Origin of the sequence: Roseovarius sp. CH_XMU1461 (genome assembly GCF_037027165.1) — a bacterium.
Taxonomy (GTDB): domain Bacteria; phylum Pseudomonadota; class Alphaproteobacteria; order Rhodobacterales; family Rhodobacteraceae; genus Roseovarius; species Roseovarius nubinhibens.
Genome location: NZ_JAYMDV010000002.1, coordinates 454,159 through 509,424, shown reverse-complemented (window position 1 = coordinate 509,424; position 55,266 = coordinate 454,159). Strand labels below are relative to the sequence as shown.

Annotated in this window: 59 protein-coding genes, 4 tRNA genes and 1 pseudogene (2 of these 64 cut by a window edge); 20 read left to right on the top strand and 44 right to left on the bottom strand. The window is 63.5% G+C overall.

Features of this window, described 5'->3' with window-relative positions; all coding sequences use genetic code 11:
- The 3 genes from surE to WA237_RS07790 form a co-directional block, all read left to right on the top strand.
- Positions 1-421, top strand: the 3' portion of a protein-coding gene (gene surE, locus WA237_RS07800; RefSeq protein ID WP_336097258.1) for a 5'/3'-nucleotidase SurE. It extends 362 nt beyond the left edge of the window; only the last 421 of its 783 coding nucleotides appear in the window; its start codon lies beyond the left edge, outside the window; its stop codon occupies positions 419-421.
- Positions 418-1,071, top strand: coding sequence for a protein-L-isoaspartate(D-aspartate) O-methyltransferase (locus tag WA237_RS07795; RefSeq protein WP_216017101.1), 654 nt, complete (start codon positions 418-420; stop codon positions 1,069-1,071). The genes surE and WA237_RS07795 overlap by 4 nt, the downstream gene beginning before the upstream one ends.
- Positions 1,072-1,156: 85 nt before the next feature.
- Positions 1,157-2,350, top strand: a complete 1,194-nt coding sequence (locus tag WA237_RS07790) for a peptidoglycan DD-metalloendopeptidase family protein (protein WP_336097257.1) — start codon at positions 1,157-1,159, stop codon at positions 2,348-2,350.
- 107 nt (positions 2,351-2,457) lie between these two features.
- On the opposite strand, the gene WA237_RS07785 is transcribed toward WA237_RS07790, so the two are convergent.
- From WA237_RS07785 to WA237_RS07755, 7 genes are all read right to left on the bottom strand, one after another.
- Positions 2,458-3,300 carry an ATP-binding protein gene (locus WA237_RS07785; RefSeq protein ID WP_336097256.1) on the bottom strand — a complete coding sequence of 281 codons (843 nt, stop codon included), beginning with the start codon at positions 3,298-3,300 and terminating at the stop codon, positions 2,458-2,460.
- Complete coding sequence (gene tatC, locus WA237_RS07780) at positions 3,297-4,238, bottom strand: twin-arginine translocase subunit TatC (RefSeq protein WP_336097255.1); 942 nt, start codon at positions 4,236-4,238, stop codon at positions 3,297-3,299. The genes WA237_RS07785 and tatC overlap by 4 nt, the downstream gene beginning before the upstream one ends.
- The gene (tatB, locus tag WA237_RS07775; RefSeq protein WP_336097254.1) at positions 4,235-4,789 is read right to left on the bottom strand and encodes a Sec-independent protein translocase protein TatB; all 555 of its coding nucleotides are present in this window, start codon (positions 4,787-4,789) and stop codon (positions 4,235-4,237) included. Before tatB ends, tatC begins: the two co-directional genes overlap by 4 nt.
- Positions 4,790-4,798: 9 nt before the next feature.
- Positions 4,799-5,023: a twin-arginine translocase TatA/TatE family subunit gene (locus WA237_RS07770; protein WP_009815190.1), complete on the bottom strand. Its 225-nt coding sequence runs from the start codon at positions 5,021-5,023 to the stop codon at positions 4,799-4,801.
- Between the two features lie 126 nt (positions 5,024-5,149).
- Positions 5,150-6,256, bottom strand: coding sequence for an ABC transporter ATP-binding protein (locus WA237_RS07765; RefSeq protein WP_336097253.1), 1,107 nt, complete (start codon positions 6,254-6,256; stop codon positions 5,150-5,152).
- Between the two features lie 107 nt (positions 6,257-6,363).
- Positions 6,364-7,734, bottom strand: a complete 1,371-nt coding sequence (locus tag WA237_RS07760) for a sodium:proline symporter (protein WP_336097252.1) — start codon at positions 7,732-7,734, stop codon at positions 6,364-6,366.
- Between the two features lie 169 nt (positions 7,735-7,903).
- Positions 7,904-8,683, bottom strand: coding sequence for an SDR family oxidoreductase (locus tag WA237_RS07755; protein ID WP_336097251.1), 780 nt, complete (start codon positions 8,681-8,683; stop codon positions 7,904-7,906).
- Positions 8,684-8,877: 194 nt separating this feature from the next.
- Between WA237_RS07755 and WA237_RS07750 the strand changes: the two genes are divergently transcribed.
- The gene (locus WA237_RS07750; protein ID WP_336097250.1) at positions 8,878-9,867 is read left to right on the top strand and encodes a Hint domain-containing protein; all 990 of its coding nucleotides are present in this window, start codon (positions 8,878-8,880) and stop codon (positions 9,865-9,867) included.
- Between the two features lie 8 nt (positions 9,868-9,875).
- On the opposite strand, the gene WA237_RS07745 is transcribed toward WA237_RS07750, so the two are convergent.
- Positions 9,876-10,127, bottom strand: coding sequence for a Rho termination factor N-terminal domain-containing protein (locus WA237_RS07745; RefSeq protein ID WP_040618613.1), 252 nt, complete (start codon positions 10,125-10,127; stop codon positions 9,876-9,878).
- 102 nt (positions 10,128-10,229) lie between these two features.
- Here WA237_RS07745 and WA237_RS07740 point away from each other — a divergent pair, with 102 nt between their 5' ends.
- From WA237_RS07740 to WA237_RS07720, 5 genes are all read left to right on the top strand, one after another.
- A complete protein-coding gene (locus WA237_RS07740) occupies positions 10,230-11,840 on the top strand; it encodes a peptide chain release factor 3 (RefSeq protein WP_009815196.1) in 1,611 nt (536 codons plus the stop codon).
- Positions 11,841-12,025: 185 nt separating this feature from the next.
- The gene (locus WA237_RS07735; RefSeq protein WP_336097249.1) at positions 12,026-12,175 is read left to right on the top strand and encodes a hypothetical protein; all 150 of its coding nucleotides are present in this window, start codon (positions 12,026-12,028) and stop codon (positions 12,173-12,175) included.
- Complete coding sequence (locus WA237_RS07730; protein WP_336097248.1) at positions 12,176-12,547, top strand: hypothetical protein; 372 nt, start codon at positions 12,176-12,178, stop codon at positions 12,545-12,547.
- Positions 12,544-13,059: a hypothetical protein gene (locus WA237_RS07725; protein ID WP_336097247.1), complete on the top strand. Its 516-nt coding sequence runs from the start codon at positions 12,544-12,546 to the stop codon at positions 13,057-13,059. Before WA237_RS07730 ends, WA237_RS07725 begins: the two co-directional genes overlap by 4 nt.
- Positions 13,060-13,149: 90 nt before the next feature.
- Positions 13,150-13,226 (top strand) — tRNA-Met (locus WA237_RS07720).
- A 182-nt stretch (positions 13,227-13,408) separates the two neighbouring features.
- Here the strand turns inward: WA237_RS07720 and WA237_RS07715 are convergent.
- The 15 genes and pseudogenes from WA237_RS07715 to WA237_RS07645 form a co-directional block, all read right to left on the bottom strand.
- Positions 13,409-13,485 (bottom strand) — tRNA-Arg (locus WA237_RS07715).
- 170 nt (positions 13,486-13,655) lie between these two features.
- Entirely contained in the window at positions 13,656-13,787 is a 132-nt protein-coding gene (locus tag WA237_RS07710) for a hypothetical protein (RefSeq protein WP_009815199.1), read from the bottom strand.
- A gap of 122 nt (positions 13,788-13,909) precedes the next feature.
- A complete protein-coding gene (locus WA237_RS07705; protein ID WP_336097246.1) occupies positions 13,910-15,130 on the bottom strand; it encodes a cysteine desulfurase in 1,221 nt (406 codons plus the stop codon).
- On the bottom strand, positions 15,130-15,735 hold the full coding sequence (locus WA237_RS07700) for a Yip1 family protein (RefSeq protein ID WP_336097245.1): 606 nt from the start codon (positions 15,733-15,735) through the stop codon (positions 15,130-15,132). The genes WA237_RS07705 and WA237_RS07700 overlap by 1 nt, the downstream gene beginning before the upstream one ends.
- Entirely contained in the window at positions 15,732-16,220 is a 489-nt protein-coding gene (locus tag WA237_RS07695) for a YIP1 family protein (RefSeq protein WP_336097244.1), read from the bottom strand. Before WA237_RS07695 ends, WA237_RS07700 begins: the two co-directional genes overlap by 4 nt.
- A complete protein-coding gene (sufD, locus tag WA237_RS07690; RefSeq protein WP_009815203.1) occupies positions 16,220-17,524 on the bottom strand; it encodes a Fe-S cluster assembly protein SufD in 1,305 nt (434 codons plus the stop codon). The genes WA237_RS07695 and sufD overlap by 1 nt, the downstream gene beginning before the upstream one ends.
- Entirely contained in the window at positions 17,524-18,279 is a 756-nt protein-coding gene (gene sufC, locus WA237_RS07685; protein WP_009815204.1) for a Fe-S cluster assembly ATPase SufC, read from the bottom strand. The genes sufD and sufC overlap by 1 nt, the downstream gene beginning before the upstream one ends.
- 31 nt (positions 18,280-18,310) lie before the next feature.
- A pseudogene (locus tag WA237_RS07680) lies at positions 18,311-18,912 on the bottom strand (hypothetical protein).
- Positions 18,909-19,676 carry an FkbM family methyltransferase gene (locus tag WA237_RS07675; protein WP_336097463.1) on the bottom strand — a complete coding sequence of 256 codons (768 nt, stop codon included), beginning with the start codon at positions 19,674-19,676 and terminating at the stop codon, positions 18,909-18,911. Before WA237_RS07675 ends, WA237_RS07680 begins: the two are co-directional and overlap by 4 nt.
- 52 nt (positions 19,677-19,728) lie before the next feature.
- Positions 19,729-20,604, bottom strand: coding sequence for a component of SufBCD complex (locus WA237_RS07670; RefSeq protein WP_336097243.1), 876 nt, complete (start codon positions 20,602-20,604; stop codon positions 19,729-19,731).
- The gene (locus WA237_RS07665) at positions 20,601-21,353 is read right to left on the bottom strand and encodes an FkbM family methyltransferase (protein ID WP_336097242.1); all 753 of its coding nucleotides are present in this window, start codon (positions 21,351-21,353) and stop codon (positions 20,601-20,603) included. The genes WA237_RS07670 and WA237_RS07665 overlap by 4 nt, the downstream gene beginning before the upstream one ends.
- The gene (locus WA237_RS07660; RefSeq protein ID WP_336097241.1) at positions 21,350-21,697 is read right to left on the bottom strand and encodes a hypothetical protein; all 348 of its coding nucleotides are present in this window, start codon (positions 21,695-21,697) and stop codon (positions 21,350-21,352) included. The genes WA237_RS07665 and WA237_RS07660 overlap by 4 nt, the downstream gene beginning before the upstream one ends.
- A gap of 3 nt (positions 21,698-21,700) precedes the next feature.
- The gene (sufB, locus tag WA237_RS07655; protein WP_009815210.1) at positions 21,701-23,224 is read right to left on the bottom strand and encodes a Fe-S cluster assembly protein SufB; all 1,524 of its coding nucleotides are present in this window, start codon (positions 23,222-23,224) and stop codon (positions 21,701-21,703) included.
- A gap of 19 nt (positions 23,225-23,243) precedes the next feature.
- Entirely contained in the window at positions 23,244-24,287 is a 1,044-nt protein-coding gene (locus WA237_RS07650; RefSeq protein ID WP_336097240.1) for a cysteine desulfurase family protein, read from the bottom strand.
- A 145-nt stretch (positions 24,288-24,432) separates the two neighbouring features.
- Positions 24,433-24,894: an Rrf2 family transcriptional regulator gene (locus WA237_RS07645; protein ID WP_040618157.1), complete on the bottom strand. Its 462-nt coding sequence runs from the start codon at positions 24,892-24,894 to the stop codon at positions 24,433-24,435.
- A 155-nt stretch (positions 24,895-25,049) separates the two neighbouring features.
- Here WA237_RS07645 and WA237_RS07640 point away from each other — a divergent pair, with 155 nt between their 5' ends.
- From WA237_RS07640 to WA237_RS07630, 3 genes are all read left to right on the top strand, one after another.
- On the top strand, positions 25,050-25,703 hold the full coding sequence (locus tag WA237_RS07640) for an alpha/beta hydrolase (RefSeq protein WP_009815213.1): 654 nt from the start codon (positions 25,050-25,052) through the stop codon (positions 25,701-25,703).
- 3 nt (positions 25,704-25,706) lie between these two features.
- Positions 25,707-25,967: a hypothetical protein gene (locus tag WA237_RS07635; protein WP_009815214.1), complete on the top strand. Its 261-nt coding sequence runs from the start codon at positions 25,707-25,709 to the stop codon at positions 25,965-25,967.
- Between the two features lie 294 nt (positions 25,968-26,261).
- Positions 26,262-26,495 carry a hypothetical protein gene (locus WA237_RS07630; RefSeq protein WP_009815215.1) on the top strand — a complete coding sequence of 78 codons (234 nt, stop codon included), beginning with the start codon at positions 26,262-26,264 and terminating at the stop codon, positions 26,493-26,495.
- A 51-nt stretch (positions 26,496-26,546) separates the two neighbouring features.
- Here WA237_RS07630 and mfd read toward each other — a convergent pair whose 3' ends face one another.
- The gene (gene mfd / locus WA237_RS07625) at positions 26,547-30,008 is read right to left on the bottom strand and encodes a transcription-repair coupling factor (RefSeq protein WP_336097238.1); all 3,462 of its coding nucleotides are present in this window, start codon (positions 30,006-30,008) and stop codon (positions 26,547-26,549) included.
- Between the two features lie 3 nt (positions 30,009-30,011).
- Positions 30,012-30,539, bottom strand: coding sequence for a hypothetical protein (locus WA237_RS07620; RefSeq protein ID WP_040618158.1), 528 nt, complete (start codon positions 30,537-30,539; stop codon positions 30,012-30,014).
- 120 nt (positions 30,540-30,659) lie between these two features.
- Between WA237_RS07620 and hemB the strand changes: the two genes are divergently transcribed.
- Positions 30,660-31,655, top strand: coding sequence for a porphobilinogen synthase (gene hemB / locus WA237_RS07615; protein ID WP_336097237.1), 996 nt, complete (start codon positions 30,660-30,662; stop codon positions 31,653-31,655).
- A 123-nt stretch (positions 31,656-31,778) separates the two neighbouring features.
- Positions 31,779-32,339 (top strand): YSC84-related protein, encoded by a 561-nt coding sequence (locus WA237_RS07610; protein WP_009815220.1) that lies wholly within the window; start codon positions 31,779-31,781, stop codon positions 32,337-32,339.
- 109 nt (positions 32,340-32,448) lie between these two features.
- Here WA237_RS07610 and WA237_RS07605 read toward each other — a convergent pair whose 3' ends face one another.
- A complete protein-coding gene (locus WA237_RS07605) occupies positions 32,449-32,730 on the bottom strand; it encodes an usg protein (RefSeq protein ID WP_009815221.1) in 282 nt (93 codons plus the stop codon).
- A 228-nt stretch (positions 32,731-32,958) separates the two neighbouring features.
- Here WA237_RS07605 and gyrA point away from each other — a divergent pair, with 228 nt between their 5' ends.
- Complete coding sequence (gyrA, locus tag WA237_RS07600; protein ID WP_442970254.1) at positions 32,959-35,715, top strand: DNA gyrase subunit A; 2,757 nt, start codon at positions 32,959-32,961, stop codon at positions 35,713-35,715.
- An 82-nt stretch (positions 35,716-35,797) separates the two neighbouring features.
- Here the strand turns inward: gyrA and WA237_RS07595 are convergent, their stop codons facing one another.
- The 3 genes from WA237_RS07595 to WA237_RS07585 form a co-directional block, all read right to left on the bottom strand.
- Positions 35,798-37,279, bottom strand: coding sequence for a carboxypeptidase M32 (locus tag WA237_RS07595; protein WP_336097235.1), 1,482 nt, complete (start codon positions 37,277-37,279; stop codon positions 35,798-35,800).
- Position 37,280: 1 nt separating this feature from the next.
- A complete protein-coding gene (ctaA, locus tag WA237_RS07590; protein ID WP_336097234.1) occupies positions 37,281-38,426 on the bottom strand; it encodes a heme A synthase in 1,146 nt (381 codons plus the stop codon).
- A 73-nt stretch (positions 38,427-38,499) separates the two neighbouring features.
- Positions 38,500-39,243, bottom strand: coding sequence for an RNA methyltransferase (locus WA237_RS07585; protein ID WP_040618160.1), 744 nt, complete (start codon positions 39,241-39,243; stop codon positions 38,500-38,502).
- Positions 39,244-39,430: 187 nt separating this feature from the next.
- On the opposite strand from WA237_RS07585, the gene WA237_RS07580 reads away from it, so the two are divergent.
- Positions 39,431-40,051, top strand: a complete 621-nt coding sequence (locus tag WA237_RS07580; RefSeq protein ID WP_336097233.1) for a thiamine phosphate synthase — start codon at positions 39,431-39,433, stop codon at positions 40,049-40,051.
- Positions 40,052-40,165: 114 nt separating this feature from the next.
- Here the strand turns inward: WA237_RS07580 and WA237_RS07575 are convergent, their stop codons facing one another.
- From WA237_RS07575 to WA237_RS07565, 3 genes are all read right to left on the bottom strand, one after another.
- Positions 40,166-41,002, bottom strand: coding sequence for a lysophospholipid acyltransferase family protein (locus WA237_RS07575; protein WP_336097232.1), 837 nt, complete (start codon positions 41,000-41,002; stop codon positions 40,166-40,168).
- Positions 40,999-41,763 carry a GNAT family N-acetyltransferase gene (locus WA237_RS07570; RefSeq protein WP_336097231.1) on the bottom strand — a complete coding sequence of 255 codons (765 nt, stop codon included), beginning with the start codon at positions 41,761-41,763 and terminating at the stop codon, positions 40,999-41,001. The genes WA237_RS07575 and WA237_RS07570 overlap by 4 nt, the downstream gene beginning before the upstream one ends.
- A 158-nt stretch (positions 41,764-41,921) precedes the next feature.
- Positions 41,922-42,125 carry a DUF3553 domain-containing protein gene (locus WA237_RS07565; RefSeq protein WP_083780941.1) on the bottom strand — a complete coding sequence of 68 codons (204 nt, stop codon included), beginning with the start codon at positions 42,123-42,125 and terminating at the stop codon, positions 41,922-41,924.
- Between the two features lie 29 nt (positions 42,126-42,154).
- On the opposite strand from WA237_RS07565, the gene WA237_RS07560 reads away from it, so the two are divergent.
- Positions 42,155-42,751: a histidine phosphotransferase family protein gene (locus WA237_RS07560; protein WP_336097230.1), complete on the top strand. Its 597-nt coding sequence runs from the start codon at positions 42,155-42,157 to the stop codon at positions 42,749-42,751.
- On the opposite strand, the gene WA237_RS07555 is transcribed toward WA237_RS07560, so the two are convergent.
- The 9 genes from WA237_RS07555 to WA237_RS07515 form a co-directional block, all read right to left on the bottom strand.
- The gene (locus WA237_RS07555) at positions 42,748-44,013 is read right to left on the bottom strand and encodes a glutamate-5-semialdehyde dehydrogenase (protein WP_336097229.1); all 1,266 of its coding nucleotides are present in this window, start codon (positions 44,011-44,013) and stop codon (positions 42,748-42,750) included. The genes WA237_RS07560 and WA237_RS07555 overlap by 4 nt on opposite strands.
- A 39-nt stretch (positions 44,014-44,052) precedes the next feature.
- Positions 44,053-45,159, bottom strand: coding sequence for a glutamate 5-kinase (proB, locus tag WA237_RS07550; protein WP_336097228.1), 1,107 nt, complete (start codon positions 45,157-45,159; stop codon positions 44,053-44,055).
- Positions 45,147-46,196 carry a GTPase ObgE gene (gene obgE, locus WA237_RS07545; protein ID WP_336097227.1) on the bottom strand — a complete coding sequence of 350 codons (1,050 nt, stop codon included), beginning with the start codon at positions 46,194-46,196 and terminating at the stop codon, positions 45,147-45,149. The genes proB and obgE overlap by 13 nt, the downstream gene beginning before the upstream one ends.
- A gap of 38 nt (positions 46,197-46,234) precedes the next feature.
- Positions 46,235-46,774 (bottom strand): GNAT family N-acetyltransferase, encoded by a 540-nt coding sequence (locus WA237_RS07540; protein WP_336097226.1) that lies wholly within the window; start codon positions 46,772-46,774, stop codon positions 46,235-46,237.
- Entirely contained in the window at positions 46,771-47,376 is a 606-nt protein-coding gene (locus WA237_RS07535; RefSeq protein WP_336097225.1) for a LysE family translocator, read from the bottom strand. Before WA237_RS07535 ends, WA237_RS07540 begins: the two co-directional genes overlap by 4 nt.
- A gap of 97 nt (positions 47,377-47,473) precedes the next feature.
- A complete protein-coding gene (rpmA, locus tag WA237_RS07530; RefSeq protein ID WP_009815236.1) occupies positions 47,474-47,743 on the bottom strand; it encodes a 50S ribosomal protein L27 in 270 nt (89 codons plus the stop codon).
- 11 nt (positions 47,744-47,754) lie between these two features.
- Complete coding sequence (locus WA237_RS07525; RefSeq protein WP_040618162.1) at positions 47,755-48,414, bottom strand: 50S ribosomal protein L21; 660 nt, start codon at positions 48,412-48,414, stop codon at positions 47,755-47,757.
- A gap of 219 nt (positions 48,415-48,633) precedes the next feature.
- Complete coding sequence (locus WA237_RS07520) at positions 48,634-49,467, bottom strand: DUF2059 domain-containing protein (protein WP_336097224.1); 834 nt, start codon at positions 49,465-49,467, stop codon at positions 48,634-48,636.
- A complete protein-coding gene (locus tag WA237_RS07515; protein ID WP_336097223.1) occupies positions 49,464-50,354 on the bottom strand; it encodes a DUF2059 domain-containing protein in 891 nt (296 codons plus the stop codon). The genes WA237_RS07520 and WA237_RS07515 overlap by 4 nt, the downstream gene beginning before the upstream one ends.
- A gap of 135 nt (positions 50,355-50,489) precedes the next feature.
- Between WA237_RS07515 and WA237_RS07510 the strand changes: the two genes are divergently transcribed.
- Both WA237_RS07510 and WA237_RS07505 read left to right on the top strand, forming a co-directional pair.
- Positions 50,490-50,579: transfer RNA gene (locus tag WA237_RS07510), tRNA-Ser, on the top strand.
- Between the two features lie 145 nt (positions 50,580-50,724).
- Entirely contained in the window at positions 50,725-51,651 is a 927-nt protein-coding gene (locus WA237_RS07505; RefSeq protein ID WP_336097221.1) for a DUF2971 domain-containing protein, read from the top strand.
- Between the two features lie 332 nt (positions 51,652-51,983).
- Here WA237_RS07505 and WA237_RS07500 read toward each other — a convergent pair.
- The 3 genes from WA237_RS07500 to WA237_RS07490 all read right to left on the bottom strand — a co-directional run bounded on the left by WA237_RS07500 (position 51,984) and on the right by WA237_RS07490 (position 54,469).
- Positions 51,984-52,058: transfer RNA gene (locus WA237_RS07500), tRNA-Val, on the bottom strand.
- An 18-nt stretch (positions 52,059-52,076) separates the two neighbouring features.
- A complete protein-coding gene (locus WA237_RS07495; RefSeq protein ID WP_336097220.1) occupies positions 52,077-52,649 on the bottom strand; it encodes an HU family DNA-binding protein in 573 nt (190 codons plus the stop codon).
- Positions 52,650-52,897: 248 nt separating this feature from the next.
- Positions 52,898-54,469 (bottom strand): helicase HerA-like domain-containing protein, encoded by a 1,572-nt coding sequence (locus tag WA237_RS07490; protein ID WP_009815245.1) that lies wholly within the window; start codon positions 54,467-54,469, stop codon positions 52,898-52,900.
- 511 nt (positions 54,470-54,980) lie between these two features.
- Between WA237_RS07490 and WA237_RS07485 the strand changes: the two genes are divergently transcribed.
- Positions 54,981-55,266, top strand: partial view of an invasion associated locus B family protein gene (locus WA237_RS07485; protein WP_336097219.1) — the 5' portion only. The gene runs 389 nt beyond the window's last position; 286 of the gene's 675 nt are visible here — the first part of the coding sequence; it begins with the start codon at positions 54,981-54,983; its stop codon lies off the right edge, out of view.

Here is a 55,266-nt window from a genome sequence, read left to right as displayed (position 1 = left end):
CACCCGCGCCATCGCGCTGAGCCAGTATTACGGCCCCGCCAACCGCGATCTCGACGACAAATGGGAAGCCGCGCGGCAGCATGGTCTCGACACCTGCCGCGCCATTCTCGACGCCGATCTCTGGGGCAATGACGATTACGGCATCTTCTTCAACGTGAACTTCCCGCCGGTCCCCGGCGCCGAGGTCAAAGGCCGCCGCTCGGTGCGCCAAGGCTTTCGCCGCGACATGGGCTTTGGCGTCAAGCCGCAGCTCTCGCCCTCGGGGCGGCGCTTTCTCTGGGTCACCGGCGCGCCGCAACAACAGCCGACCGCGCCCGGCTCGGATGCCGATGTCAATCTCGCGGGCTATATCTCGGTGACGCCGATGCGCGCCGATCTCACGGCCCATGACGTGCTGGAGCCATTGAAGAGCATCGAATGACCGCGCTTGACCCCGAAATCGCCGAACGCAAGATGCAGTTCCTGTTCGCGCTCCGCTCCAAGGGCGTGACCGACAAGGCCGTGCTCGAAGCGATGGAAAAGGTCGACCGCGCGCTCTTCGTCAAAGGCTATTTCTCCGACCGCGCCTATGAGGACATGCCGCTGCCCATTGCCTGCGGCCAGACCATCAGCCAGCCCTCCGTGGTGGGCCGCATGACCCAGGCGCTCGCCGTCTCGCCGCGCGACACCGTGCTCGAGATCGGCACCGGCTCGGGCTATCAGGCCGCGATCCTGAGCCACCTCGCCCGCCGGGTCTATACCGTCGACCGCCATCAGCGGCTGGTCGCCGAGGCCAATGACATCTTCCGCGATCTCGACATGGTCAATATCACCTGCCGCACCGTCGATGGCAGCTATGGGCTGCCCGGGCAGGCGCCCTTTGACCGCATCATCGTCACCGCCGCCGCCGAGGACCCCCCCGGCCCGCTCTTGGCCCAGCTCAAGATCGGCGGTATCATGGTTCTGCCCGTCGGGCAGTCGGACGCGGTGCAGAGCCTGATCCGGGTGACCCGGACGGAGACCGGATTTGAGTATGATGAATTGATGCCCGTGCGTTTTGTGCCATTGCTCGAAGGGCTGGGGCGGGATTGACGCCTCGGGCCCGCGCGGCCTAAACGGGCAGAATGAAACTGGGTGAAGCCCCCGAGACAATGGGGCGCAAGCGAGGATACGAGCGATGAGATTGCGAGCAAACCCTGTGGTGATCGTGGCAGGCGCCGCCTGCCTGACCCTGGCCTCCTGTAGCGAGCCGTTCGATCTGGATCTGCGCGGCCGCACCAGCGGCGGCACCGCCGAGGCGGTCCGCACCGCCACCGCCGACCGGCCCACCCCCGACAGCCGCGGCATCATCTCCTACCCCGGCTATCAGGTGGCCGTGGCCCAACGCGGCGACACGGTGCAGACGCTGGCGCAACGGATCGGCGTCAACGCCGCCGAACTGGCCCGCTACAACGGCATGCAGCCCGGCGACCCGCTGCGCCAGGATGAGCTCGTGGCCCTGCCCGGCCGCGTCGCCGAACCGGCCGGCGGCCCGATCAAACCGGCAGGCGTCGATATCGAGAGCCTCGCCGGCAGCGCCATCGAACGCGCCGATTCCCAGAAGGTCGAAACCACCGCCCTGCCCGCCGCCGAAAGCACCGCCCAGCCGATCCGCCACAAGGTCGCGCGCGGCGAAACCGCCTATACGATCGCGCGGCTCTACAATGTCTCGATCCGCAGCCTCGCGGATTGGAACGGGCTCGGCTCGGATTTCGCGGTGCGCGAAGGCCAGTTCCTGCTGATCCCGGTGCCGAAACCGGGCGAAACCCGCAAGAGCTTTGACCCGAGCGAGGCCCCGGCCCCCGCCGCCGTGGCGGTGCCCGCCCCCGGCGCAGGCTCGCCCACGCCGGAACCGCCGAGCGCCGCAAAACCGCTGCCCAAAGAGGACACGGTCGCCGCCGCCACGCTCAAGAAACCGCAGACGAGCCCCGGCGACGCCCCCGATCTCGGCAAGGAGCAGACCAAGGCCACGGCCAAGCCGACGCGCATGTCCTTCCCGGTCAAGGGCGACATCGTGCGCGAATATTCCAAGGGCAAGAACGACGGCATCGACATCGCCGCCACCCCCGGCGCCGCCGTCAAGGCCGCCGACAGCGGCACGGTCGCGGCCATCACCAAGGACACCAATGGCACGCCCATCGTCGTGGTGAAACATGCCAACAACCTGCTGACGGTCTATTCCAATGTGGACGGGGTCTCGGTCAAAACCGGCGACAAGGTCTCGCGCGGACAATCCCTCGCCAAGGCCCGCAGCTCGGGCTCGAGCGCGGTGCATTTCGAGGTCCGACAAGGCTTTGAAAGCCTCGACCCGATGCCCTATCTGACCAACTGATTTTGGCCCCTCTTTGGGGGGCAGCGTGACGTAAAACCCCGGCAGGCCAAGGGCGTGCCGGGGTTCTTTTTGGGTATTTGGAACCAGAAAGAAGCGCAGTTCGGGGACTAGCCCGAAACCGCCACGCCCTTGCGTCCGGCCAGATCGGTGAAATATTGCCACGCCACCCGGCCCGAGCGCGAGCCGCGCGTCGCCTGCCATTCGATCGCCTCGGCGCGCAGGGTCTCGGCGTCGATCTCGACACCGTAAGCCTCGCAATAGCCCTGAATCATCGCGAGATATTCGTCCTGGTCGCAGGGGTGGAAGCCGAGCCAGAGCCCGAACCGGTCGCTCAGCGAGACCTTTTCTTCCACCGCCTCGCTCGGGTTGATGGCGGAGGAGCGTTCATTCTCGATCATGTCGCGCGGCATCAAATGGCGGCGGTTCGAGGTGGCGTAGAAGACCACATTCTCGGGCCGGCCTTCGATCCCGCCATCAAGGACGGCCTTGAGCGATTTGTAATGCTGATCATCATGGCTAAAGCTCAGATCATCGCAGAAAAGGATGAACCTTGCCTCGCTCTGGCGCAACAGGCCCAGCAGCCGGGTGACGCTTGGCAGGTCTTCGCGCTGCAACTCCACGATCTTGAGATCATGCCCCTCGGCCTGCACCTTGGCATGGACCGCCTTGACGAGGCTCGATTTGCCCATGCCGCGCGCGCCCCAAAGAAGCGCGTTATTGGCCGGCAGCCCCTTGGCGAATTGCCGTGTGTTTTCGAGCAGCGTGTCGCGCGACCGGTTGATCCCCACCAGAAGCGACATCTCGACCCGGCTCACCTGCGGCACCGGTTCGAGCCGATCCGGGCTCACATGCCAGACAAAAGCGTCGGCGGCGGTGAAATCAGGGGCGCTCAGCGGCGCCGGCGCCATACGTTCAAGCGCCTCGGCAATGCGCAGCATCGGATCGGTCATTTCTTGGTCTCGTCGTCCAGCATCTCTTCGGGAAGGGCGTCCATACCCTCCGCGACGTCATCCGCGTCCCCGTTGTCGTCCTCCTCCTCATCGTCGAACCAGAGCCCTTCGGCGCGCAGACGCTTTTCACGCTCACGCTCCACCCGGGCCACGAGGAAGATCGACACTTCGTAAAGGCCATAGACGACGGTGAAGAGGATGATCTGGGTGATCACATCGGGCGGCGTCACCAGCGCGGCCAGCACCAGAATGCCCACCACCGCATATTTGCGCACCGCCTTGAGCCCCGGCGCCGTCACCAGTCCCGCCTTGCCCATCAGGGTGAGCAGAACCGGCAGCTGAAAGCAGAGGCCAAAGGCCACGATGAACTTGATCGTGAGGTTGAGATATTCCTGCGCCGAGCCCTGGAACACCACGCTCAGCGGCGCGGCATTTTGCGGATCGCCATCGGGCAGCGCCTCGCCACCGGTGCCAAACTGCTGAAATCCCAGGAAGAAATCATAGGCAAGCGGCGTCACCACGTAGAACGCAAAACTCGCGCCGAGAAAGAACATGAAGGGTGAGGCGATGAGGAAGGGCAGGAACGCGCCCTTCTCGGATTTGTAGAGCCCCGGCGCCACGAACCGCCACATCTGATTGGCGAGATAGGGAAAGGACAGGATGAACCCGCCCAAGAGCGACACTTTGATCGCCACGAAGAACCCTTCTTGCGGGCTGATGAAGATCAGGTCGCAATCCTGCCCCCGCTCGGCCAGCACCTGACAGAGCGGCGAGGTCAGAAAGGTAAAGATCGGCGTCGCCACGGTGAAACAGATCACCATGCCGATGAGAAACGCCACCACACAGCGGATCAGCCGCGTGCGCAGCTCTGCCAGATGTTCGATCAGCGGCGCGGCGCTGTCTTCGAGCTCATCGCCGGGAATATTGCTGTCGCTCATGCCTTGTCCTTGGCCTTGGCCGTGGTCTTGCTCGCCGCTTTGGTCGCTGCTGTGCTGGTCGGCTTTTTGGCCGGTTTGGCCGCCGGTTTGGCCGGGGCCGTCGCGACTTTGGCCGCCGGTTTTTTCGCGGCCGCAGGTTTGGCCGCAGGTTTCGCCGCCGCCTCTGCCGCTTTCGCCTCTTCCGCCTTGCGCGCGGTGGCGACCTCGGCGGATTTCTGGGCGATCTTGTCGGCCTTTTCCTGCCGCGCCGGGTCAAGCTTGGGCTTGCCGCTCTCCATCGTCTGCTTGGTAAAGCTGTCGGTGGATTTCTTCACCTCGTCCATCGCGGTGTTGAGCGGACGGGTCGCGGCCTTGATCGTCTTCTGGACATCGCTGACCCCGGCCTCATCCGCCGCGTCATTCATCGCGCGGCTGAAATCGCGAGCCATGCCCTTGGCCTTGCCCACGAATTGCCCAACGGTGCGGAACATGCCCGGCAGGTCTTTCGGCCCCACGACGATCAACGCCACGACACCGATGACCATCAGCTCGGTCCAGCCAAGATCAAACATCTAGGACGCTCAGACCTTGTCTTTTTCTTTGTCTGCCGGGGTCACGTCACGTGCCTCGTCGGCATTGGCCGTCTCATCTTCAAGCTCTTTCGAGCCTTCGCTGATGCCCTTTTTGAAGGACGTGATGCCCTTGCCCACTTCGCCCATCAGCGACGAGATCTTGCCGCGCCCGAAAAGCACCAGCACGACAACCGCGATCAGCAGAATGCCCGGCAGGCCGATATTGTTCAGCATGAATTGGTCTCCCTGAATGCAGCCCCGCCGGGGGCCGCGAAAAGCTCACCTTGTTTATCTAAATGCTCATCGCGGGATGTGGAAGGGCTAAGCGTGCATTCTGCGCCAATTTGCGGAAATTCCGCGTCATTCTATGCGCGATTGCAGATCCCGCTTGGGAAAAAGAAAGCATTTGTCGCGCCGGATCATCAGCCAGAGCGCATTGCCGGGATTGGGCAAAAACACATTCGGCACCGTCGCCCGCATCACCGATCCGTCGTGATCCATGCGAAACTCGACGAGGCTCTCATTGCCCATGAACCGCGCCCGCTGCACCACGCCGCGCACCGCCGTGCCCTCGGCCATGGTCGGGTTCGGGCCGCGCCCGTTACGGTCGAAATCGATCTTGATATGCTGCGGCCGGATCACGATCTCGACCTCGTCGCCATCGGGCACACCGGGGGTAAAGAACTGGCCAAAGGCGGTCTCGGTGAGCGCCCCATGCACCCGCCCGGTGAGCACATTCACATCGCTGAAAAACGCCATGCAGTCGCGGTCGACCGGCGCGTTATAGATGTTATAGGGCGCGCCCTTCTGCACGATCCGCCCGGCCCGCATGAGAGCGATCTCATCGGCCATGCGCATCGCCTCTTCCGGCTCATGGGTGACCAGCAGAACCGCCGCGCCCTGTTCGCGCAGAATATCGATCGTCTCGTCGCGGATGCCATCGCGAAGCCGGTTGTCGAGCCCGGAAAACGGCTCATCCATGAGCATGATCGACGGGTTCGGCGCGAGCGCCCGCGCCAGCGCCACCCGCTGCTGTTCCCCGCCCGAGAGCTCATGAGGATACTTCGCGCCATATTGGCCAAGCCCCACCCGCTCGAGCAGCTCCGCCACCCGACGCCCCTGCGCGTCCTTGGCGCCGCTGAGGCCAAAGGCCACGTTATCGGCGACGCTCAGATGCGGGAAGAGCGCGAAATCCTGAAACATCAGCCCGATGCGCCGCTGTTCCGGCGGCAGCCCCTGACCGTTGGCACAGATCAACTCGCCATCGACGCGGATCTCGCCCGCATCCGGCGTCTCGACCCCCGCGACCATGCGCAGCGTCGTGGATTTGCCACAGCCTGACGGCCCCAGGAGACAGGTCACCTGCCCCGGCGGCACCGACAGCGACAGGTCTTCGACCACCGCCCGCCCGCCATAGCGGCGCGTCAGCTTGCTGATCTCCAGTCTCGGGACAGTCGGCTCGGGCATCGGCTGCTCTGGCATCGGGTGCGGGTTTCCGATCAATTCACTCGGGGATGAACTTCGCAGATAGCAACCCTGCCCCATAGACGCAATCCCAACGGCTTAAACTGCCGTTACCGCCGCGCGCCCCGGCCCAAGAGCACCGCGGCAAAGCCCAGCGCCAGCACTGCAAGACAGATGCACAAAAGCTGGCTGTATTTCGGCACGTCCGGCAGGATCGCCATCGCCCAGCCATCGCGCGCGAAATAGATCACCGCCCCCGCCAGGGCCACGGCAAAGCTCGCGAGATAGGCCCAGAGCGCGATCCGCCGCCCCTGCACCAGCCCGACGATCAGCACCGGGGTGAGAAACATGCTCGCCGTGCCGCTCACCGCCACCGCATCGAAAAGCGACTGATTGCCCCAGAGCGTCAAAAGCGCCCCCAGCCCGGCAAACCCCGCCATAGCGACCCGCCCGGCCCAGAGGCTCCGCCCGCCGCCAAAGCCCCATTCCTCGACCGCCAGCCGCGCCGCACTGGCCAGCGCCGAATCAAGCGTGCTCAGCGCCGAGATCAAAAGCGACAGCACCAGCGCCAGATAGACCCAGCCCGGAAACATCCCCGCCCAGGTCCCCAAGAGCTGCCCTTCCACCTCGGCCCCGATGATCCCCGCCTGAATGCCGAAAAGGCCAAAGCCCAGGATGCACAGCAGCGAGATCCAGAACGCATGCAGGAACGACCGCCGCGTCGTCTCGGCATCGGCCAGAAACCCGCGATCCATCATCACCGGGTCATGCGCCGGATAGGAAAACACCTGCAACAGCGCCACCAGCGCCAGCACCTGCCCCTGACCCGGCCCCGCCACCCCTGGCGCGCTGAGCGCCGCGGCAAGGCTGAACCCGGGGCTGAGCAACAGCGCCAGAAGCGCCGCGCCGAACACGACGAGAAAGACCAGCATCTGCACCACATCGCTGCGCAGCGCCGCGCTGAGCCCGCCCCAGGCCGAATAGACGAGGCCCAGCGCCGCCACGATCACCACCGAGGCGCCATGGGCCTGGCTATACTCCGGCAGCAGGGCCGCAAAGATCAGCCCGACCACCAGAAGATTGGCAAAAACCTCGCTCAGAAGCCGCAGCGCCACCACGAGATCATAGGCCGCGCGCCCCACCGGGCCGAACCGCTGGCCAAGCCAATCCTGCACCGATCCCGCCCCGTCGCGCCGCAGCCGCCCGACGATGAATCCGCCGCTGAGAAACGAGCCGTAATAGGCCGCATAGGCAAGCGTGCCCCAGATCCCGTAGTAATAGCCAAGGATCGCCGCATTCATCAGCGACCGCGCGAAAATCCATGTGGTGACTTGGCTCAGCACCAGCACCCAGAGCCCCGGCGCCTCGCCGCGCGGCCCGTTGCCCGCAAAGAACCCCTCCACCGTCGCCCGCCGTGGCGCGGCCCAGATCGAGGCAAGGATCACCGCCCCGAAGAGCGCAAGAATGACAGACAGGGACATGGGGCCTCCGTTCGTTGGACCCCCAAGCGCTAGCAGGCGCGCGCGCCGCCGCCTATGTCCCACCGCTCCCTCCCACGCGCTTGTGATGCGCGGTGAGCGGCGCGAGGCGACAGCAAAACGGGCGCGCCCCTCGGCACGCCCGTCAGGATTATCATTATAATCCCGCTGTTTACATTGTGGAGTTCACGCCACCGCCATCGAGAAGCAGGTTCTGCCCCACGATAAATCCGGCGTGCTGGCTGCACAGGAACGCACAGGCCGCGCCGAACTCTTCCGCCGTGCCATAGCGCCCGGCGGGAATGCCCGCACAGCGCTGCGCCTTGGCCTCGTCCATGCTGATGCCCTGCGCCTTGGACACGCCCTGATCGAGCGACACCGCGCGATCCGTGGCATGGATACCGGGCAAGAGGTTGTTGATCGTCACACCCTTGCCCGCGACCTGACGCGACGTGCCCGCCACATAGCCGGTAAGCCCCGCGCGCGCCGAATTCGACAGGCCGAGCACCGGAATCGGCGCTTTGACCGATTGCGAGGTGATGTTCACCACCCGGCCCCAGCCCCGGTCGATCATCGCCGGCACCAGCGCCTTGATGAGCGCAATCGGCGCGAGCATATTGGCATCGAGCGCCTTGATGAAATCCTCGCGGTCCCAATCGGTCCACATGCCCGGCGGCGGGCCACCGGCGTTATTGACAAGAATATCAACGCCTTCCGCCTCTTTGAGAACCTTCTCGCGGCCCTCTTCGGTGGTGATATCTGCGGCCACGGCCACCACCTTGACGCCAAACTCGTCGCGAATGGCCTGCGCCGACGCCTCGAGCGCCTCGGCGCCCCGCGCGTTCATCACCAGATCGACACCTTCGCCCGCCAGCGCCCGCGCACAGCCAAGCCCCAAACCCTTGCTCGACGCACAGACCAGCGCCCGTTTGCCCTTCAACCCGAGATCCATGGTAACACTCTCCCTAAATTCCCCGTGTATTTCACTGGCTTACAGGCCAGAATGCCAGCAAATTACCGGCTGCCAGCCCTGATCATGCCATATTACAGTCCTATTGACAGAACCATTCAGTCACAAGCCGCTTTCCCCCGGGACCAGTTCGGGCTAGGCGGCCCCAGCCATAGAAACAAAGCAGACGTCATAAAGTGCAAACGCTCCAGGTTCATCTCGCTCAGGATTTCTGCGTCGTCACCGGCGCCAATATGGGCGATGCCCTGTCCTTTTCCGAAGAGCTCGAGTTTGACGACACCTATGAGCTGAGCCCCCAGGCCAAGACCCACGCCCTCGTCCTCGACAGCGGCCAGGACGGCCATTTTGAGATTGCCAAAGGCTCGCCCCTCGGCACCCCGGGCCACCGCGTCATCGTCGACAGCTGCCTGACCTTCATGTCCGCCGGCGGCGGCACCATCGAAATGCTGGTGCTGGTGGAAATCGACGGGCTGGGCGATGTCTCGGGCCTCTATGCCCGCGCCCTCGCGCCGCTGGCGCCGCGCACCGATTATACGCTGGTGGGCGTCGACACCGATCACGCCCGCGCCAAATTCGCCCAGATCGCCTGCGTCTCCTTCTCGCGCGGCACCCGGATCACCCTCGCCACCGGTGCCCAGACCCCGATCGAAAACCTGCAGGTCGGCGACCGCGTCCTGACCCGCGACGATGGCCCCCGGCCCGTCCGCTGGATCGGCAGCTCGACCGCCCGCGCCACCGGCGATCTCGCGCCCGTCCGCATCCGCAAGGGCGCGCTCAACAATTCCGACGATCTCGTGGTGAGCCCTGACCACCGGCTCTTCATCTACCAACGCTCCGACGCGCTCGGCGCGGGCCGGCACGAAATCCTCGTGCGCGCCCGCCATCTCGTCAATGGCGACACGATCACCCAAGAAGACGGCGGCTTCATCGACTATTTTCAGCTGCTCTTCGACCACCATCAGATCATCTATGCCGAAGGCATCGCCGCCGAAACGCTGCTGGTGGACACGCGCACCCGCGGCGCGCTGCCCGCCGATCTGGCCGACGCGATTGAAAGCGGCCTGCCCGATCACGCCCAGCGCCCACATCTCGAATTCGAAGTGGCGCAATCGCTCCTAGACCATCCCAATATGGCCGAGATTCTGCGCCGCGCCTCGACGAGCTAAGAGCGCCTTTACCGCCGCAGCGCCGCGATCAACTCATCCTTGCTCATCTCGCTGCGCCCGTCGATCCCGACCTCCTGCGCCCGCTGATAAAGCTCGGCTTTCGTCCACTCCTCATAGGGCTCGGCCCGGCCGCCCTTCTCGGACGGGTGCATATCGGGATTGGCCTGCGCATTGGCGATCCGCGCGGCCTTTTCCTTGGTATAACCCTCGTCACGCAGCGCCTGATAGGTCTCTTCATCCTTGATGCTTGGATTTGGCATAATGGCCTCCTTTCCATAGAGGCCCAACGCCGCGCCACGTCCCGGCGTTCCAAACCGCAATCCATATTGCGCAAAACCCCGCCCCGGACTATACGCGCGCCTATGCTGGACACCGCTCAAAACCGCCCCGACCTGCCGCCCGAAGTGGCGCGCCGCCGCACCTTTGCGATCATCTCGCACCCGGATGCCGGCAAAACCACCCTGACCGAGAAATTCCTTCTCTTCGGCGGGGCCATTCAGATGGCCGGACAGGTCCGCGCCAAGGGCGAAGCCCGGCGCACCCGCTCCGACTTCATGCAGATGGAAAAGGACCGGGGCATCTCGGTCTCGGCCTCGGCCATGTCCTTTGATTTCGGCCCCTATCGCTACAATCTCGTCGACACGCCCGGCCACTCGGATTTCTCCGAGGACACCTATCGCACCCTGACCGCCGTGGATGCGGCGGTGATGGTGATCGACGGCGCCAAAGGCGTCGAGAGCCAGACCCAAAAGCTCTTTGAAGTCTGCCGGTTGCGCGACCTGCCGATTCTGACCTTCTGCAACAAGATGGACCGCGAGAGCCGCGACACGTTCGAGATCATCGACGAGATCCAGGAAATGCTTGCCATCGACGTAACGCCCGCCTCCTGGCCCATCGGTCAGGGCCGCGATTTCGTCGGCTGTTACGACATCCTGCGCGACCGCCTCGAACTGATGGACCGCGCCGACCGCAACCGCGTCGCCGAGAGCATCAAGATCGACGGTCTCGACGATCCGAAACTCGCCGAACATGTGCCCGCCAACCTGATCGACCAGCTCCGCGAAGAGCTCGAGATGGCGCGCGAACTTCTGCCCGCGCTCGACCCGCAAGCGGTGCTCGAAGGCCATATGACGCCGATCTGGTTCGGCTCGGCGATCAACAGCTTCGGCGTCAAGGAACTGATGGACGGGATCGGCAATTACGGCCCCGAACCGCAGCCGCAATCCGCCACCCCGCGCCAGATCGCCCCGGACGAGACCAAGGTTTCGGGCTTTGTCTTCAAGGTGCAGGCCAATATGGACCCCAAGCACCGCGACCGCGTGGCCTTTGTCCGCATGGCCTCGGGCCATTTCAAACGCGGCATGAAACTCACCCATGTCCGCAGCAAGAAACCGATGGCAATCTCCAACCCGGTGCTCTTTCTCGCCTCCGACCGCGAATTGGCGGACGAGGCCTGGGCCGGCGACATCATCGGCATTCCGAACCATGGCCAGCTCCGCATCGGCGACACGCTGACCGAGGGCGAGGCGCTGCGCGTCACCGGCATCCCGTCGTTTGCGCCGGAACTGCTGCAGACCTGCCGCGCGGGCGACCCGATGAAGGCCAAGCATCTGGAAAAGGCCCTGATGCAATTCGCCGAAGAAGGCGCCGCCAAGGTCTTCAAACCGGCCTTTGGCTCGGGCTTTATCGTGGGCGTCGTGGGCGCGCTGCAATTCGAGGTTCTGGCCTCCCGGATCGAGCTCGAATATGGCCTGCCCGTGCGCTTTGAGGCCTCGCAATTCACCTCGGCCCGCTGGGTCGCGGGCGACAAGCAGGCGGTCGACAAATTCACTGCCGCCAACAAACAGCATATCGCCCATGACAATGATGGCGACGTGGTCTATCTGACCCGGCTGCAATGGGACATCGACCGGATCGAACGCGATTATCCGGATGTGAAACTCTCGGCCACCAAGGAAATGATGGTGGGCTAAGCGCCCGTCGCCTTGCCAGACTCACAAGAGGCCGTTCCGCAGATCACGCGGAACGGCCTTTTTCTTGGGCCTTCGCCCTGCCGCCCTCATCAGGGCTTGCCTTCTCCGACTCTTTTTGTCAGATATTGCCCGCCCAGCCATGATCCCAGCCCGGCCCGTCCGCATTCTCCCGCACGAGGCCCCACATGACCCAACACCGGCACCCCCATCACCAGCGGCTCGGCCCGCAGGATAGCCTCCTCGATCAGAGCCCGCTCGACGCGGCCGAGCGCACCTGCCTCGAAACCATCCGCCACATGCTGCACAGCTTTGCGGCCCCGCAGAGCCACGCCTAGATGGCCGCTTTCCGCTGTGCCGACGCGGGCTTTGCCCCGGCCACCGGCCCGCTCATCGCGACCCAGGCCATGCGCTATATCGACGAGGTCCGCAAATCCCGCATTTCCGTCTTTCACTTCAACAGCGCCGCCTGCCCGCCCTGCGCCGCCGTGCTCACCGAACATGAAAGACGGCTGATGCTGGCGGTGCACTGGGCCCGCCGCGGCCACCCGGCCCGTGCCCGGCTCGAGCTGATGCTGCTCTGCGAAGGCAATGAGATCGCCCATGCCATGGCACGGCTCACCGCCCTCTCCCGCGCCCTGCCAGCCCCCGCTGATGCGGCCCCCGGCCCCGCGCAGACCGCCGCGCTGCATCCGGGCGCACCGCGATGACCCCCGATCACCCGCCCGGCCAAACGGCCCCCGCCACGCTCGATCCCTTCGAACGCGATGTGCTGCCGGTGCTGCGCCATTTCCTGGCCACCCATCGCCACCCGGCGACGCAATCCTGGGAGCATGGCTTTGCCATTGCGGTCAACCGCTGGGGCGAGCCGCGCGGTCTGGCGCTCGCCTTTGACCTCGCCAAGCTCGCCCGCGCCGCCCATGCCGCGACGCAAGGCCGGCTGCGCGCGGGCGATCCGCTCTGTCTCGATGCCCGCGCCCGGCTCACCGAGGACGAGATCTATCTGCTGCACATGCTCCATCACATGCGCCGCGACGCGACGCCTGCCGCCCGGTTGGCCCTCTCGGCGCTCACCCGTGGCCGCATGGACCGCGAGCTGATCCGCGCCGGGCTGAGCTTTGCCGCCCGTTACCCCGCAGCCCCCCGCGAGACCGCCTCGCAACCGGCTCGCGAGAGGGGCAGAACCGGCCCATCCGGGCCGCGTCTGAGCCTCGTCACCTGAGCCCTCATATCTTCGGTCAAAGAGGGTGTGATTTTTTCGTTTCCCCCTCTTGACCCCCGCGCCCCCTCGGAATATCAGCACCCCACGTTTGGCGGAGTAGCTCAGTTGGTTAGAGCAGCGGAATCATAATCCGCGTGTCGGGGGTTCAAGTCCCTCCTCCGCTACCAAATCCCCCCTCAGAAAATCAAAGACGCGGCCCCGGCGCCGAGCCGCTTTGACGCGCGCCCAATCCCCACAGTCGCTTTACCGTCGTGATACCGACGCACTACCGCATCGCCAAACACGGCATGGAACAGCGCATGTCGCCCAAAGGCGGCACAGCGATCATCTTGATTGGAAAAGAAGAATATGGCGCACCTGAGAGGATTCGAACCTCTGGCCTCTGCCTTCGGAGGGCAGCGCTCTATCCAGCTGAGCTACAGGTGCGTCTGGCCCGGTCTATACAAGCCCAGCCCCCCCCGTGCAATCGTGAAATCGCACTAATCCGGCGGCTGTTTGGTTTTGCCCCTCACCCCTCTGATCGACATGTCAGAGGCGCAAAAGGAAACCGCCGGACCATCTCTGGCCCGGCGGCGGAAATCGTTCTAAGGCAAGCCTTAGACCGGGTTGCCGTATTTGTCGTAGACGGGCTCGGGCTCGACATAAACGGGCTCGGGCTCCGACTGCTGCGAGCAAGCAGCAGCAAACAGGCTCAGTGCGATAACCGCCGGGATTTTGAAGAGTTTCATACTTTTGGCTCCAAGTTTAGCAACAGTTAGACCTTAACAAGGCCTTAGTGGGTTTGTCGATGCCATCTGAGCGGAATCTCTCAAATGGTTTCAACTTTGTTGCGGTTGTCCGCCGACCGGGCTCAGGAAAGCAGATCGTTCGCCAATTCCAAGGCCTCGACCAGTGCGTCAACCTCACCTTTTGTATTGTAGAGCCCAAAGGACGCACGGCAAGTGGCTGTCACGCCAAGATGCTGCATAAGCGGCCCGGCACAGTGATGACCGGCCCGCACAGCCACGCCCTTTTTGTCTAAAATAGTAGAAATATCATGAGGATGCGCGGCACCGCCCAAGGTGAAGCTAAAGATCGCAGCCTTGTCTTTCGTGGTGCCTTGCTGGCTCAACCAGTTCAATCCAGAGAGCTTTTCGACCGCGTAATCGCGCAGCATGTCCTCATGGGCGGCGACATTCTCCATCCCCAGCCCCATGAGATACTCTAGAGCAACACCAAGCCCGATTGTTTGCACGATCCCCGGGGTTCCGGCCTCAAATTTCATCGGCGGATCGGCATAGGACACCGAATCTCGGGTCACTTCCCGAATCATGTCCCCCCCGCCAAGGAATGGCCGCATCTCTGCCAGACGGTCTCGCGACACCACGATCGCCCCCGATCCCGACGGCCCATAGAGCTTGTGCCCGGTAATGACATAGAAATCCGCGCCGAGGTCATCGACATCGACGGGCGCATGCACCGCGCCCTGGCTGCCATCGACGAGCACCGCAACACCGCGCGCATGGGCCGCCTCGATGATCGGTTTCACATCGACCCGCGTGCCGAGCACATTCGACAGATGGCTGATCGCCACCAGCTTGGTATGCGGCCCGATCGCATCGATCACTTTCTGCGCCTCAAGCGCCCCATCCGGCTCCGTCTCGACCCATTTGAGAACCACCCCCTGCCGTTCCCGCAGGAAATGCCAGGGCACGATATTGGCGTGATGCTCCATCACCGACAGCACGATCTCATCGCCCGCCTGCATCCTCGGCATGGCCCAGCCATAGGCGACCATATTGATCCCCTCGGTGGTGCCCGAGTTGAGAATCACCCGCTCTTCGTCCCGCACCCCGAGAAACCGCGCCACGATGCCGCGCACCGCCTCGTATTTCTCTGTGACGATATTGCTGAGCGTATGCAGCCCGCGATGCACATTGGCATATTCCTCGGAATAGGCCCGCGTCACCGCGTCGATCATCACCTGCGGCTTCTGCGCCGAGGCCCCGTTATCGAGATAGACCAGAGGCTTGCCGTTCACTTCCCGCGACAGGATCGGAAAATCCCGCCGCACCGTTTCGACATCATACATTAGAGCACTCCCGCAGAGGCCGAGACACCGAGCACCCCGGCAATCAACGCCGAGCCCAGCGCCAGCGCCAGGATCGAAGCGATGAAAACGCCAAGGGATTTCAGCATGTTTTCGAATTTATGGGCGGCATCGATCATCGCCACCGTGATGAACAGCGCCCAAGCGATATAGGCGAGAATCGCGAACGCCCCGAGCGGCGGCAAGAGCACCACGAGCACCCCGACCCCAAGGCCGAGCACCAGCGCGATAAGCTGCAGCCAGATCGTCACGGCGAGCATATCCTCGACCCGCGCCGCGCCGCCAAAGAGCCGCCCGATCCAGGTCAGAACCACGACCGAAATCACCGCCTGCCCCCATTGCATGAGCGCAAACATGAGCGGCGTGCGATAGGCCGGGTTCATCTGAACCATATCGCCCATATCGCCCTCGGGGATCGGCACCAGTTGAAACACCCCCGACACCAGAAGCGACATCAGCACCGCCAGAAAGGCCAGCGCCATCCACAGGAACTGCGCCGGCAGATCAAGCCCGATGATATAGCGCCCCGCCGCCCGGGGCTCTGTCAGGGTTTGCTTAAACAATGCGATGATAACCTCGCGGTTCATTCACCCATCCCCCATTCAGCGACGCGCAACCCCGCGATCCAGAACCACAAAAACACAACGCACCACAAGAGCCCCACGAGGGTGAGCCCGGCACCCGGCCCGGCAAACCCCGCCATCAACCCCCATAACAGGATGAGCGGGCTCGCCGCCAGAAGCGCCCAGAAAAGGGCGATCCGCGCACCATAGCCCGTGCCGCGCCCGCCCGCCAAACGGCTGAGCAGATGGCTGACAAAGGCCAGCGCGTAAAAGATCAGCGGCGCCATGAACACCCAGCCCAAGAGCGCGCCGCCCAACAGCGGGTTGAGCTCTTCACCGCTGAGATGCGCCTCGCGCGACAGGCGCGGCAGCTGCCCGATAAAGGTGATGACACAGGCCGCCATCAGGATGGCAAGCGCCCTGCCCTCACTCTCCGGTCCAGACAAAAGGCGCCGGACCACACGGCCCGGCCCCTTATAGGTCGCCACGATCTGCTGGCTAACAGACATCAGCCGCGCCGCCGCTCCAGCCAACCGCTCAGCAGGCCAACGACCTCTTCGCGCAGACCTTCGTCCTCGATCTCATCCACCGCCTCGGCAAGGAACGCCTGCGTCAGAAGATCGGTCGCAATCTCTTTCGGCAGTCCCCGCGCCCGCAGGTAATAGAGCGCATCCTCGTCAATCGCCCCGGAGGTCGAGCCATGCGAACAGACCACGTCATCGGCATAGATCTCGAGCTCGGGCTTGGCGAGAAACTGGCTGTCCTCGTCGAGCAAGAGCGACTGACTGATCTGATAGCCATCGGTCTTCTGCGCGCCGGGTTTCACCAGGATCTTACCCTGAAACACGCCCGTCGCGCCATTGCGCAGCACCTTCTTGAACACCTGTCGGCTTTCGCAGTTCTCGGCGTCATGGGTGATAAAGACCGTGTCGTCATGATGGAAATCGCCATCGCCCATCGCGGCGCCCGCGACATGGGCCACCGCATCATCGCCAGTCAGCTCGAGCACCGCCTCGTTGCGGGTGAGCACGCCATTGGCGGTCATGGTGAACGACTTGAACGTGCTCTCGGTGCCAAGCCGCGCGAACACATGGGTGTTGCTGCGCCGCTCATGGTCCCGGCCCTGCACGCGCACATGGTGGAACCCAGCCTTGTCGGCCACATCCACTTCCATCACCGAATTGAACCGTGCGGCCCCAGGGCCGGTTTCCAACAGGGTGACATCCGCGCCCGCGTCGAGCTTGACCAGATGGTGCAGCATCGCGTCCGAGCTGTCCGACTGATGCTCATAGACGATATGCACGGGCTTGCTCACCCGGCCGGTGACATGGATCACCACGCCATCGCTGGCAAACCCGGTGTTGAGCGCCGCGAGCGGCCGGTCGACCGGCCATTGCCCACGCTCTTCGAGCACACCATAGAGGTCTTTGGCCCAGTGAATATCGGTGCCGTTCAGCTCGGCCAGACGCTCGATCCGCAGCCCGTCAAGCGCCAGTTCATCGCTCGCCTCGGCGTCAAAGACACCATCGACAAACACGATCTTGAGCGCATCAACATTGGCAAAGACCGACTGATCGCCGCCGGCAAAAACCGCCGCCTTGGGCGCCTCGGCCTGCACCAGCGTCTCGGGCCGGGTGAATTTCCAATATTCGTCACGACGATCCGGCAGACCACGATCGCGCACCCGCGCCACCGCGGCCTCGCGGATGTCACGCAGCCACGCAGGCCCGTCGGGCAGCGCCTGCGCGTTCAGACGCGCCTCGGTCGCCGCGCTCTTTTGCGGGGTCGGGGCATGTTTGCGAACCGGCAGCATTAGGCCACCTCCTCGAGGATACCTGCATAGCCGTTGTTCTCGACCTCAAGCGCCAGCTCGGGCCCGCCGGTCTTCACGATGCGGCCATCGGCCATGATATGCACCACGTCCGGTTTGATATGGTCGAGCAGACGCTGATAGTGGGTGATCACAAGGAACCCACGCCCCTCGTCGCGCAGCGCGTTCACACCCTCGGCCACCAGCTTCATCGCATCCACATCGAGACCGGAATCCGTCTCGTCGAGAATGCACATCTTCGGCTCGAGCATCGCCATCTGCAGGATTTCGTTGCGCTTTTTCTCACCACCGGAGAAGCCGACGTTGACCGGACGCTTGAGCATATCGGCGTCGATCTTGAGCGATTTCGCCTTCTCGCGCACCACCTTGAGGAAATCGGCGGCACTCATTTCTTCCTCGCCACGCGCCTTGCGCTGGGCGTTTACCGCGGTGCGCAGGAAGGTCATATTGCCGACGCCGGGGATCTCGACCGGGTATTGGAAGGCCAGAAACAGCCCCGCCGCCGCGCGCTCTTCCGGCTCAAGCTCGAGCAGGTCTTCACCATCGAGCGTCGCGCTGCCTTGCGTCACCTCATAGCCGTCACGCCCCGAGAGCACATAGCTCAGCGTCGACTTGCCCGACCCGTTCGGGCCCATGATCGCATGCACCTTGCCCGCCTCGACGGTCAGGTCGACGCCCTTCAGGATGCTCTTGTCTTCTTCTTCAAGATCTACGTGCAGGTTCTTGATTTCCAACATGTCTTTCGTCCTCATCTTGTCTCGGCCCTGCTTAGGGCCGGATCATCATTTCCACGATTTCCAACAGATCGGTGGCGTCGAGCGTGCTCGGTGCCACGGTGAATTCAGCCATGCGGCCATGCAGCTCGGGCGCGCCAAGATAGCGTTCGACCCGATGATACTGGCCACGGTTGGCATAATCATCAAAGAGCAGCGTCACGGGCTTTTGCGTGCGCAGCGCCGTCGCCATCGCACATCCCGTCCGAAACCGCCATCCACCAGCACCACATCGGGCTGGCAAAACTCATCCAGATCCCAGACCGCCAGCGGATAGCGCGCATAGCGCATATAGCCGCTGCGGTTCTTGGGATAGCCCCATTCCTTCGTCTCGCCCAGATCGGCCCAGATCACGTCGACCTCGCTGCCCTGGGCGGGTGGGTTCTGCGCGAACCACTCGCGCATCATGGCCGCCCAATCCGGATCACTTTCGACCGAGAACACCTTGGTATTCGGTAATTCTCCCGCCATCACGGTCGATCCGCCGCTGCCATATTCGAGCACCACAGACGCGCCCTCATAGGCCGCGCGCAGCCGCGCTGCCTCAGCCTCAGGCAACGTCAGCTCGGGACGTGTCACCGGGGCCATCACACTCATCCGCCCGCCTCCGGGATCAGCAGATGATTGCAGTTCTTGGCGCTATGGCGCAACGACCGGACAATCCGATAGCCTTGGCCTTGACGCCACGCCTCGAACCCGTCGGCGTTCTCCTCATCGACCTCGATAAGGATCACCGGACGGCTCCGCGCAATCGTCTCCTCAAGACCGGAAAGCACTTTCATTTCCATACCTTCCACGTCGATCTTAATCAGATCCGGCGTCTCATCGGCAAAGATCGCATCGCCCGGATGCACCTCGATCCCGCCTTTGCCCGCCCGCAGCTTGGTCGCGCCGAGATTGCGGTCATGACGCTTCATGCCAAAACCACCCTCGGAGCGGTCCGACAGCCCGATGCCGAGCGCGCCCATGTCGATCACATGGCCAAGCTTGTTGAGCACGACATTGGCCACCAAAGGCGCCAGCGCGAGCGGATTGGGCTCGACCACCACCACCCGCCGCGCCTGCATCCGCGTCGCGAAATAGACAGCGTGGTTTCCGATATTCGCACCGATATCAATAACTTCCGCGCCAGACTTGACGTGCTCTGCGAGCAGGCCCAGCTCTTCCTCTTCAAAGAACCGCCCCGCCCGCAGCGCCTTCTGGATCGGATCGCGCGCCATGTTGAGCGCGAACTGAAGCCCCGCATCCGGCCAATAAACCATCTCGAACGGCGGAAAGCGCAGCGCCCGCCCAGCCCCCAGATCCGACAGGGCCGCGCCCAGATCGAAATAGGACGCATCCGTCGCCTCGGGTGCGGGCATCGTCACAATGGGACGAGCTGCGGGACTATCTGCGCTGACCGTCATCCGTGCCTCAGCCCCGCGCCTTCTTCAGCGCCGCAAGCACATTGTCATGGGCCATCTGCGCCATGGCCTCGATCTCCTCATCGCTAAGCTTCTTGAGAGACGGCACCATATGTTTCAGAAACGCGGTCTTATTGCTGAGCCGATGCGCCACCGACGTCATCCAAAACTCCTTGGTCTTGACCGGGTGGAACACCTTGTCGCGCAGGCTCTCGTCATCCCGCACCAGATCGATGAGCAGATCCGGATCGGATTCCACATAGGCCCCGTCGAACCAGCTCGGCGCGCCCTCGACCAGATCGCCGATGCTCAGCTCGGGATCGGCCTGCACCGTCGAAAAGGTAAAGAACTCGTCATTGGCGAATTTCCTGACCAGCTTTGGCACCTTGGCCGACGCCTGCCGCTGCGGCAGCAACCGGTCCAGGGCCCGCCCCGAAAACCGCGTCAGCGCAAAGATCGCCCGATAGGGCTCGAGATGCTGCAATGTGCTCAGGAACGGATGCGCCTTATTCTCGAACGGCCCCGGCGACACGCCAAGAAGATCGCGCTCATCCCCCTCGAAGGCGGCAAAGAAACTGCTCGGATCGCCGGTGAACATCACATCCGGTTCCACCAGCCAGTAAAACTCATACTCAGGCCGCGCCGCGCGCAGCGCATAGTAGAAATAATCGCCACAGCGCCAGCCCCAGTCATGCGGCAGGCCAAGCCCCATCGCCTCACAGACCTGATCGTTCAGATCGATCACCGGCACCGGCGGCACGACCCCCTCGGGCCGGTTGTGGAACACCACGACCACATCCTCGCCCTTGGCCTGCTGCAGATTGGCGACAAGCCGTTCCTCTTCCGAGGTCCAGCGGTTGGTACGGATTGCGACGACCGAGCTCATGACGTTTTCTCGATCATGAAATTGGTGTTCGACGGATAGCGCTGAAACGTCTCCAGAACGCGATAGCCCTTGGCCGCGACCCATTCGTCAAAGGCGCTATAATTACCCTTGTCGACCTCGATGAAAATCCGCGTCGGATAGGCCGCGAGATAGCCGGCGAGCCCCGCCAGAACCTTCATTTCCATGCCTTCGACATCGATCTTGATCAGGTCGAATTCCTGCGTCCCAAAGAGCTGATCGCCGGTGCGCAGCGGCACATCGCCCTCGCCCTCCTTGACCCGCGCCCCGCCGAGATTGTCCTTGCCGGTGCGGATAAAGGCCGTCTCGGCCCCGCCATCCGACAGCCCATAGCCCAGGTAACGCCGCTCACAGACCCCTTCGAGCCCGTTGAGAAAGATATTCGACTGCAGCAATGGGATCGCCAACGGGTTCGGCTCGACCATCGCCACACGCGACGCCCGCAGGAACTTGGCCACATAGACCGAATGATTGCCCACATTCGCGCCGATATCGAGAAACCGACCGCCCAGAGGGAAATAACGCGCGATGATCGCCAGCTCTTCGAGCTCATAGAACCGCCCGGAACGATGTTCGGACTGGATGACGTCACGCGGATTTTCGACGGTGAAATACACCGCTTCGCCCAAATGCGAGGCCCGCACGATCTGCGCCTGAGGCGCCACATAGGCCCCCGTCTCGCGCAGCCGATCATCGGCCTCCACAACCAATTGATGTCGTTCCAAACTCATTCCGATACTCCACTACTCACCTTAGGCACATTAGATGCCTTACCGTACATCTCATCCATCTGGCGCGCGGTCTCTGCCTCGGCCAACGCGGCCTTTTCGCGGAGCCACGCCTCTCGGCGGCGCGCACGCGCCCGCTTGGCCCGCCATCTCAGGGCAATGGCGAGCCCCGCACCCAGAACGCCCCCGGCAAACAACACCCAGGTCGGGAAATGCCAAGCGTCAAACAGGAAAGCCACCAGCACCGTAAAGCCCACGGAGAACACCACGAACGCCACGACATAAGCCATGAGATCGGCGCCCTCCCGGCTTTGCGGGATCTGGTGGTTCTCCAGATTGCTCGACACAGGTTACCCCACGGACCCTTCGAGGCTGATCGCCACAAGCTGCTGCGCTTCCATGGCAAACTCCATCGGCAGCGCCTGAAGCACATCCTTGCAGAACCCGTTTACAACCAGCGCCACGGCCTCTTCCTCGTCCATGCCGCGCTGACGGCAATAGAACATCTGGTCGTCATCCACTTTCGACGTGGTCGCCTCATGTTCCACCCGGCTCGAGTTGTTCTTGACCTCGATATAGGGGACCGTATGCGCGCCACAGTCACTGCCGATGAGCAGGCTGTCGCATTGCGTATAGTTGCGGCTTTCCTTGGCCTTGGGATGCATCGACACGAGACCGCGATAGGTGTTCTGCGCCCGGCCCGCGCTGATCCCCTTGGAGACGATGCGCGACTTGGTGCGCTTGCCCAGATGGATCATCTTGGTGCCGGTGTCGGCCTGCTGCATGTTGTTGGCGATGGCGATGGAATAGAACTCGCCCTGACTGTCGTCGCCACGCAGGATGCAGCTCGGGTATTTCCACGTCACCGCCGAGCCGGTCTCGACCTGGGTCCACATGATCTTGGCCCGGTCGCCGCGGCAATCGGCACGCTTGGTGACAAAGTTGTAGATGCCGCCCTTGCCGTTCTCATCGCCGGGATACCAGTTCTGAACGGTCGAGTATTTCACCTCGGCGTCTTCCTCGATGATGATCTCCACCACCGCGGCGTGAAGCTGGCTGGTGTCGCGCTGCGGCGCGGTACAGCCCTCGAGATAGCTCACATAGCTGCCCTTGTCGGCGATGATGAGCGTGCGCTCGAACTGGCCGGTGTTCTCCGCGTTGATGCGGAAATAGGTCGAGAGCTCCATCGGACAGCGCACCCCCGGCGGCACGTAAACAAACGAGCCATCGGAAAACACCGCGCTGTTGAGCGTCGCATAGAAATTGTCGCTGACCGGCACGACCGAGCCGAGATATTTCTTCACCAGCTCGGGATGCTCGCGAATGGCCTCGGAGATCGAGCAAAAGATCACCCCGGCTTTCTTGAGCTCGGCCTGGAATGTGGTGCCCACCGACACGGAATCGAACACCGCGTCGACGGCCACCTTGCGGCCCTCGGCCGGCGCATCCTCGGCGCCTTCGACGCCCGCGAGGATCATCTGCTCCTTGAGCGGAATACCGAGCTTTTCATAGGTCGCCAGCAGCTTGGGATCGACCTCGTCGAGCGACTTCGGCTTCACTTCCATGCTTTTCGGACGGGCATAGTAATACTGGTCCTGGAAATCGATCTCCGGGTAATCGACCATCGCCCAATCGGGCTCTTCCTTGGTCAGCCAGCGCTCATAGGCCTCGAGCCGCCATTCGGTCATCCACGCGGGCTCTTCGTTCTTCTCCGAGATCAGCCGCACGATATCGGGCGTCAGACCCTTGGGGGCGTATTCCATCTCGATATCGGTGTTCCAGCCGTATTTATACGCGCCACCGACCTCACGGACCGCATCCACGGTCTCCTGGTCCACGCCTTCCTTCACTTGCACATCGTCAAGGGCAGCCATTTCGTCTCTCCTCATCCTCTCACGCCGCTCGGGCGCGATGTCTTTCTCTCAGCTTCGCCCAAGTTTCGGCAAAGCGGTAAATCTCGTCCTCGGTGATCCCCGGTCCAAGCGACACGCGCAGGGCACAGCCCGCCTGGCTCTCGCTCAGCCCCATGCATCGCAGAACATGGCTCGCGCGCGTCTTGCCACTGGAACAGGCGCTGCCCGCCGATACGGCAAACCCCGCCAGATCAAGCGCCATCACCTGCGTTTCGCCCTTCCAGCCATCGGTCACGAAGCAAGAGGTATTGGGCAGGCGTGGCCCCGATTTCCCGACAAAAATAGTCTCTTTAGACGATTCCACAAGCGCATTTTCTAGAATGTTTCTAAATTCCTCGACCTGCTGCCAAGCCCCGTCAGCAAGGTCGCGCGCCGCCGCCTCCGCCGCTGCCCCGAACCCGGCAATCCCGATGAGGTTCTCGGTCCCCGAGCGGCGTCCCATTTCCTGCCCGCCGCCGCGGATCTGCGCCGCCAGATCGGTGCCGCGCTTGATCACCAGCGCGCCGATCCCTTTCGGCCCGCCGATCTTATGCGCCGAGATCAGCGCCATCTCGCAGCCCGCCCAGTTGAAGGCCAGCGGCAGTTTGCCAAAGCCCTGCGTCATGTCGCACACCGCCAGCCCCTGCGGCAGCGTCTGAACAACCCCGGTCTCGGAATTGGCGAGCTGCAGCGCGCTGCGGCCCGGCTCGCGCACCGTCACCTGCCCCGCCGCATCCACTGCCAGCGTCTCGTCGATCCATTCGCGCACCGCGTCATGCTCGACCCCGGCCCCAAAAAGGCCCCGCCCGGCACAGGCCAGCGCCGCCGCCTCGGTGGCGCCCGAGGTAAAGATCACATCCGCGCCCTCGGCCCCCAAGGCCGCCGCCACCTGACCGCGCGCCCGCTCCATGAGCGACTTTGCCGCGCGCCCCTCGGCATGAACGCTCGACGGGTTGCCGACAAGATCCATCGCCGCCAGCATCGCCGCCCGCGCCTCGGGCCGCAGCGGTGCCGTGGCATTATGATCGAGATAGACCCGCGTCATAGCCGCACCACCTCCTGACACACCCGCCCCGCCTTCTTCTGGCCCAAAATATCCCGGGGGGTCCCGGGGGGCAGCGCCCCCCGACTTACTTTTCCAGCGGGCAGCGCCCCCCGTCTTACATTCCCAGCAAACAACACCGCGCCGCTCATTCCTCGTCCACCACCGCGAAAAGCGTCGGCACCGCCGGACAGGGCGCCAGCTCATTCTCGATCACATCCGAGAGCCGCGTCTGATGCAGGAACACATAGACATGCGCGCTGAGCCCTTCCCAGAGCCGGTTGGTCATCGATTGCGCCCGCGATCCGCTCGCCGCCCCCGAGGCCCCGGCGCCCTTGTGCAGCGCATCGACCGTCTCATCTACGGCGGCGAGGATCTCGGCCACCCGGATTTCCGACGGCGGTCGGGCCAGCCGATAGCCACCGCCCGGCCCCCGCACCGAAGCCACCAGCTCGGCCCGCCGCAGCTTGACGAAAAGCTGCTCGAGATAGGGCAGCGAAATATCCTGACGCCGCGACACATCGCCCAGCGTCACCAGCCCATTGGCCTCCTGCATCGCGATATCCGCCAGGGCGACCATCGCATAGCGTCCCTTCGTGCTTAGCTTCACCGCTGCAACTCCTGCAAATGATTGACCTTCCGCCGCGCATTGCGTATCTGCATGAAACGCATCTGCACAGGCGAAAAGTGTTTAGAACAGTTCTAAAGTGACCGGGCCGCTCCGTCAAGAATGGCCGCACTTTCGTGAAAGGACAAAGGACCACCATGCCCGAGGTTATCTTTCCCGGCCCCGAAGGCCGTCTCGAAGGCCGCTACCACCCGCAAAAGGAAAGAGACGCCCCGATCGCCATCGTCCTGCACCCGCATCCGCAGTTTGGCGGGACGATGAACAACAAGGTTGTCTATAATCTCCATTACGCCTTCTACAACATGGGCTTCACCGTGCTGCGGTTCAATTTCCGCGGCGTCGGGCGCAGCCAGGGCGAATATGATCAAGGCGTGGGCGAGCTCTCGGATGCCGCCTCGGCGCTCGACTATCTGCAGTCGATGAATGCCAATTCCAAACATTGCTGGGTCGCGGGCTTCTCCTTTGGCGCCTGGATCGGGATGCAGCTCTTGATGCGCCGCCCCGAGATCACCGGCTTTGTCTCGGTCTCGCCGCCGGCGAATATGTATGATTTCTCCTTCCTCGCGCCCTGCCCGTCCTCCGGGCTGATCATCAACGGCACCAATGACCGCGTGGCGCCGCCTGCCGACACCCAGACGCTCGTCGCCAAGCTGCAGGAACAGCAAGGCATCACCGTCACCCATGAAGAGCTCGAAGGCTCCGGCCATTTCTTCGAAGAGCCCCATATGGACACGATGATCGACACCGTCACCGGCTATGTGAAACGCCGCCTCACCGAAGGCACGCGCTGAGCCATGGGGGTTGCCGAGGATCTTGCCGACGAACTGGCCCGCGATGTGATCAAATACATCGACGCGACCGGCGGGGATGAAAAGATCATCGCCGATATCGTCGGCGTCCTCGGGGCCTCGTCGCAAACCGCCGAAGAGGCGTTTCTCACTGCGATCCGCGTCCGCCGCGCCAATATCAAGGCCCGCGCCCTGCTGATGGAACGCGCCCGCGCCTTCAAGGCCGAACAAGAGGCCAAGGCCGGCGCGGCGAAACAGCCCGAGTAGCGAAAACACGGGCTCAAGCCGCAAAAAAACTTCCCCAAGGCGGTCGGTCCCTGACCGCCTTTTTTGTTGCAGTCCGCCCCCGTCCTTAGAACGCGCGCGATCACGGACAAGCCCCCCACCTTCACAAAACTGACACATCCCCATCGCGTCTCCGTGAGCCAGTTCTCACGGCCCATCACACGCGAGCGTGAGCCTATTTCATTCCCTTGGGCCACCCCCATTTGCTGTCTCACAAACGGCGACACACCGCCGCCTGAACAACAGACACACAGAGACACACGAAGGACAAACATCATGCGTATTCTTGCAACCACCGCCACCCTCATCGCCCTCGCAGCCCCGGCCTTTGCCGCAGTGCCTGACGCCCTGCCCAACGGCTTCGGCCAGGATCAGCACATCGGCGCGCTGCCCAACGGCTTCGACCAGCCCGAGCATATCGGCGCCCTGCCGAACGGCTTCGAGCCCGACGAGCGCCGCGGCTACACCCTGCCCAACGGCTTTGAGCGCGACGAAAGCCGCGACCGCTAAGCCCGGTCAACACCCCTGACAGCAACGCGGTCCCCACCCCGGGGGCCGCGTTCATTTTTGTGCGGAGGTGCGTTTCTTCTCGGCGACGACCTTCTCGGCCAGATCACGGGCAATGGCAAAGGCCCCCTTGATCTTGTCGCCATCCTTGCGCCAGTCGCGGCGCACCACGATCTTGTTGTCGCGGATCTTGGCCAGCCCGTCCTGCGCCTGCACGAATTCCACAAGCCCCTGCGGCGAGGCGAATTTGTCGTTGTGGAACTGGATCGTCGCGCCCTTCGGCCCGCCGTCGAGCTTGGCGATCCCGGCCTTCTTGCACATGGCCTTGATCCGCACCACCAGAAGCAGCGTGTTGACCTCGCGCGGCAGCTTACCGAACCGGTCGATCAGCTCGGCGGCAAAGCCTTCCAGCTCGACCTTGGTCTCAAGCCCGCTGAGCCGCCGATAGAGCCCGAGCCGCACATCGAGATCGGGCACATAGTCTTCGGGGATGAGCACCGGCACGCCGAGATTGATCTGCGGCGCCCATTGCCCATCCGCCTCGCTCAAGCCCTCGAGATCGCCCGATTTGATCTTGGCAATCGCCTCTTCGAGCATCGATTGATAGAGCTCATAGCCCACATCGCGCATCTGGCCGGATTGCTCCTCTCCAAGCAGATTGCCCGCCCCGCGAATGTCGAGATCCTGACTGGCGAGCGTGAACCCGGCCCCCAACGTGTCGAGCGACGACAAGACGCGCAGCCGCTTTTCCGCCGCCGGGGTGAGCTTGACCCGCGGTTTCGTCGTCAGATACGCATAGGCCCGCAGCTTCGACCGCCCGACGCGCCCGCGGATCTGATAGAGCTGCGCCAGCCCGAACATATCCGCCCGATGCACGATCATCGTATTGGCGCGCGGAATATCGAGACCGGATTCAACAATCGTCGTGGCCAGCAGCACATCATATTTGCCGTCATAAAACGCGTTCATCCGCGCATCGAGCTCACCCGCCGCCATCTGGCCATGGGCCACCGCGAACGTGACCTCGGGCACTTCGTTGCGCAGGAACTCTTCGATCTCGGGCAGATCGCTGACACGCGGCACCACATAGAAACTCTGCCCGCCCCGGTAATGCTCGCGCAACAGCGCCTCGCGCACGGTCACCCGGTCGAATTCGCTCACATAGGTGCGGATCGACAGCCGGTCCACCGGCGGCGTGCCAATGATCGACAGATCGCGCACCCCCGACAGCGACAGCTGCAAGGTGCGCGGAATGGGCGTCGCCGACAGCGTCAGCACATGCACATCCGACCGCATCTGCTTGAGCCGCTCCTTATGCGCCACGCCAAAACGCTGCTCTTCGTCGATGATCAAGAGCCCGAGGTTCTCGAACCGCACCGACTTGGCCAAGAGCGCATGGGTGCCCACCACGATATCGACCTTGCCGCGCGCGAGGCCCTCGCGGGTCTTCGCCGCCTCGCCCGCCGACACGAACCGCGACAGCGGCGCGACATTGACCGGAAAGCCCCGAAACCGCTCGGCAAAGCTCTGATAATGCTGCCGCGCCAGCAATGTCGTGGGCGCGATCACCGCCACCTGCTGGCCGGACATGGCCGCGACAAAGGCCGCGCGCATCGCCACCTCGGTCTTGCCAAAGCCCACGTCACCACAGATCAGCCGATCCATCGGCCGCCCCGAGCCGAGATCCTCCATCACATCCGAGATCGCGCCAAGCTGGTCATCGGTCTCCTGATAGGGGAAGCGCGCCGAAAACGCCTCCCAGGCGTGATGTTCAGGCTCGAGCACCGGCGCCTTGCGCAGCGCCCGCTCCGCCGCCACCCGGATGAGCCGGTCCGCCATCTCGCGGATGCGCTCCTTGAGCTTGGCCTTCTTGGCCTGCCACGCGCCACCCCCGAGCCGGTCGAGCAAGCCCTCGTCATGGCCATAGCGGCTCAACAGCTCGATATTCTCCACCGGCAGGTAGAGCCGCGCGTTCTCGGCATATTCGAGCAACAGACATTCATGCGCCGCGCCCGCCGCGCTGATCACTTCCATCCCGTGATAGCGCCCGATGCCGTGATCCACATGCACCACCAGATCGCCGGGGCTGAGGCTCTGCGCCTCGGTGAGGAAATTCTCGGCCTTGCGCCGCCGCTTGGGCGCGCGGATCAACCGGTCGCCGAGAATATCCTGCTCGGCAATCACCGTGAGATCGGGCGTCTCGAAACCGTGCTCGAGCCCCCAGACCGTGAGATAGAGCCCCTGCCCGCGCAGCCCCTTGGCATCGGTGACACTCACCGCCCCAAGCAGCCCCTCATCCTCGACAAGCCCCTCAAGCCGCTCGCGCGCGCCCTCGGAATAGGCCGCGATGAGCACCGGCCCGGCGCTCATCCGCGCCTCGACATGGGTTTTCAGCGCGGCAAAGAGGTTCACATCCTCCTGCTGCCGCTCGGGCGAGAAATTGCGACCGACCCGCGCGCCCGCATCGATGATCCCCGGCCCCGGCGCCTGCGGCAAGGGGCTAAAGGCCAGCACCCGCCGCCCCGCCACCGCCGCATCCCAGCCCGCCCCATCGAGATAGAGCTGACCGGGCGGCACCGGCTTATAGATCGTCTCGTCGCGCCCCTTGGTCTTGAGCGCATGCTGCCGCGTCTCATATTGATCGACCACCGACACCCATCGCGCATCGCGCATCGCGGCGCTCTGATCGTCGAGCGTGACACTCGCCCCCGGCAGATAGTCAAACAGCGTCTCGAGCCGCGCGTGAAAGAACGGCAGCCAATGCTCGATGCCCTGATGCTTGCGCCCCGCGCTCACCGCCTCATAGAGCGGATCATCAGTGCCCGCCGCGCCGAACTCGATCCGGTAATTCTGCCGGAACCGGGTGATCGCCGCCTCGTCGAGAATGACCTCCGACACAGGGGCGAGCTCGATCTGGTCGAGCTTGGCCACCGTGCGCTGGGTCGCCGGATCAAACCGCCGCACCCCGTCGAGCACATCGCCAAAAAGATCGAGCCGCACCGGCCCCGCATCGCCCGGCGAATAAATGTCGATGATGCCGCCCCGGATCGCGTAATCGCCGGGCTCGGTCACCGTCGGCGCTTGGGTGAACCCCATCCGCACCAGAAACGCCCTGAGCGCCTCTTCGTCGATCCGCTCGCCCACCTGTGCGGCAAAGGCGGCGCTTTGCAGCACCTCGCGCGCCGGCAGTTTCTGGGTCGCGGCATTGAGCGTGGTGAGCAGCACGAACCGCCCCGACATGCCATGCGCCAGCGCCGCCAGCGTCGCCATCCGCGTCGCCGAAATATCGGCATTGGGCGACACCCGATCATAGGGCAGACAATCCCAGCCCGGAAAGGTGATGACCGGCAGATCGGGCGCGAAGAACCGCAGCGCCGCCTGCATCGCGACCATCCGCTTGTCGTCCCGCGCCACATGGATGACCGGGCCGCCGCTCTTGTCGCTTTCCTGAAGGATGAGCCGCGCGTCGAACCCCTCGGGCGCGCCGCCGACCGTGAATTTGGACTGTTCTGCCATGGCCTACCCGCCCAGCGCCGAACTCGAGAAATTCTGCAACATGCCCCACATCGCGGTGATGAAAAGCGAGATGATCCCGATCACCTGCGTCATCACCCGGTGCCGCGACAGCCGCTTGACCAGATCCGGCCCATGCAGATCGCGCGCCCGAATGGCCCGCGCCGTGCGCACCACCAGCCACGCCACCAGCGTCATCGGCGTGCCCAATAGCACCAGCGCCTGCGCGAACTCGCGGTCATAGACAAAGCCCAAGAGCACCAGCGCCGTCAGCATGAACGAGGCGAACCCCACCAGCAGCACACCGGATTCCTCGGCAATCAGCAGGATGCGATTGACATTGATCCGCACCAGATCCTCGAAATCCTGGCCCGTCTCGCCCTTGGCCCGACGCGCCCGCAGGATCATGTCATAGGGCACGCCAAGAACCCAGTGATTGACCGTCGACCACATCACCGCCAGCGCAATCCAGAACCACAGGTTCGAAAAGCTGCGCATGTCGATCAGTTCGAAAACCGCTGTATACCAGTCCACTGTGCCGCCTCGGTTCTGCCTCAGACAAACCTCTTAGCGCCGCTCCGCGGCAATTCCTACCCTTGAGATGGCGAAAATATCGTGCGAGTGAGGGCAAAAGGACCAAACACGAGCCGATCCATGCGCCCGACCCAAGCTCCCTTCCCCCTGACCCGCCTGCGCCGCCCCCGGGCGAGCGCCGCGCTGCGCGACCTCGTGCAGGAAAACACGCTCACCGTGGGCGATCTGATCTGGCCGATCTTTCTGTGCGATGGCGAGGGCGTGAGCGATCCCGTGGCCTCGATGCCCGGCGTCAACCGGCTCAGCATCGACCGCGCCGTCGAGGCCGCCCGCGAGGCGGCCGATCTCGGCATCCCGGCGCTCTGCCTCTTTCCCTATACCTCGACCGCCAACCGCACCGCGGATTGCGCCGAGGCCTGGAACCCCGAGAACCTGAGCAACCGCGCCACCCGCGCCATCAAAGCCGCGGTGCCCGAGATCGCCATCATGACCGATGTGGCGCTCGATCCCTATTCCGACACCGGTCATGACGGGTTTGTTCGCGACGGGCGCATCGTCAATGACGAAACCGTGGCGGCGCTCATCCGTCAGGCGCTGAGCCAGGCCGAGGCGGGGGTCGACATCATCGGCCCCTCCGACATGATGGACGGCCGCATCGGCGCCATCCGCCGCGCCCTCGAAGAGGCGGGCCACCAAGACACCTGCCTGATGAGCTATTCCGCCAAATACGCCTCGGCCTTCTATGGCCCGTTCCGCGATGCGGTGGGCGCGGCTGGCGCGCTCAAGGGCGACAAACGCACCTATCAGATGAACCCCGCCAATTCCGACGAGGCGCTGCGCCTCATCGAACGCGATCTGTCTGAAGGCGCGGATATGATCATGGTCAAGCCCGGCATGCCCTATCTCGACATCTGCCGCCGCGCCAAGGACGCCTTTGGCGCGCCCACCTTCGCCTATCAGGTGTCGGGTGAATATGCGATGATCATGGCCGCCGCCCAGAACGGCTGGATCGACGGCGACCGCGCCATGGCCGAAAGCCTGATGGCCTTCAAACGCGCCGGCTGTGACGGCATCCTGACCTATTTCGCCCCGCGCATCGCCCGCGCGCTCGGCTAAACCGGGCGGCATCTCGCCCAAAACCCCGTTGCGGGGTGACAGATGGCAGGCTTCCGCCTATAGTGACGGCAGATCGGCCATCCAAAGGTCGGCTGCTTTCAGGCAACAATTACAGGCAAGACCATGAGCACAGTTTCCCGACGCAGCTTCACGCTGGGCGCCCTCGCCGCCACCCCGCTTCTCGCCGCTTGCGGCAATGGCGTGGGATCACGCGGTTCCGAACGGATCGACGCCCGCGTCGACACCACGCTGAACTATCTCTACAACACCTACCCCAACACCCGCAGCCTCGCGGATAAATCCACCGGCATGCTGGTCATGCCGCTGGTCACCGAGGCCGGGCTCGGCATCGGCGGCGGCTATGGCCGTGGCGCGCTGCGCATCGGCGGCTCGACCGTCGATTACTACTCGGCCACCAAGGGCAGCGTCGGGCTCCAGATCGGCGCCCAGCAATTCGCCCATGTGCTGTTCTTCATGACCGATGACGCGCTGTCGAAATTCCGCCGCGCCTCGGGCTGGGCGGCGGGCGCCGACATCGAATACGCCTTCCGCGATCAGGGCGAAAACATCCGCGCCGAAACCACCACATCGACCTCGCCGGTGGTGGCGGTGATCTTTGGTCAGGCCGGTCTCTTGGCCGGCGTGTCGCTCGAAGGCATGAAATACACCCGCATCATTCCCTGATCGGGCCACGCGCCCAAATCAGCACCCTTGCGCCCGGCCTCAGGCCGGGCGTTTTGGGTATTTATATCCAGAAAGAGGCACAGGCCGCGCCAAAGCCGCGCCCTCAGGCTCAATGCAGGGTGAATTCCCCCACCACATTGCGCCATTCTCCGGGTGAGATCATCTTGCGATGGCTGAACCGCACCGAATGCAACGGGCCGTCCAGCTCGCGCTGCCAGAACTCGATGAATTCAAAAAGTCTCGGATGATCCGGCGCCACATCGTAATCCTGCCAGATATAGCTGTTGAGCACATGGATATGGTCCGGCATGTGGTAAAAGAATTCGGCCGTGGTCAGACCATATCCCTTGAGCATCAGCTCGGTCTCGCTCATGTCTTTCGGGTTGGGCATTTCCTGCTCCTTTCGCTGCTCTAACACCCCCCTTTCACCAGCTTGCCACAAAAACTTTACTTTTCAATGAAAACAATGTGTTAGCCACCCAACCCAGTGGCTGCCAAATCCCGGCGTGATGCGCCATTGCACCCCGCATCCGGGGTCTGATATAGTCCCATCAACTATATATAGACAGCAGGCCCTGACGTGAGCGATAAGTCGCAACCCCCTGAAGACACAGACGAAATTCCCGCCGAGCGCCCGGTTTACGATGGTCCGGCCGTGACAATCGAAGAGGAGATGAAGACCTCCTACCTCGATTACGCCATGTCGGTGATCGTCAGCCGTGCCATTCCCGATCTGCGCGATGGGTTGAAACCGGTGCACCGGCGCATCCTCTATGCGATGCATGAAACCGGCAACACCCATGACAAACCCTATCGCAAATCGGCCCGGCCCGTCGGCGATGTCATGGGTAAATACCACCCCCATGGCGACAGCGCGATCTATGACGCGCTGGTCCGCATGGCGCAGGATTTCTCCATGTCGCTGCCGCTGCTCGACGGTCAGGGCAACTTTGGCTCGATGGATGGCGATAACGCCGCCGCAATGCGCTATACCGAGGTCCGCATGGACAAACCGGCCAGCGCCCTGCTGGCCGATATCGAAAAAGACACGGTCAATTTCCAGGACAATTACGACGGCAAGGACCGCGAACCCACCGTCCTGCCGGCGCGCTTCCCCAATATGCTCGTCAATGGCGCGGGCGGCATCGCCGTCGGCATGGCGACCAATATCCCGCCGCATAACCTTGGCGAAGTGGTCGATGCCACGCTGGCGCTCATCGACAATCCGGATCTGAGCTCGGAAGAACTCATCGATTATGTCCCCGGCCCCGATTTCCCCACCGGCGCGATCATGCTCGGCCGGTCCGGCGCACGAAAGGCCTATCTCGAGGGCCGCGGCTCGGTCATCATCCGCGCCAAGACCCGGGTCGAGGAAATCCGCCGCGACCGCTGGGCCATCGTCATCGACGAAATCCCCTATCAGGTGAACAAGGCCTCGATGATCGAGAAGATCGCCGAAGCCGCCCGCGAGAAACGCATCGAGGGCATCGCCCATGTGCAGGATGAAAGCGACCGCAACGGCGTCCGCGTCGTGGTCGAGCTGAAGCGCGACGCCACCGCCGAAGTGGTGCTGAACCAGCTCTTCCGCTTCACGCCGATGCAGACCTCCTTTGGCTGCAACATGCTCGCCCTCAATGGCGGCCGCCCCGAACAGCTCACCCTGCGCGGCTTTCTCACCGCCTTCATCGCCTTCCGCGAAGAGGTGGTCGCCCGCCGCACCGCCTATGACCTGCGCAAGGCCCGCGAACGCAGCCATATCCTCTGTGGTCTGGCCGTCGCGGTGAGCAATGTCGACGAGGTGGTCGCGACCATCCGCTCCTCTGCCGATGCCGCTGAGGCACGGCAAAAGCTGATGGAGCGGCGCTGGCCCGCGGGCGACATCCTCGAATATATCGCGCTGATCGACGATCCGACCCACCGCGCCAATGACGACGGCACCTATAACCTGTCGGAAACCCAGGCCCGCGCCATTCTCGAATTGCGGCTGCAGCGCCTGACCCAGCTCGGCGTCAAGGAAGTCACCGACGAGCTGCAAGAGCTCGCCGCCAAGATCAAGGAATATCTCGCCATCCTCGCCTCACGCGAACGGATCATGGAGATCATCGCAGACGAGCTGCGCGAGGTCCGTGACCAATTCGCCGTGCCGCGCCGCACCGAGATCACCGACTGGTCCGGTGACATGGATGACGAAGACCTGATCGAGCGCGAAGAGATGGTCGTGACGGTCACCTCCGGCGGCTATATCAAACGCACCGCTCTGGCCGATTTCCGCGCCCAGAAGCGCGGCGGCAAGGGGCTCTCGGGCATGCAGACGAAGGAAGAGGACGTGGTCACCACGCTCTTCGTCGCCAACACCCATACCCAGCTTCTGTTCTTCACCACCGACGGCATGGCCTACAAGCTCAAGACATGGCGCCTGCCGCAAGGCGGCCGCACTGCCAAGGGCAAGGCCATTGTCAACATCCTGCCCATTCCCACCGGGGTCTCTGTCGCGGCGATCATGCCCGTCGACCGTCCCGAAGAGGAATGGAATGATTTGCAGATCGTCTTTGCCACCGATGCCGGCACCGTGCGCCGCAACCGGCTCTCGGATTTCACCAATGTGAAATCCAACGGCAAGATCGCGATGAAATTCGAGGATGAAAACGCCGGCATGAGCCTGATCAACGCCCGCATCTGTTCCGAAGAGGATGATGTGATGCTGGTGACCAACTCGGGCCGCGCCATCCGCTTTCCGACCACGGATGTGCGGGTCTTCAACTCGCGCAATTCGGTGGGCGTGCGCGGCATCCGCCTCTCGGGCGAGGACAAGGTCGTCTCGATGTCGGTCATCCGCCATTTCGAGGCCAGCTCCGAGGAACGCGTCGCCTATCTCAAACAGCGCCGCCTGATGGCGGGCCTGACCGAGGACGAGGCCGCCTCCGACGACGAGGATGAAACCGCCGTCGCAGGTCAGCTCAGCCCCGAACGCTATGCCGAAATGTCGGCGGTCGAGAATCTCATTCTCACCATCACCGCCAAGGGCGCGGGCAAGCTCAGCTCGAGCCATGACTACCCAGTGCGCGGCCGTGGCGGACTCGGCGTCACCGCCTGGACCAAATCCATGTCGAACGGCCCGATCATCGCCTGTTTCCCGGTGGAAATGCCCGATCAGGTCATGCTCGCCACCTCCAAGGGCCAGTCGATCCGCATCCCCGTCGATGGCATCTCCTTCCGCTCGCGCAGCGCCGGCGGCGTCCGCGTCTTCAACACCGGCAAGAACGAAGAGGTGGTCTCGGTCGCCTGGATCGCCGATCGCGGCGACGAGGACGAAGATGAGGCGCAAACCGAAAACCAAACCGAGGCTCAGGACCCATCGACCCCCGATCAGGACTGATCCCTCTTTCTGGTTTCAAATACCCAAAAGCCCCGCCAGCAACCTGGCGGGGCTTTTCGTTTAGCCAATCACCGGACGCGGTTCACCCCGCGAAAGGCGTGAATTTCTCTTCGAGATACTCCAGAAGCGGCGCCTCGCTCGGGGCCGCGCCACAGGCCCGCTCGATCACCTCGCGCGGCCCGTAAAGCGCCCCGTGCCGCTGCACCTTCTCGCGCAGCCAGCCGGTCGCGCGCGACGGATCGCCCCGCGCCAGATCCGCGTCGAGATCGGGCAGGTCCCGGCGCAACGCCGCATGAAGACAGCCCGCATAGAGATTGCCGAGACTATAGGTCGGGAAATAGCCGAAAAGCCCCACCGACCAATGCACATCCTGCAACACGCCCTGCGAGGGCTTCGGCACTGCATAGCCGAAATCGCGCTGAAACCGGTCGTTCCATGCGGCCTCCAGATCGCCGGGCCGCAGATCCCCCGCCACCAGCGCCCGCTCGAGATCGAACCGCAACAGCACGTGCAGATTATACTGCACCTCATCGGCTTCCGTCCGGATATAGCCCCGGCCAAGCCGGTTCACGACGCGGAAAAACGCCTCTTCATCCGCCACGCCGAAATCGCCGAACTTGTCGCGCATCCGGCCATAGAGCCAGCCACAAAACGCCCGGCTCCGGCCCAACTGGTTCTCATAGATCCGGCTTTGGCTCTCATGCACCCCCATCGACACACCCCGGCCCAGCGCGCTCAGCCCGAAATCGGGATCGACCGCCTGTTCATAGCAGGCGTGTCCCACCTCATGGATCGTCGAATAGAGACAGTTGAACGGATCGCGCGGGTCGGTCCGTGTGGTGATCCGCACATCCGCCCCCGAGCCCGAGGAAAACGGATGCACCGCCCGGTCAATCCGCCCCCGGTTGAGATCATAACCAAAGGCCAGCGCCAGCTCCCGGCAGAGCTCAAGCTGCAGCGCCGTGTCGAACGCGCCCGAAAGCCCCGGCACCTCGCCCGCGCCCTGCACCTTGTCGCGCAGCGCCACAAGACGCGGCCGCATCGCGCCGAACATGGCCGCAAGCTCCGCCGCCGTCGCCTCCGGCTCGTAATCCTGCAAGAGCGCGTCATAGGCATCGCCCCCAGCCCCGGCGAGCGCCGCACCCTCTTCACGCCGCAGCCGCAGCACCTCCGAAAGCGCCGGCAGAAACCGCGCCACATCCTCCTCGGCCCGCGCCTCGGCCCAGATCCCCTGCGCCAGCGCCGTCTCCCGCGCCAAGGCCATGGCCAGCGCCGCCGGCACCTTGAGCGTCCGCTCATAGCCGCGCCGGATCTCGCGCAGCTGCGCCCGCGCGACCGTGTCGTCTTGCGCAAGCTCCGCCCCCGCCGCCGCCAACCAGTCGGCAATCCGCGGATCGCTGCGCCGCGCATGCAACACGCCCTGCATCGCCGCCGATTCCTCGGCCCGCTGCGCCGCCGCGCCGCGCGGCATCATCGTCTCTTGGTCCCAGCTCAGCCGCCCGGCCACCTGGCCCAGCGCCTCGGTCTCGCGCTGATAGGCGATCAGCTCCGCATAGGCCCCCATCTTACGCGTCCCGCACCGATTGCGCCCGCGGATAGAGGCTCAGGAACCGCGCCCGCAGGATCAGAACAAAGAACACCACGGCCAGGATCTGATGCAGGATCGCGATATGCCAAGGCGCGCCGCTCATCACCGTGTGAATGCCGATCGCCACCTGCAAGAGCATGGCGATGAAGGCCGCGTGAAACGCCAGCCGCGTGGCGCGATGGGCGCTCTTGCGACCGCGCAGCCAGACCACGATGCCAAAGGCAAAGATGAGATAGCCGGTCACCCGGTGGATGAACTGCACAAGACCCGGATTTTCAAAGAAATTCCGCCACCACGGCTCGATCATGAAAGGCTCGGGCGGCAACACGCCCCCGGCCATCAGCGGCCAATCGGTATAGCTGCGCCCGGCGTCGATCCCGGCCACCAGCGCCCCGATGAGGATCTGCAGGAACGCGAAATGCAAAAGCCCCGTCGACATCCCATAGAGCTTGCGCTCCTTGCCGCGCCGCGCCTGCATCAACTCGCGCTCCTCGCGCCCCAAGAGCATCACATACCACGCGATGAGCCCGAGGATCACGAAGGCCAGCCCAAGATGCGTCGCGAGCCGGTACGAGGCCACATCGGTCATGCTGCCCTGCAGCCCCGAATGCACCATCCACCAGCCCACAGCCCCCTGCAGCCCGCCCAAAAGACCCAGCCCCAAGAGCCGCTTGCTCCAGCCGGTGGGCATTTTCTTCGCCGCCAGAAAGCCGAAAAAGCCAAGCGCCCAAACCAGCCCGATCACCCGGCCAAGCTGCCGATGACCCCATTCCCACCAATAGATGGATTTGAAATCCTCAAGCTGCATCCATTGGTTCTGGATCTGAAACTCGGGGATCGCCTGATACTTGGCAAATTCCGCCTGCCAGTCGGCGGTGTTCATCGGCGGCAGCGCGCCGGTGATGGGCCGCCATTCGGTGATCGACAGGCCGCTATCGGTGAGCCGGGTCAACCCGCCCACCACGATCATCGCCAGCACCAGCGCAAAGAGCCCCATGAGCCAGACCCGGATCGCGCCCCGCGCGCCGCCGCGCCCGCGATCGATCACGCCCTTGGCCGCCGCTTGCCGCCCCCCGGGCGCATCTTGGCCCACCTCTTCGAAAATGCTGCGCTTGCCGCTCATCGCGTCACCTCATGCTTGGCCCGGGCTCTGCCCGCGCATCCCCTCGGATATACTGTGCCATCTTATGGCGTGGTCAACCACGGTCCTTCCAGCGGACCATCTGACGCATCACCCCATGCATCATCCGGATATCGGCCTGGGTGAGCGGCATCCGCGACCAGAAATTGCGCAGGTTGCGGCGCATATTGGCGGCCTTGTGCTCGGGAAAGAAGAACCCGGCCTCTTCCATCCGCTCCTCGTAATGCTCGGCGAGCTTGGCAATCTCGTCGCGCGACGCCCATTGCGTATCGCCAAGCCCCTCCTGCACCGGCGCCACATCACTCTGCTGGCGCATCCATTCATAGCCCACCAGCAGCACACATTGCGCGAGGTTGAGCGAGGCAAACTGCGGATTGACCGGCACGTTGATGATCGCATTGGCCCGCGCCACATCGTCATTCTCAAGCCCCGCGCGCTCCGGCCCGAACAAAACCGCCACCCGCTCGCCGCCCGCGATCTTCTCGGCCGCGAGCTTCATCGCGGCCTCGGGCGTGTAGACCGGCTTGGTCATCTCCCGCGACCGCGCCGTGGTGGCAAAGACGAAACTCGTATCCGCCACCGCCGCATCCACATCCTCGACCAGTTGCGCCTCATCGAGCAGCCGCCCCGCGCCGCTCGCCATCGCCACCGCCTTCGGGTTGGGCCAGCCGTCACGCGGGCTCACGAGCCGCATCCGGTCGAGCCCGAAATTCCACATGGCACGGGCCGCCGCACCGATATTCTCGCCCATCTGCGGACGGACGAGCACGAAAGAAGGCTGGGGGGTATCGCTTGGCATATCTGGTCTCCTTGGGCTTGCGTCATAAGCCGAACCGCCAAGGGCGAAAACCCCTCTCGCGCCGCAACTCGCGCCGAGACCGGACAAACCGCGCCAAAATCGCGCAAAACCGGTCCCGCCGGCCCGCAGCCCCATGGACCGCAAGGGTTTTCCCCGCTATAGCGGGCCAAATCAAAAGAGGTTTCCCATGGCCGAGCCAGACACGCCAAAGCTCTATCTGATCACCCCCGCCGAGATCGAGCTGTCCCGCTTCCCCGATCAGCTCGCGGCGGCGCTCGACGCGCATGAAACCGCCTGCCTGCGTCTCGCGCTGGCGAGCCATGACGAAGACCGCATCGCCCGCGCGGCCGATGCCTGCCGCGAAGTGACCCTGCCCCGCGACGTGGCGCTGGTCATCGACAATCACGTGATGCTGGTGGAACGGCTCGGGCTCGACGGCGTCCATCTCACCGATGGCACCCGCTCGGTCCGCTCGGCGCGCAAGACCCTCGGTCCCGACGCCATCGTCGGCGCCTTCTGCGGCACCTCGCGCCATGACGGCATGTCCGCCGGCGAGGCGGGTGCCGATTACATCAGCTTCGGCCCCGCGGGCGTCACCTCGCTCGGCGACGGTGCCCAGGCCGAGCATGAGCTTTTTGACTGGTGGAGCCAGATGATCGAAGTGCCCGTCGTGGCCGAAGGCGCGCTCGACGCCGAACGCATCGCGGCCCTCGCCCCGGTCACCGATTTCTTCGCCATCGGCGACGAGATCTGGGCCAGCGACGACCCGCTCGCCGAACTGTCGCGCCTCGCCGCTGCCATGGGCTAAATCGACCTGCGTACCTTGTGGCAAGGACTGTCCTTGCCACAAATTGGCGCACTGTCGCTTTACCGACGTAATACCGACGACTTGCCGACCCCGCATTTTCAGGGTTAACGCGGCCTAGCTCGCGACCCGCCGCGCCTCGGGCATGCCGCCGCGCACCGCCTCTTCCAGCTCCCGCGCCAGCGCCTTGCGATCCACCGCATCCGCCAATTTTACAGGGCTATGATAGCGCAGCTCGACCCGTCCACGCCGCCCCGCCGACAGGGTCTTGAGCAGATGCGCGCCAAAGCTCATATCGCCCCACCAGCCATAGAATCTCGGGTCTTCGCCCTCCGGCGCATGATAGACCACACTGACCGGCTGAATGGCCATCTCCCCGCGCAATTCCTCGGTAAAGAACGACTGAAAGAGCGTTGTTTTAAAAGGCAAAACCCGGAACCCATCCGTCGAGGTGCCTTCGGGAAAAAACACCAATCGATGCCCCGCCCGGAGCCGCTCAACGAACAGCGCCGTCTGCGCCTTCGCCTGCCGCGGATCCCGCGCGATAAACACCGTCCCGGTGATCTTCGCCAGGAACCCGATCCCCGGCCATCTCGCCACCTCGGCCTTGGACACGAAATAGACCGACTTGACCGCGTTCAGCACGAAAATATCGAGCCATGACGCATGGTTAGCCACCCAGGCCCCGCGCATCTTCATCGGACGCCCAATGACCCGCAGACGCAGCCCGATCACCCAGAGCGCCTGACGGCACACTGTCCTTGTCACCCAAGGGGTTATCGGGCGTTTTTCGCGAAAAATCGGGTATTCAATCAGCCGCAGCAGCAGCTTCACGATCACCCCGGCCAGCAAGATGGTGCTCAGCGCCAGCGCCCGCAGCCCAACCCGCAGCCAGCCCGCCGCGCTGATCCGGACGGGCGTCTCGTCGCCGCCCCCTTCCCAGGTCACATTCACTCGGCAACCTCACGGGAATAAATGCTTTTTCGCGCCGAGCACATGCGCTCGGTGTCCATGATGAGGCACACATCAATGGTGTTGAACGCGTGATCCACATAGGCCCCGTCGCCCACGAACCCGCCCAAGCGCAGATAGGCCTTGATCAGCGCCGGCACCTGCAGCATCGCCCGCCGCCGGTCGATCTGCTCCGCTGGCATCAGATCCATCGGCTGATAGTTCACCGCCCGCGGCCGCAGCCCCTCTGGCGCGCGATGCCGGTGATAGAGCAGCGACAACGGCTCGGCCAGCGCCTCGGCATCGGTCCCGTGAAAGCTCGCAACCCCAAACAGAACTTCGATTTCATTGGTCTCGACATACTGTGCCAAGCCCTGCCAGAGATGGTGCATCGCCGCCCCGCCACGATAGGCCGGATCGAGGCACGACCGGCCCAATTCCAACAGGTTACGCCCCGATTTTAACAGCGGCGCGAGATCATATTCGCTCTCGGAATAAAACTGCCCGGCGGCCTCGGCGCCCGCGCGCTGCAACAGACGGTAGACCCCGACCACCGCATCCCCCGCCGCCTTGTCGATGAGCAGCAGGTGATCGCAATGCGCATCGAACGCATCCCGCTCGAGCCCCGCCTCATGGTCGACCAGGGCCCCGTCGCTTCCCAATTCATTAACGAATACACGATACCGTAGGGCCTGCGCGGCTCGGATATCGTCTTCCCCATCTGCCAGCCGAACCTCAAATTCGGGCCGTGTCGTCACATTCACCTAGGTCTAGCTCCCCGCTCTCGGCCTGTTCGACGCTTATACAGCAAAGTTTTTGCCCACCCAATGCCCCTTTGCCCGCAGCAAGCCGCGTCTTGACCCGCGCCTTCTGTCACCCATTGCCCACAATGTCGGAATTCCGCCCTAATCCCACCGGGCTATTAACCTTTTGGTAACCTTGTCTCGGCATCAAAAACGGGGTGCAATGCGACACGGGAGGTTTCTATGACGATTTTCCCTATTTCAGGAAAGTTCACAGTGACCCGCCCGCCGATGTTCGACTGCACTTCGCCGATGCCCCAATCGGGCTGTTGCGGATGTTCGACCCGCATGCCCGGCTCCAGAAATTCATCTCCGCCCGCCATATCCCCATTCCCTTAGTGATCAAGACTTTATGGATCAAACTACCGCGAAACTCTCAGGGCTCATAGTCTCCCGCATCTGCCATGATTTGATCAGCCCGGTCGGCGCGATCAACAACGGGCTCGAATTGCTCGATCTGGCCCACAGCGCCCAAGGCGCGGAGTTCACCCTGATCCGCGACAGCGCCGCCCAGGCCACAAGCCGCATTCGCTTCTTCCGACTGGCCTTTGGCGCCGCGCACAAGGATCAGGCCGTCAGCGCCCCCGAGATGGCATCGCTGCTCCGCCACTGCTTTCCCGGCCCGCTCCGCGTGACCTGGGAGGTCGAAGAGACGCTGATCCGCCCCCGCGCCAAGGCCGCCTGCCTCGCCATTCTCTGCCTCGACCGTTGCCTGCCCTATGGTGGCGAGATCCGCGTCGCGCCCCATGGCCCGGCTTTGGCGATCACCACCCAATCCGAGGGCCTGCGCGCCCATGATCCCTATTGGTCGCTCCTCGACGGCCGCCCAATCCCCGAGGACCTGCCGCCCGCCGAGGTGCAATTCGCATTGCTGCCGCATACGGCCCAGAGAAACGACTTGAAATTATCCGCGCAACATACTGACGATTATGCGAAAATCTCGATTTAGGCTCGCACCGATCCGCGCCCGGTCACCTGATATTTGAAACTGGTGAGCTGCGCCGCCCCGACCGGCCCGCGCGCGTGCATCTTGCCCGTCGCGATGCCAATCTCGGCCCCCATGCCAAATTCACCGCCATCGGCAAACTGGGTCGAAGCATTGTGCATCACGATGGCACTGTCCACCTCGGCAAAGAAGACCTCCACCGCCGCCGCATCCTCGGTCAGGATGCAATCCGTGTGGTTCGAGCCAAAGCGCGCGATATGCCCAATCGCCTCTTGCACCCCATCCACCACACGCGCCGCGATGATACTGTCGAGATATTCGCGCCCCCAGTCATCCGCGCCCGCAGGCACCGTCCCGGAAATCCCCGACAGCCCCTCATCCGCGCGCACCTCAACCCCGGCGGCGATCAGCATCTCGATGAGATCCCGGCCCAGCGTGTCGGCAATATCGCGATGGATGAGCAGGCATTCCGCCGCACCACAGATCCCCGTGCGCCGCGTCTTGGCATTGAGCACCACCTCCATCGCCATCTTCGGATCAGCGGCGGCATCGACATAGATATGCACGATCCCCTCGAGATGGGCAAAGACCGGCACCCGCGCCTCGCGCTGCACGAGACCGACAAGCCCCTTGCCCCCGCGCGGCACGATCACATCGACATAGTCGGTCATGGTCAGCAGCTCCGCCACCGCCGCCCGATCCCGCGTCGGGACGAGCTGAATGGCCTCCTGCGGCAGACCCGCCGACACCAGCCCCTCGACCAGACAAGCATGGATCGCGCCCGAGCTGTGAAAGCTCTCAGACCCGCCGCGCAGGATCACCGCATTGCCCGATTTGAGGCAGAGCGCCCCGGCATCCGCCGTCACATTGGGACGGCTCTCATAGATCACGCCGACGACGCCCAGCGGCGTCCGCACCCGACGAATGCTGAGCCCCGTGGGCCGCTCCCATTCCGCCAGCACTTCGCCCACCGGATCGTCCTGCCCGGCCACGGCCCGCAGCCCGGCACAGATCCCCTCGATCCGCGCCTCGTCGAGCATCAGGCGATCCAGCATCGCGTCGCTCAGCCCCTTGTCGCGGCCATAGGCCATATCCTTGCCATTGGCCTCGATGATCTCTTCCCGGCGCGCCCAGACGGCATCAGCGGCGGCCATCAAGGCGGCGGTTTTCTGGGCGGCTGGGGCAATGGCCAGCGCTCGTGCGGCATCCCGGGCCGACCGGCCCAGAGCTTGCATCATCGCGGGAATATCATCCATGTCCTTCATGTCCTTACCCTTTTTCACGCAGGCCCCAGAGGCCAAGTGTTAAAATGCCATGTCGTCGCGGTGGATCAAGGCCCCCCGCGCCGCATATCCCAAGGCCTCGGCAATCGCATCGGTGCGCAGCCCGAGGATCTTGGCCGCCTCCTCCGCATCATAGCGCGTGAGCCCCTGACCGAGCACCCGCCCGTCCTGCGCCCGCACCTGCACCGGATCGCCCCGGCCAAACCGGCCCTCGATCGCGCTGACGCCCGCCGGCAAGAGGCTGCTCCCAGCCTCGAGCGCCGCCACGGCGCCTGCATCCACGATGATCCGGCCGCGCGGCTTCATGCCGCCGATCCAGGCCTTGCGCCGCGCTTGCGGATCGCCCTGGCCTCGGAACCATGTGACCGGCGCACCGCCCTCGATGGCCTGCACCGGGTTGCTCACGCTGCCCTCGGAAATCGCCATATCACAGCCCGCCGCCATCGCCGTGCGCGCCGCCATGAGCTTGGTCTTCATCCCGCCTTTGCTAAGCCCCGATCCCGCGTCACCCGCCATCGCCTCGATCTCGGGCGTGATAGCGGTGATCTCGTCGAACCGCTTGGCCGTGGGGTCGTCATTCGGGTTGGCCGAATAGAACCCATCCACATCGCTCAAGAGGATGAGCTGATCCGCCCCCGCCGTCACCGCGACCTGCGCCGCCATCCGGTCATTGTCGCCATAGCGGATCTCATCCGTGGCCACGGTGTCATTCTCGTTGACGATGGGCACCACACCCAATCGCAACAGCTGATCAAGCGTCGCCCGCGTGTTGAGATAGCGCCGCCGGTTCTCGCTGTCCTCCAGCGTGAGCAACACCTGCGCCGCCTTGATCCCGTGGGATTTGAGCGCGGCCTCATAGGCCCCGGCAAGCCGGATCTGCCCCACCGCCGCCGCCGCCTGGCTCTGTTCGAGCGATAGCTCGGCATTGCCAAGCCCAAGCTCGGCCCGGCCCAGCGCAATCGACCCCGACGACACAAGAACCACCTCCGCGCCCTTGCTACGCAGCCAGGCCACGTCCTCGATCAACGACCCGAGCCAGGCATCGCGCAACGCGCCGCTCACCCGGTCCACCAACAGCGCCGATCCGATCTTGATGACGATCCGCCGTGCCGTGCTTACGGTTGCCATGTCCCGGTCTCGCCTTCGTCTTCTTCGCTCTCGATCTTCTGGCGCAGCTTGTCCTCGGCGATCTCGGCGCGCAGCGCCCGCAGAACCTCGGTGACGCCCTCACCAGCGACGCCCGACATGGTCATCACCTTCTGGCCGATGGCCTCTTCAAGCTCTTCACGCACCATCTGGGTCAGCTCGGGCCCAAGCGCATCGCTCTTGTTGAGCACGGTCACCCGCGGCTTTTCCGCGAGAACATGCCCATAGGCGCTGATTTCGCGCACGATGGTCTGGTAATCCTCGATGACATTCTCCGCCGTCGCATCCACCAGATGCAAAAGCACCGAACAGCGCTCCACATGGCCGAGGAAGAGATCGCCAAGCCCGCGCCCCTCGCTCGCCCCGTCGATCAGACCGGGAATGTCGGCGACCACAAACTCGACGCCATCCACCCCTACAACCCCAAGGTTGGGGTGCAGCGTGGTGAACGGATAATCGGCAATCTTCGGACGCGCGTTCGAGGTCGCGGCGAGAAAGGTCGATTTGCCCGCATTGGGCAGGCCAAGAAGCCCCACATCGGCAATCAGCTTGAGCCGCAGCCAGATGGTGCGTTCGACGCCCTCCTGCCCCGGATTGGCCCGGCGCGGTGCCTGGTTGGTCGAGGTCTTGAAATGCAGGTTGCCAAAGCCGCCATTGCCGCCCTTGGCCAAAAGCACCCGGTCGCCCACCTCGGCCAGATCGGCGATCACCGTCTCCTGATCCTCGTCGAGCAATTCGGTCCCCGCCGGCACCCGCAGCACGATATCGTCGCCATCCTTGCCGGTGCGCTGGTTGCCCATGCCCTGCTGGCCGTTCTTGGCAAAGAAATGCTGCTGATAGCGGAAATCAATCAGCGTGTTGAGCCCATCCACGGCCTCGGCCCAGACCGAGCCCCCGCCGCCACCATCGCCGCCATCCGGGCCGCCATATTCGATGAATTTCTCGCGGCGAAAGCTGATACAGCCGTTCCCGCCGGAGCCCGAGCGAATATAAACCTTGGCAAGATCTAGAAATTTCATAACGCGTCCTTACGCGATGGTGTCAGGGGGGCCAAGCCTCAATCGCGTCTGAGACTATAGGTCCATGTGGGAAGCGTCGCATCCCGCGACAGGCAATAGCCTTCGGCATCGCCCAGATATTTGAAACCGCAATTCGTCAACACCCGCGCCGAGGCGGCATTGCCCTGGAACACGGTGGCAAAGAAGGTCTTGCAGCGCAGCGGATTGACCTCGATCAGCGACTGCACCGCCTCCGAGGCGATGCCGCTGTTCCAAAACTGCGGCGCGACCCAATAGCCAAGCTCGCAAGCCTCGTCATCCACATGCTTGAGCCCGATCACGCCAAGCAGCTCAGCGCCGCCCGATTTGGTGGCGTCAATGGCCCAGGCATCCTCGCTCCGCTCTGCCGACTGACAGCGGGCGATAAAGGCCTCCGTCGTGCCGGGCGGCAAGGGATGCGGGATCGAACTGGTCATGCGCGCCACGCGCAGATCGCCCGTGTGCAGCGCAATGAGCCCCGCGTCCGACACCTGCAACGGGCGCAGCTGATAGCGTTCCGTCTCAATGACGGCTTGTTGAGTGATAGGTTCTAAAATCATGCTTCTCCTCCTCCGAGCAGCACATACAGGACCGAATGCACCGTCAGTGCCGCCAAGGTCCACATCAAATAGGTTTCGGCCCGCGTTCCGGCAACCAGCCGCGCCACCCTATCGCCCGCCAGCGCCCACAAAGGATGCAGCACGAGCTGACAGGAAAAGAGCACCAAGGCGATGCCAAACGTGGCCTCGATCGCGGACGTCCCTTCGTCCACGAAATTGGTAAATCCCCCAATGATCATCGCCCAGGCCTTGGGGTTGAGCGGATGCACCCAAAGCCCCGCCACCAGCCCCGGCACGCGCGCGCCCTCTTCCCCCGGCGCGATACGTGTGTTGGCCACTTTCCAGGCAAGCCAGAAAATATAGGCGATGGCAGCCCAGCGCAGCGCGCCGAACACCACCGGATAGTCGCGCAGCCAGATCATAAGCCCCAGCCCCAGCGGCCAGATGATCATCTGCTTGCCCAACACCACACCGGCCACGAACGGCAGCGCCGCCCGAAATCCGAACCGCGCGCCGGTGCCCATCAACGCCATGTTCGCCGGGCCGGGGGTTCCGACCTGACTGGCGGCAAAGACCGCGAAACTGGCAAGGGCGACGCTCATCTGAACGGTCTTTCTTCAATCGGATGGGGTTGGAAAACAGAAAGGGGACCGGCTCTGCCGATCCCCCCTCAAGTCTCATGAAACCTTTAAGGTCGGCTTACTCCGCGGCCTCCGCCACTGGCAGAACCGAAATAAAGGTGCGGCCTTTGAGACCCTTGTGAAATTTCACAGAGCCTTCGACGGTCGCAAAGATGGTGTGATCTTTGCCCATGCCGACGCCATTGCCGGGATACATCTTGGTGCCACGCTGACGCATGATGATGTTGCCGGGGATGACAGCTTCGCCGCCGTATTTCTTCACGCCAAGACGACGACCCGCAGAGTCGCGACCGTTACGGGAGGAACCGCCTGCTTTCTTATGTGCCATGCTTTCTCTCCTTAACCTTTGGTCATTTCTTTGGCCTGTTCGATCCAGCCTTCACGCTCGATCCGGCCTTTGAACGACAGTTTCTCGTCCATATCAGCAACATCCGCCTCGGTCCATGCCGCGATCTGGGCAAAGGTGGTGACACCGGCTTCATGCAGCTTCTTCTCCAGCGCGGGGCCAACGCCCGACAGCTGTTTCAGATCGTCGCCACCCGCGGCCGCTTTGGCCTTCTTGGGAGCGTCGGCTTTCTTCTCAGCTTTCTTTTCGGCTTTCTTGGCGGGCTTTTCAGCCGCGGCCACGGCCACACCGGCCACCGAACCTGCGCCAATCGCTGCTTTCACGCCGCTTTTCTCCGCCCCTTTTTCAAGGATGTCGGTGATGCGCAGCAGGGTCAGCTGTTGACGGTGGCCCTTGGTGCGCTGCGAGCCGTGCTTACGACGACGCTTGACGAAGTGGATGAGCTTGTCACCCTTGATCTGATCGACCACTTCCGCCTGAACGGCCGCGCCGTCGACCAGCGGAGCACCGAGAACCGGCTTGTCGCCGCCCAGCATCAGCACTTCGTTGAATTGAACTTTTTCACCGGCATCCGCCGCAAGCTTTTCAACCTTCAGCACATCGCCGGATTGAACCTTGTATTGCTTGCCGCCGGTTTTGAGAACCGCAAACATATTTGCTTCCTTCGTGTTTCCGCGTTCTGTGGTCCCCTTGCGGGTGTTCCCGGCCCTTGGGCCACCTCGAACAGCGCGCCCCGTTCGGAGCGTCATGTCATACATCCCGCACGGGCCAAGGCCCGCCGGGTTGCGCGCTTATTGAGGAGTGCCAGACAAAAGTCAAGCGCGTTTCCCGAGGCTTTCGCCACCATGGCCCAGAAAACCCCGCGCCCCGGCTCAGAGCTCTTCGCTGCGCACAAATTCCGCGAGGCCACGCCCCAGCAAAAAACTGTGCAGATCATAGAGCCCGTTGAACGTCTCGAAAAGCGCCGCATTGAGCGCCCGCCCCGGCGCGCCTTGCCAAAACGCGATATAGGCGTCGAGGTCGCCGGGCTGCAAGGGCTCATAGGCAAGCATGAGATAACCGCCGAGCCAACCCAGCGTGTCGAGCCGGATATCCTCCTCCTGCGCCCAGACATCGCGGATCATCGCCTCTTCGCTGTCGTCATAGCTGCCACCGCTGGCCAGCCCGCGCAGAAACATCAGATTGGCGTTGAGCATGCCCGAGACATTGCGCTCCACCAGATCGCTATCGACCATGAGCTGCTGCACCTGCGCCGCGATCTCTTTGCCGTCCTCTTCGGCCAACTCATAGCGCAGAATGGCCGCCTCTTCGGCCCCCTCCGCCATCAGCGCCCGCCGCGCGGCGAGCTCGAGCGTGACAATCCGCTGCCCCCGCGCGCTCTCAAAAAACGCAACCATCGGCCCGAGGTCCTGCCCCTCGAGCGCCGCCGCCATATCCTGCGCGATCACCTCTTCCATCGCCGCTTGGTCGTAAATCCGCCCCACCAGCGCGGTCCAGCCCGCCCCGGCAGGCTCGCCGGTATAGTCCGACACCAACCCCTCGGCATGGCGCAGACCCTCTTCGCGCATGAGCGCCGCCGTCTCTCCCATCTGCAACGCCACCAAGAGCGCATCAAGATCCCCCGCCGCCCGCGCCGCACCTGGCAAGCACAGCACCACGGCAAGCGCCGCAGCCTTCAGATCACGCAGCCGGAGGGGAATGATCAAATTTCCTGACCCTGCCGCAGCTTGGCCAGACGCGGCGCGAGCCGTTCGAGCCGGTTCGCCATGACCTCATATTGAACGGCATTCAGCAATTCATAGACCCTTTGCATCTCCGGCTCGGCCAGCGCATCCGCATAGCGCGCGATCTCCTCATCGGAAAACTCCTGATAGACCCGCGCCGCATGGGCGAGGTTGGCCGCCCGCAGCTCCTCGCGGAGCGCCTCATAGCCCGTCGCCATCTGCGCCCGCAACATGCCTTCGTCAAGCTCAACCTCGAACAGCCCCGCCTCCGAGGCCGCCATCAGGAACCGGACCTGAATATCCTGCACCGCCCGCGCCGACACGCCCTGCGCATCAATGCCAAAGGCCAGCCGCTCCAGCTCTGCCCGCCGCGTCTTGCTGATATCGCTCAGAATCGCCTCGGCCTCGGCCTCCCGCTCGGGGCTGCTCTCCTCGACATGGCTGGCGTTTTCCACAGCCACCAGACGCTGGCCCAGATCGCTGCCGTAAAACGCCACCGCCTCTTCGCGCATCTTGTCGCTGAGATTGGGCTCGAGCATCGTCATCGCCAGATCCTGCAGCTTGGCCTCGTCATAGAGATCCGCCACCTGGGTCTGCCAATTCTGCGCAAACTCTTCTTCCGGCAGGCCGAGCATCACCGGCGCATCCTTCATCTGCGACTGCACGCTAGTGATCGCCACGTCAAAGCCGGTGACCTGCAGAAACTCGCGAATCTCCGCCCGTTCCGCCGCCACAGCCGCGCCCGCGCCAAGCCCCAAGCCCACCGCGGGCGCCACACCAAACACCAGCATCGGCGCGGTCAGCGCCGCCAATCCCGCCTGACGCAGCTGACGCATCCGGGCAAACGGCCTGATAAGGGAAGGGTTCATTGTCATAACGCACCTCTGGTCTGTGTCGAAACGGAACTGTCTCTGTCAGACTTAGGAGATTTCTCTTCACTCGCAATGCAAATCCCTCTTGCCACCCCGGACAAAGGCAATTAAACGCCCCCCACAGACCCCCGCGGAGAGGTGCCGGAGTGGTCGAACGGGGCGGTCTCGAAAACCGTTGAGCCTTTACGGGTTCCCAGGGTTCGAATCCCTGTCTCTCCGCCATTGCCAATTGATTTCATTGGATAAACTTGCGCTCAACTATTCCTACCCATGAACCACCCATGCGATTTTCAGGGCTTTGAGGCGCTGTTTTGCCCTGTCTGTTGCGGTAGGAATGCCGCAAAAGAGGACGTAGAAGGTGCGTATCATGGATACTTTTAGCCTAGACGATTTCGACAAATCGCCGCCACCGCCGCGTTATCTCTACAAGTATCTGACCGCTGAGCGTGTCGGAAACGTTCTTGAAGGCGGCACAGTGCGGTTTACGCCACTGCTAGACACGAACGATACTTTTGAAGTTCGTTCGACGTTCGACAAGCTGGCCGGGCCGAAAATGCTGTCCATTCTTGCTGAGCAGATGGACAACACCCTGTCCGAAGAATCGGTTCGCAAACTGACGGCGGACATGCTCAAAGAAAACGGCTTAGGTTTTTTGCCCCCTGATTTGGCTCTGCAATTTGTCGAACAACATTACGGCGGCAACTTCATGGGGATGCTGCGGCAACAGATGCAGCAAACCGTTAACACGATGCTAGTTCCTCACTTCAACGATCCTGAAAATGCCAAGAAGCTTTTGGAAAAGTTGGGTCGTGACCTGCTTTGCTTTTCTCTTTCTGAGAGGATGGATAGCTCGCCCATGTGGGCACACTACGCCGACAACAACGCGGGTTTCGTAGTTGCATTTGATACTGCGAACGCGTGGTTCCACCAGCGCAAGAGCGGGCAAAAGACCCGGTTGCAAAGGGTCGTATATTTCGACGGGAAACTAGACGAACCCCTTGAGAACCTGCAAGCGGCATTCATATCAAAGACAACGGATTGGGCATACGAACGTGAATGGCGGCTTTACATCAAAAATGGTGAATCCGACCTGACCGTTGGGAACACCGACGATCCAATACAGTTGCGTAAGTTCCCACCAGAAGCCGTTGACCGAATTATCTTAGGTGCGAAAACGCGCCCTGAAATTGCGGGCCGTATTCGTGAGGCTGTTGCTAGCGGGTATCCACATGCACCCGTAATGCGTGCCGTGCCCAATCGGCAATCACATACTTACGATGAAGTGCCGGAGTGAAAAGACAGTGGATCTTGGAACTTAGGGGAAGCTTGTCAGGCGTGTTCGCACAGTGCCGCAACCGTATGCCGATCGGAAACGGGTAGTGCCCACAGGGGCACCTCCAAGACCGCCACTGCGGCAAGGTCATCGTCGCCTAGCCCTTCCCCGGTCAGAACGTCCATGATAATCTGTGAGGGCAACGACAGGGCCAGCGTCAGCACGTCGGGCAGGTCTACGCCTAGCCGTTGCCCAATCGGTGCCGCAGATTACTCAAGCGACAGCAGGCCAGCCATCCGCCCTGCGGCTACCCCGGGTATTGAGCCCCGTCAAAGATCACAGAATAGGAAAAATGGTGGGTGATAAGAGATTCGAACTCCTGACATCTTCGATGTGAACGAAGCGCTCTACCACTGAGCTAATCACCCGTGCGCCGCTCTTTAGCGCTACTCGGCGTCGTCTGCAACCGTCTCTTTGTCATCTTTTTCATTCGGCTTGGCCTGACGGATTTTCGCGATGATGATCCGGGCCCCGGCGCTGTCCTTGACGCGGTTCTGCTTGATCTTGCCCAGCGGCGGCAAATTGATCTCGCGCCCCTGCGCGAGCGCCTCGCCGATCACCTCGAGCGCCGCCTCGATGGCGGGCTTCACCTGGTTCTTCTTGATCCCCGACCGATCCGCCGTCTTCTTGAAGAGCTCCTGCTTCTTGAGCTGCGGCCCGCCGTCCCCGGCCGTGACCTGCGTGGTCTCGGTCGGCTGCACCACAGAGGCCACCGGCGGCTTCACCGGGCTGGCGATCTTGGCGGCGGGCGGTGCCGGCACATGCGAGGTCGAGGGTTTCGTCACAGCGGCCGGCGGCGCCACGGAGGGCGGCGGCGTCACCGAGGCCAGAGGTGCGCTCACCTTGGCGTCAGTCTTGGCCGCCGCTGGCTTGGCGGCTGGTTTGGCGGCTTTGCCCGCTTTCGATGCGGATTTGCGCGCAGTCTTGGCGGATGATTTGCGGGTGGTCCGGCCTGTCATGTTTCTTCGCCTCTTGTTTTGCTCTGAGGTGACGATACCGCCCAAACCGTATCGAAACCATCAATTTGTTGCGAGAGACCCGCGCCCTCGCAAATTCGCAGAGGTGGCCACGCGCGCCGCGCCTTCCGTGAAAGCGCGCACAAAAACCGCCCCGCGCTCGGGCCCGGCCCACCCCAAATCGCGCACTGTCGTGGTACCGTCGCGATACCGACAGACTACCGACGTGGCATTTCAGGGCGTTTCAGCCCCTAGCGCCCCTTGAAGAGCCCGCCCAAAATCCCCCGCACGATCCGCCGTCCGGTGGTGCCCTTGAGCTCCTTGATCACCATCCCGGTGATCGCCTTGCCGATAGAGCTGCCGATGCCATCCTCGGTCCGCGTGCTGCGCCCCGAGCTGGACCGCCCGACCCGCTGCCCGGCATAGCGACGGCCTGCGTTGAACTCGCGCTCGGCCACCGTCTGCTCTTCGGCCTGCGCCTCGGCCGCATCCGCCTCGCGCGCCGCCTCTTCGGCCCGCGCCTTGAGCATCTCAAAGGCCGAGACCCGATCGACCACGGTCTCGTATTTCCCCGCCACCGGCGAGCCCGCGATCACCTGCGCCCGCGCCGCATCACTGATCGGGCCGAGCTGCGACGACGGCGGCCGGATCAACGTCCGCTCGACCACCCCCGGCACGCCCTTCTCGGCAAGCATCGAGGTCACCGCCTCGCCGACACCGACATCGCGAATGGCATCCGCAGTGTCGAACCGCGCATTGGGGCGATAGGTCTCTGCCGCCCGTTTGAGCGCCTTGCGATCCCGCGCGGTAAAGGCGCGCAGCGCATGCTGCACCCGGTTGCCGAGCTGGCCGAGAATATCCTCGGGCACATCATCGGGATTTTGGGTGATGAAATAGACACCCACGCCTTTGGACCGGATAAGCCGCGCAACTTGCTCGACTTTTTCCACGAGCGCCTTGGGCGCGTCATCAAAGAGAAGATGCGCCTCGTCAAAGAAGAAGACGAGCTTGGGCTTGTCCGGATCGCCCACTTCGGGCAGCGTCTCAAAGAGCTCGGACAAAAGCCACAGCAGGAAGGTCGCATAGAGCCGCGGCGCGCCCATGAGCTTGTCAGCGGCGAGGATATTGATCCGCCCCTGCCCCTCTGGCGTCACCTGCATCAGATCCGCAAGCTCCAGCGCCGGCTCGCCGAAAAACGCGTTGCCGCCCTGATTTTCAAGGACCAAGAGCTGTCGCTGAATGGCCCCGACCGATTGGGTCGAGACATTGCCATAGCGCAGCGAAATCGCCTCGCGGTTCTCACCGACCCAGACCAGAAGCGCCTGCAGATCCTTGAGATCCAGAAGCGGCATCCCCTCCTCATCGGCGATGCGAAAGGCGATATTCATGATGCCTTCCTGCGCCTCGCTGAGCTCCATCAACCGGCTGAGCAGAAGCGGCCCCATCTCGGCCACCGTGGTGCGCACCGGATGGCCGGACGCACCATAGAGATCCCAGAAGGTGACCGGAAAGGCGCTATAGCTGAACGTGTCAAACCCGATCGTCGCCGCCCGTTTGGTAAAGGCCTGATGCAGCTTGTGATCCACGCTGCCCGAGGCCGCCAGCCCCGACAGATCGCCCTTCACATCCGACAGGAACACCGGCACCCCGGCGGCCGAAAACCCTTCGGCCAGGATCTGCAAGGTCACCGTCTTGCCGGTCCCCGTGGCCCCCGCGATCAACCCGTGCCGGTTGGCATAATCGAGCCGCAGCCCCTGCGCGGTGCCATAGTCGGGCCCGCCCCCGCCGATAAAGACCTGATCTGCCACGTGATACCCCTGCATTCCCTGTTGCGACGGTCCAAACATACTAACTTAACCTTTCCCTGCCAGTATGAAATGCGTCCGATGCCACATGTCCTCTTGGGATCGGACTGACTTCCTCCCTGTCAGACTGGCCGCATCTTCGGATGCGGCCTTTTTTCGCCAGAGCCATCGCCGGACCAGGCTGTGACTATCGCGCCGCAAAAAGACACATTTTTGCCTGTTGACGATTTGTCGCATCTGTCCTAGCGTCGGCATCACAAACTAAGTCGGCCAGTCCGGCAGGGAGAGAATCGAGAAAGGAGCCGCAAGGTTCCTTTTTCTTTTTGGCGGGTTACAACCCAAAGCTGTTGCACCACATGCAACCGCTATCCGGCCCCGGCCAACCCCCTTGCGCAGAGGGGTGCCGCGCCGGGACAGCGGCGGATTTCTGCCTTGAACTGCTGGCGGGGCTGGCATTAACTCCTGACAAGAATGGCGCGGCATGATAGAGCGCCCAAGACCAATCCGAACCTGATTTGATGGGGAAAATATGCTGAAGACGCTTTCGATGACAACGCTGAGCGCATTGCTGATCGGCACTGCACCTGTGTTCGCACAAGAGACGACGACCGACACCACCGCCGCCGAAGCCACCGCAGCCGAAACACAAGGTCAGGAAGCAGGAACCGACACCTCGGGCACCGCCACCGATCAGGACACGGCCGAGGCCGGCGAAAAGCCCTCCAACCTCGACATGGGCCGCGAAACCCAGGAAGAGCCGACCTATATCAAGGAAACCATCGGCGACTGGCAAATGCGCTGCTTCCGCTCGGAAG

Bases quoted from the DNA above. Each gene is read 5' to 3' on its own strand.
- WA237_RS07795 (WP_216017101.1), top strand. From the start codon at position 418: ATGACCGCGCTTGACCCCGAAATCGCCGAACGCAAGATGCAGTTCCTG.
- WA237_RS07790 (WP_336097257.1), top strand. From the start codon at position 1,157: ATGAGATTGCGAGCAAACCCTGTGGTGATCGTGGCAGGCGCCGCCTGC.
- WA237_RS07785 (WP_336097256.1), bottom strand. From the start codon at position 3,300: ATGACCGATCCGATGCTGCGCATTGCCGAGGCGCTTGAACGTATGGCG.
- tatC (WP_336097255.1), bottom strand. From the start codon at position 4,238: ATGAGCGACAGCAATATTCCCGGCGATGAGCTCGAAGACAGCGCCGCG.
- tatB (WP_336097254.1), bottom strand. From the start codon at position 4,789: ATGTTTGATCTTGGCTGGACCGAGCTGATGGTCATCGGTGTCGTGGCG.
- WA237_RS07770 (WP_009815190.1), bottom strand. From the start codon at position 5,023: ATGCTGAACAATATCGGCCTGCCGGGCATTCTGCTGATCGCGGTTGTC.
- WA237_RS07765 (WP_336097253.1), bottom strand. From the start codon at position 6,256: ATGCCCGAGCCGACTGTCCCGAGACTGGAGATCAGCAAGCTGACGCGC.
- WA237_RS07760 (WP_336097252.1), bottom strand. From the start codon at position 7,734: ATGTCCCTGTCTGTCATTCTTGCGCTCTTCGGGGCGGTGATCCTTGCC.
- WA237_RS07755 (WP_336097251.1), bottom strand. From the start codon at position 8,683: ATGGATCTCGGGTTGAAGGGCAAACGGGCGCTGGTCTGTGCGTCGAGC.
- WA237_RS07745 (WP_040618613.1), bottom strand. From the start codon at position 10,127: ATGCCAAATCCAAGCATCAAGGATGAAGAGACCTATCAGGCGCTGCGT.
- WA237_RS07740 (WP_009815196.1), top strand. From the start codon at position 10,230: ATGCTGGACACCGCTCAAAACCGCCCCGACCTGCCGCCCGAAGTGGCG.
- WA237_RS07735 (WP_336097249.1), top strand. From the start codon at position 12,026: ATGACCCAACACCGGCACCCCCATCACCAGCGGCTCGGCCCGCAGGAT.
- WA237_RS07730 (WP_336097248.1), top strand. From the start codon at position 12,176: ATGGCCGCTTTCCGCTGTGCCGACGCGGGCTTTGCCCCGGCCACCGGC.
- WA237_RS07725 (WP_336097247.1), top strand. From the start codon at position 12,544: ATGACCCCCGATCACCCGCCCGGCCAAACGGCCCCCGCCACGCTCGAT.
- WA237_RS07710 (WP_009815199.1), bottom strand. From the start codon at position 13,787: ATGAAACTCTTCAAAATCCCGGCGGTTATCGCACTGAGCCTGTTTGCT.
- WA237_RS07705 (WP_336097246.1), bottom strand. From the start codon at position 15,130: ATGTATGATGTCGAAACGGTGCGGCGGGATTTTCCGATCCTGTCGCGG.
- WA237_RS07700 (WP_336097245.1), bottom strand. From the start codon at position 15,735: ATGAACCGCGAGGTTATCATCGCATTGTTTAAGCAAACCCTGACAGAG.
- WA237_RS07695 (WP_336097244.1), bottom strand. From the start codon at position 16,220: ATGTCTGTTAGCCAGCAGATCGTGGCGACCTATAAGGGGCCGGGCCGT.
- sufD (WP_009815203.1), bottom strand. From the start codon at position 17,524: ATGCTGCCGGTTCGCAAACATGCCCCGACCCCGCAAAAGAGCGCGGCG.
- sufC (WP_009815204.1), bottom strand. From the start codon at position 18,279: ATGTTGGAAATCAAGAACCTGCACGTAGATCTTGAAGAAGAAGACAAG.
- WA237_RS07675 (WP_336097463.1), bottom strand. From the start codon at position 19,676: ATGCCCGCACCCGAGGCGACGGATGCGTCCTATTTCGATCTGGGCGCG.
- WA237_RS07670 (WP_336097243.1), bottom strand. From the start codon at position 20,604: ATGAGCTCGGTCGTCGCAATCCGTACCAACCGCTGGACCTCGGAAGAG.
- WA237_RS07665 (WP_336097242.1), bottom strand. From the start codon at position 21,353: ATGAGTTTGGAACGACATCAATTGGTTGTGGAGGCCGATGATCGGCTG.
- sufB (WP_009815210.1), bottom strand. From the start codon at position 23,224: ATGGCTGCCCTTGACGATGTGCAAGTGAAGGAAGGCGTGGACCAGGAG.
- WA237_RS07650 (WP_336097240.1), bottom strand. From the start codon at position 24,287: ATGACGCGGGTCTATCTCGATCATAATGCCACGGCACCGCTGCGGCCC.
- WA237_RS07640 (WP_009815213.1), top strand. From the start codon at position 25,050: ATGCCCGAGGTTATCTTTCCCGGCCCCGAAGGCCGTCTCGAAGGCCGC.
- WA237_RS07635 (WP_009815214.1), top strand. From the start codon at position 25,707: ATGGGGGTTGCCGAGGATCTTGCCGACGAACTGGCCCGCGATGTGATC.
- WA237_RS07630 (WP_009815215.1), top strand. From the start codon at position 26,262: ATGCGTATTCTTGCAACCACCGCCACCCTCATCGCCCTCGCAGCCCCG.
- mfd (WP_336097238.1), bottom strand. From the start codon at position 30,008: ATGGCAGAACAGTCCAAATTCACGGTCGGCGGCGCGCCCGAGGGGTTC.
- hemB (WP_336097237.1), top strand. From the start codon at position 30,660: ATGCGCCCGACCCAAGCTCCCTTCCCCCTGACCCGCCTGCGCCGCCCC.
- WA237_RS07610 (WP_009815220.1), top strand. From the start codon at position 31,779: ATGAGCACAGTTTCCCGACGCAGCTTCACGCTGGGCGCCCTCGCCGCC.
- WA237_RS07605 (WP_009815221.1), bottom strand. From the start codon at position 32,730: ATGCCCAACCCGAAAGACATGAGCGAGACCGAGCTGATGCTCAAGGGA.
- WA237_RS07595 (WP_336097235.1), bottom strand. From the start codon at position 37,279: ATGGGGGCCTATGCGGAGCTGATCGCCTATCAGCGCGAGACCGAGGCG.
- ctaA (WP_336097234.1), bottom strand. From the start codon at position 38,426: ATGAGCGGCAAGCGCAGCATTTTCGAAGAGGTGGGCCAAGATGCGCCC.
- WA237_RS07585 (WP_040618160.1), bottom strand. From the start codon at position 39,243: ATGCCAAGCGATACCCCCCAGCCTTCTTTCGTGCTCGTCCGTCCGCAG.
- WA237_RS07580 (WP_336097233.1), top strand. From the start codon at position 39,431: ATGGCCGAGCCAGACACGCCAAAGCTCTATCTGATCACCCCCGCCGAG.
- WA237_RS07565 (WP_083780941.1), bottom strand. From the start codon at position 42,125: ATGGCGGGCGGAGATGAATTTCTGGAGCCGGGCATGCGGGTCGAACAT.
- WA237_RS07560 (WP_336097230.1), top strand. From the start codon at position 42,155: ATGGATCAAACTACCGCGAAACTCTCAGGGCTCATAGTCTCCCGCATC.
- WA237_RS07555 (WP_336097229.1), bottom strand. From the start codon at position 44,013: ATGAAGGACATGGATGATATTCCCGCGATGATGCAAGCTCTGGGCCGG.
- proB (WP_336097228.1), bottom strand. From the start codon at position 45,159: ATGGCAACCGTAAGCACGGCACGGCGGATCGTCATCAAGATCGGATCG.
- obgE (WP_336097227.1), bottom strand. From the start codon at position 46,196: ATGAAATTTCTAGATCTTGCCAAGGTTTATATTCGCTCGGGCTCCGGC.
- WA237_RS07540 (WP_336097226.1), bottom strand. From the start codon at position 46,774: ATGATTTTAGAACCTATCACTCAACAAGCCGTCATTGAGACGGAACGC.
- WA237_RS07535 (WP_336097225.1), bottom strand. From the start codon at position 47,376: ATGAGCGTCGCCCTTGCCAGTTTCGCGGTCTTTGCCGCCAGTCAGGTC.
- rpmA (WP_009815236.1), bottom strand. From the start codon at position 47,743: ATGGCACATAAGAAAGCAGGCGGTTCCTCCCGTAACGGTCGCGACTCT.
- WA237_RS07525 (WP_040618162.1), bottom strand. From the start codon at position 48,414: ATGTTTGCGGTTCTCAAAACCGGCGGCAAGCAATACAAGGTTCAATCC.
- WA237_RS07515 (WP_336097223.1), bottom strand. From the start codon at position 50,354: ATGAACCCTTCCCTTATCAGGCCGTTTGCCCGGATGCGTCAGCTGCGT.
- WA237_RS07505 (WP_336097221.1), top strand. From the start codon at position 50,725: ATGGATACTTTTAGCCTAGACGATTTCGACAAATCGCCGCCACCGCCG.
- WA237_RS07495 (WP_336097220.1), bottom strand. From the start codon at position 52,649: ATGACAGGCCGGACCACCCGCAAATCATCCGCCAAGACTGCGCGCAAA.
- WA237_RS07490 (WP_009815245.1), bottom strand. From the start codon at position 54,469: ATGCAGGGGTATCACGTGGCAGATCAGGTCTTTATCGGCGGGGGCGGG.